Below are 45,884 nucleotides of genomic sequence, written 5' to 3'. Positions count from 1 at the left end.
CGGTCAGTTGGCGGTTAATCAGTTCCAGCAGTTCAGACAGGATTAAAACGTCGTCTGAAAATCGACAATTCGTTTTCAGACGACGTTTTATGAGAAATTCAGCAAATCCCTTTCATCTTCCCCAAAAAATCAATCTCCTCACCCGTACCTTCCTCCCCTGCCAAACCGTGCAGCAGTAATCCTAATACGTCTTGCGGCAGCTTTTGCGGCGCAGCGGCATAAAGCGCAGCCAGTTGCGGATGGCGCATCAATATATCCGCCTGCCGGATGAACAGGTCGATGAGTTCCACCGGCAAATCGGGCTGAATCAGGCGGCGTTGTTGCAGGATGTGGAAGAAGCCGCGCATAAAGGCGTATTTTTCTTCGTTCAACTCATGGAAAAACCGCTCCAGCTCCAAATCGGTGTTTTCTTCGATGTCGCGCAGGAAGGCGGCGGAATAGAGTTCTTCAAACGATTGTTTTTGCAGGGCGAACACGGCTTCGGCGGCTTCGCGCAGGCTGCATTGCCGTGCAAGCAGATTTTCAAATTCGGCACGGACGCGGTTTTTCTGCTCGGTAACGATTTCCTGCAAGAGCGCGTTTTTGCCGCTGTAATATTTGTAAAAGGTAACGCGGCTGACGGCGGCCTCGGCGCAGATTCCACCCACGGATACGGCTGAAAAGCCGTGTTCGCGGAACAGGCGGCGGGCGGTGTCGGCGATGGTTTGTTGTTTGCTGGCATTCATGACGGTAGGAAGCTTTTGATTTTGTTCATAAAGGGTTTTCATTAAAGTTATCCGCAAGTCGGATACTCATCATATTTCCCCACGACGGCAATGGCAATACGGCGGCGTTTCAGACGACCTCTTTCCTTATCCCTCCGCTCCGCCCTGCGGACAGGGGGCTGTCGGATGCTTAGCAGGCCAAATTCATAAAGGTTACAGAATCGCCCTCCCCCAACCTTCTCCCGCCGAACGGGAGAGGGAATTGTTTTTTAGATGGTTCACTATAAAAAGGGGGGATGTAAAGTGAATGATAAACACTTGCATTCCTGTTTTTTGTTTCTTATACTTTACATTAATAGTTTGTTTTATGTAAATGTGTAAACAACAAATATTTGCATACTGACGGAGCGGTTGGATTGTCTGATGTTCAATCCGCTCCGACGTATGTCGTCTGAAAGGATAAGGAAATGCAGAAACACACCCTCCGCCGCCTCCCCCTATTGATTGCTGCCGCTTTCGCCTCCGAATGGATTTATGCCGCTGATGCGGCGCAAAACGCGGAACAGGTGCAGTTGGAAGAAGTCGTCGTCACCGGCGAACGCACCAACCGCAGCGGCTTTGAAACCGCTACATCCAACCGCGTTTTCACCACGCCGAACATCGACCGCAGCGGCCACAACCTTTCCGCAACCGACCTGCTCAAACAGACCGTGAACACGGTGGATTTGGGCAGCGGCAACGATTTGCCGACCGTGCGCGGCGTGGACGGCTCCGGCCCCGCTGTCGGCGCAGTGGCGTTTTTCGCGGGCACGCGGCCGCGCCTGAATCTGTCCATAGACGGCCGCTCCGCCACTTACAATGAATACGCCTTCGGCACGCAGTCGCTGTGGGACATGCAGCAAGTGGAAGTCTTGCGCGGGCCGCAAAGCCATGTGCGCGGGCAGAACGCGGTGGCGGGCGCGGTGGTGATGCGTTCCAAAGATCCGACCGACGAATGGGAAGGCGCGCTGCGCTTGGGTTTGGGCAACCAAAAAACGCGCAATGTTGCCGGCGTAGTGTCCGGCCCGATTGTGAAAAACAACCTTGCCTTCAGATTGAGCGCGGAGCGGCAGCAACGCGAAAGCTATGAGCCGTTCGTGTCCTATGAGCCGACCGGCAACCCGCGCCGCGTGGAAAACACCAACGTGCGCTTCAAACTCCTGCTCACGCCCGAAAACCATCCCGATTTTTACAGCCGCCTGACGCTGAACCACATCCGTTCGCGCGCGCCACAAAACGAAATCATGGGCAACACCACCAGCCGCCGTTTTTTAAAAGAAAAGCCCGTGTTCGTAACCGGCTCGACATCGGGCATCTGGGACGTATCGTGGCAGCTTAACGACTATCTGAAACTGGAAAACAAACTGGTTTACGGTCGCTACCACAACGAGCGGCTACACCTGCCGATGACCGTCAGCCCGCAAGGCGTGCCCGCCGAACTCAAAGGCCGCGAACTGCAATGGGAGCCGGTATTGCATTTTTCCAACAAAGGCCGTCTGAAAGGCCTTGCCGGGCTGCACTACTTCCGCAGCAAACAAGATGAATGGGTGGATATCCGCAGCGTCGGCGGCCGCAACACCTTTGACGACCGCAACAGCGTGCGCGCCCTGTTTGCCGAAACCACATACAGCCCCAGCGAAAAATGGGACATCACGGCCGCCGCCCGCATTGAAAAAGAAACGCACAAACGAAGCGGCGGCAGCGGCGCACTGCACCTCGATTTAGACAAAGGCCAGACCGTCTTCCTGCCCAAAATCGACATCGCTTTCAAACCCACCGACCAATGGGTCAGCGGCATCAAAGCCGCGCGCGGCTACAACCCGGGCGGCGCGGGCATCACCTTCGGCCGCCCCGTCGTAACCTACACTTATGAACCCGAATATGTGAACAACTACGAGTGGTACACCCGCTGGCGCAGCGCAGACCGCCGCCTGCAACTCTCCGGCAACCTGTTCCTGAACCACTACCGCGACATGCAGCTTCCCTTCTATCTCGGCACCAACTCCGTCGTCATCCGCAACGCCAAAAAAGTCCACACCTACGGCGCAGAACTCGCCGCCGACTGGCAGGCCACCGACAGCCTGAAACTCACCACCGGACTGGGGCTGCTCAACACCAAAATCAAAAGCTATCCCGACAGCGGCATCGAAGGCAACAAACTCGGCCGCGCACCCAAATACACCGCCAACATCGGCGTGAAATACCTGAACGACAAAGGCTGGGAAGCCGGCGGCGACGTGCGCTTCTACGGCGGCTACTACTCCGCCGCCAACAATGCCGAATCGGGCAAAATCGGCGCATACAACCAAGTCAACCTCTACACCGCCTACAACTTCAAACAAGGACGCGTCTCGCTCTACGCCGACAACGTGTTCAACCGCCGCCGCCCCATATTCATTTCCGGCGCCGACCGCCAAGACGCACTCTACCAACGCCCCAGAAGCGTGGGCGTGAGCGCGGAATGGAAGTTTTAGGCGGGGCTGAAATGATGGAGGCCGTCTGAAACTATCGTAGATCAGGCATCAATGCCCTACCTACGGTTACTGGAATAACAAAGGTCGTCTGAAACGGCCGTAACAACCGATTATCGTCATTAGCTTACGCAAGTCCGCTTCGCTACCCCCGCGCAGGCGGGAATCCAGACCTATCCGCACAGAAACTTATTCAGATAAAGAAGTGCCTTCGAGTCTCCATTCTGGATTCCCGCCTGCGCGGGAATGACGGCACAAGAAATCTAATAAAAAACCAAGCATAAATGCCCAACTATTGACCTACCCTGCTTCCCAACACCCAAAGGAATCCCATGCACTACTTCACCCCCGTCAAAACCCTGCCCGAAGGCACCGTCTACCTGACCGACCTGACCCACGTCGCCGACTTCACCGACTGGCTGGCCGAATTCGAAACCCTGTTAAACCAAAACCGCCGCTTTGTTACCGTCTGCACCCCGATGCGACGGCAGGTAAGCGACGAACAGCGCATTGCCGACCGCAAAACCTACATCGAATGGATAAAGGCACACCGGCCGCAACTCGCCGAACACTGCGCCGCCATGCTCCTCATCGAACCCGACGCGGCGCAACTGCAATTCTTCCGCGAACAATCGTCCAAACTCGCCCCCGCGCTGGGCGTGAACTATATCGTCGAAGCCGACGAGCAAACCGCCCTGCTGCGGGCGGAAGAAGCGTTGAAGGCCGTCTGAAAAAGACTGCAAACACCGATAGCGGTTTTCGGCCGCAAATCGGCTGCACACGCTTGATTTTTTTATTTTCAGGCGGCCTTTACCTTCACACGCTCCGCCCCAAGGAAAACCAACCCATGTCGCAACCCCCCGCATCCCCCGCCCTGCGCGACTGGCTGCTGCTTATCGGCGGCAGTACCTACAAATTCACGCTGACCGGTTTTTATCTGGTCGCGCTGGTCGCTATTTTGAAAAACCACGGTTACAGCCTGAACCAACTGAGCTGGATACATTTAATCGGCGGTATCGAAGCGGCGAAGGTGTTGTTTGCCGCGCTGATGGAGCGGCGGCCGGCGGGGCGGTTCGGGCGGTTTCGCGGCTGGCTGCTGGCGGCGACGCTGGGGCTTTCGGCGGTGTTCGGGCTGATGGCCTGCACCGACATGACACGGAATTTCCCGCTGCTTTTGACCTGCTGCGTTTTGCTCTCGGCAATGTCGGCGGTGTACGGCTGCGCGATGCTGGGCTTGTCGTGCATCGTCCTGCCGCACCGCGAACGCGGTTTCGGCGGCGTGATTCAGACGATGGCGGCGCGCGGCGGCAAGATGATCGGCGGCGCGCTGGTATTGTGGCTGTATCAGGAATACGGGCAGACGGCGGCGGCGGGCTTTATGCTGGCGTTCACCCTGCTGATGCTACTGCAACTCTTGTGCTACCGCGAGCCGGACAGCCCGACGGCGCAAGGCGGTTTGACGGCGTTGGCGGCGCGGCTGGTCTCCTTTTGGCGACAGCCTGAAACGGGCTGGCGGTGGCTGGTTTTGCTGTTTGCCGTTGCCGCACCGTATGCGTTTGCGGCGGCGACTTTTGTGCCCAAGCTGGCGGATTCGGGCTTCACCCCGAAGCAGACGGGCGGGATTCTGGCGGTGGGTATTCCCGTTGCCTGCCTGATTGTTACGCCGCTATCGGGCTGGTTTTCGCGCAATTATCCGCGCCGCAAACTCGTGTTCCTGCTCTACGCGCTGCAACTGCCGCTGTTGGCGTCCATGACCGCCATCGACGCGCTCGCCCGCGTCCATCCTTGGCTGCCGCCCGCGCAAATCATCACCCTGAGCCTGAGCTACACGCTGCTGCTGCCGGTAATACTGGCGTTGGTGATGGACAAATCCGACCGCGCCACCGCCGCACTCGACAGCAGCCTGCAATTTTCCGTGATTCTGTTCGGCAGTTACGCGGCCGGTTTCGCCGCCCTGCGGCTGGCCAAGGCGGTCGGCTATGCCGATGCGTATTGGGCGGCGGTGGGTCTGGCCATATTGGCGGGCGGGCTGCTGTATGCGTGCCGAGGCCTGTTTGATTCAGACGAGCCGTAAGACTCAAAGAAAGGCCGTCTGAAAACCCGAAACAGGGTTTCAGACGGCCTTCCGTTATTTTCCGCTACTCTTGTGCTATGATTTCCACGCCCGCTTCTTGCAAGGCGAGATCTTTGCAAAATACGGCTCAGAAACCCCCCGCAAACTGCGTTTACAAGCCTCAGCCTGTCTGTTTAATCCAATAGGGCATCTACAAACGCTTTGGCATTAAACGGACGCAAATCGTCGATGCCTTCGCCTACGCCGATGTAGCGGACAGGAACAGGGCGGTCGGAGGCAAGGGCGGCAAGGATACCGCCTTTGGCCGTACCGTCGAGTTTGGTGACGATAAGGCCGGTCAGACCCAACGCTTCGTCAAAGGCTTTCACTTGGTTGACGGCGTTTTGACCGATGTTGGCATCAAGTACGACGATGATTTCATGTGGCGCATCAGGCATGGCTTTTTGCAACACGCGCTTCACTTTTTTGATTTCTTCCATCAAATGAAGCTGCGTCGGCAGACGGCCGGCTGTATCGGCCAGCACGATGTCGATCCCGCGCGCTTTCGCGGCTTGAACGGCATCGAAGCAAACGGCTGCGGAATCGCCCGTAGTTTGCGAAATCACGGTCACATTGTTGCATTCGCCCCAAGCCTGAAGCTGCTCACGCGCGGCGGCACGGAAGGTATCGCCTGCCGCCAGCAACACGGATTTGCCCTGCGCTTGGAAGTATTTGGCCAATTTGCCGATAGATGTGGTTTTGCCTGCGCCGTTGATACCGGCAAGCATAATCACGAAAGGCTCCTTGGTTTCCGGCAAGACCAAAGGTTTTTCCAGAGGCTTAATCAAGTCGTACAGCGCATCTTTCAGCGCACCGCGCAATTCGTTGCCGTCTTTGAGGCCTTTGAGGCTGACACGGTCGCGCACATCTTTCATCAAGTATTCGGTGGCTTCCATGCCCATATCGCTGGTAATCAGCACGGTTTCCAGCTCTTCGTACAAATCCTCGTCGATCTGTCCGCCGCCAAACACGCCGGCCAACGATTTTGCCATTTTGTCGCGTGATTTGGTCAAGCCTTGTTTCAAACGCGCAGCCCAACTGAGCTTGTGTTCTTCTACCGGAGCAGAGGCTTCAGCCGGTGTTTCCGCAACGGCTTCTTGAACTTGCTCGACAGCTTCGCTAACTGCCTCAACAGCTGCTTCTTTGACCGCTTCGGCCTGTTCTGCTGCTTCCTCATCAGCCTCGGCTATTTCAGACGGCATCTCGGCAACGGTTTCTTGAACCTGTGCAACAGCCTCACTGACGGTTTCAACGGCCGCTTCTTTTACTGCTTCGGCCTGTTCTGCTGCTTCCTCAGCAGCCTCGGCTAATTCAGACGGCATCTCGGCAACGGTTTCTTGAACCTGTTCAACAGTCTCGCTAACAGTTTCAACAGCCGCTTCTTTTGCCGCTTCAACGTGTTCTTCTATTTTTTCGACTGTTTCAGACGGCGTTTCGGTCAAAGCTTCCCGAACCTGTTCGACGGTTTCACTGGCAGTTTCAACAGCCGATTCGACAACTGATTCAACATGCCCTTTGACGCTTTCTGCTAAAGATTCGGCATCTTCTTTAATATTTTCAACTACTTGAGCAACTTCAGATTCTACTTTTGCTGCGGTTTCCTGAACTTGAGCCTCCTCAGGAGCCGGAGTTTCCTGTTTTTTCTTGCGACGGAAGAAGCTGAACATTAAATTTTCCTTTTAATTTTAGAAACTTGAAATAGGGAGTATTGTAGCGTATTTTACGTGGCAAGGTCGTCTGAAAATCCAGGCTGTAAGGTTTTGGCATCTTCAACGTCTAATGATACAAACCATCTATACAGGAAACATAGAGATGAATCCCCGCACATTATTTTCACTTTGCACCAAGTTCGGCTGCCTGCTTGCGCTTGGCGCCTGCTCATCCAAAATGATGGATACCGAAGCCGCAACCATACCGCAGGCATTATCCTCGTTGAAAACCCCTGACAACCGCCCTGCCAGTGTTTTCCTGAAAAAAGACAAACCCACCCTGATTAAATTTTGGGCAAGTTGGTGTCCTTTGTGTTTGTCCGAATTGGGACAAACCGAAAAATGGGCGCAAGATGCAAAATTCGGTTCTGCCAATCTGATTACCGTTGCCTCGCCCGGTTTTCTGCACGAGAAAAAAGACGGCGACTTTCAAAAATGGTATGCCGGTTTGAACTATTCTAAGCTGCCCGTCGTTACCGATAACGGCGGCACCATCGCCCAAAGCCTGAATATCAGCGTTTACCCCTCGTGGGCGTTAATCGGTAAAGACGGCGACGTACAGCGCATCGTCAAAGGCAGCATCAACGAAGCGCAGGCATTGGCGTTAATCCGCGACCCGAGTGCCGATTTAGGTCGTCTGAAAAACGCGTTCTACAAACCCGACACACAGAAAAAGGATTCAAAAATCATGAACACGCGCACCATCTACCTCGCCGGCGGCTGCTTCTGGGGCTTGGAAGCCTATTTCCAACGCATAGACGGCGTGGTTGACGCCGTATCCGGTTACGCCAACGGCAAAACGAAAAATCCGAGCTACGAAGACGTGTCCTACCGCGATACAGGCCATGCCGAAACCGTCAAAGTCACCTACGATGCCGACAAACTTAGCCTAGACGATATCCTGCAATATTTCTTCCGCGTCGTTGATCCGACCAGCCTCAATAAACAAGGCAACGACACCGGCACGCAATACCGCAGCGGCGTGTACTACACCGACCCCGCCGAAAAAGCCGTCATCGCCGCCGCCCTCAAACGCGAGCAGCAAAAATACAAACAGCCCCTCGTCGTCGAAAACGAGCCGCTAAAAAACTTCTACGACGCCGAGGAATACCATCAGGACTACCTGATTAAAAACCCCAATGGCTACTGCCACATCGACATCCGCAAAGCCGACGAACCGCTGCCGGGCAAAACCAAAGCCGCCCCTCAAGGCAAAGGCTTCGACGCAGCAACGTATAAAAAACCTGGCGCTGCCGAACTCAAACGCATTCTGACCGAAGAGCAATACCAAGTTACCCAAAATAGCGCGACCGAATACGCCTTCAGCCACGAATACGACCACTTGTTCAAACCCGGCATTTATGTGGACATCGTCAGCGGCGAACCCCTGTTCAGCTCTGCCGACAAATTCGATTCCGGCTGCGGCTGGCCGAGCTTTACCCACCCGATTAATGCCTCCGCCGTTACCGAACACGACGATTTCAGCTACAACATGCGCCGCACCGAAGTGCGCAGCCATGCCGCTGATTCGCACTTGGGACACGTCTTCGCCGACGGTCCGAAAGACAAAGGCGGCCTGCGCTATTGCATCAACGGCGCAAGTTTGAAATTCATTCCTTTGGAAGAAATGGACGCAGCCGGCTACGGCGCATTGAAAGACAAAGTGAAATAACGGTTTGAATCGAAAAAGGCCGTCTGAAAGAGATTTCAGACGGCCTTTTTAATTTGTCGGATGCAAAGGGTTGGTTTCTTATCTATCAAAAAATCTCAATAACTAAGAAAGTGCGCCCTGCAAAAACCTTTTAAATTCGTTTTGCCAACTCTTCAGCTTTACCCACATACAACGCAGGGGTCAACTCAAGCAATTTGGCTTTGGCTTCTGCCGGAATTTCCAACGATTCGATAAAGAGTTTCAACACTTCAGGCGTAATGCCGTCTTTACCGCGTGTCAGGTCTTTCAGCTTCTCGTAAGGATTGGCCACACCGTAACGACGCATTACGGTTTGAATCGGCTCGGCCAGCAGCTCCCAAGTAGCGTCCAAATCGGCAGCAAGGGCGGCAGGATTCGGCTCAAGCTTGTTCAGACCGCGCAGATGGGCGGCAAAGCCCAATACGGTATAACCCACGCCTACGCCCATGTTGCGCAATACGGTGCTGTCGGTCAGGTCTCGCTGCCAACGGGAAATCGGCAGTTTTTCAGACAAAAAGCCCAATACGGCATTGGCCATACCGAGGTTGCCTTCGGAGTTTTCAAAGTCGATCGGATTGACTTTGTGCGGCATGGTGGAAGAGCCGACTTCGCCTGCTTTGACTTTTTGTTTGAAGTAACCCAAAGAAATATAGCCCCAAACATCGCGGTTAAAGTCGATCAGAATCGTGTTGACACGGCTGATGGCTTGGAAGAATTCCGCCATATAGTCATGCGGCTCAATTTGAATAGTGTAGGGGTTGAAGGTCAGGCCGAGGCTGATTTCAACGAAGTTGCGGCAATGGGTTTCCCAATCCACATCGGGATAAGCGACCATATGGGCATTGTAGTTGCCGACTGCGCCATTGATTTTGCCGAGGAACTCTTGCGCTTGCAGGTTTTTAAACTGACGTTGCAGGCGGTACACGACATTGGCGATTTCTTTACCCAGTGTGCTTGGTGTAGCAGGCTGGCCATGCGTGCGGCTCATCATAGGGACGGCAGCCAACTCATGCGCCATGCCGGTCAGTTTTTCGATGATTTCAGCCAGTTTCGGCAGCAAAACAACCTCACGCGCTTCTTGCAGCATTAAAGCGTGGGACAGGTTGTTGATGTCTTCGCTGGTGCAGGCAAAGTGGATGAACTCGCTGGCGGCAGCCACTTCAGGCACGCCGGAGAAGCGTTCTTTAAGCCAATATTCGATGGCTTTGACATCGTGATTGGTGGTCGCTTCAATGGCTTTGACGGCGGCGGCATCTTCAAGCGAGAAGTTTTCGATCACTTTGTCGATTTCGGCAAGCGTAAAATCGCTGAAAGCAGGAACTTCTACAATCTTAGGCTCGGCGGCAAGGGCTTTGAGCCAGTTTAATTCAACTTTGACACGCGCACGCATCAAGCCGTATTCGGAGAAAATCGGACGCAATGCTTCAACGGATTTGGCGTAGCGGCCATCTAATGGGGAAAGTGCAGCGATAGGGTTAATCATGTCGGATCTTCCTATGGGGTGAAAACCAAATTGTTTGCAATTATACATGATTTTACACTTCAAGGCCGTCTGAAAGACAGGTTTCAGACGGCCTTTTCAGCGTATTTTTCATAAAATTCTTTTCAGAGGTTCAACTTTGCAAAATCGATTTACGATATATGCCATCTTCACGGATAATATCGGCTGACTTTCTGTAAATAATGAGGTTTTATGAATATCAAACGTTTTTCGCTAGCTGCAACCGTATTTGCGGCTTTGATGTTGAGTGCCTGTGAAACAACCACCACATCGAGCGGTGGCGGCAGCTGGACCAATATCGGCACCATCTCTGAAGGCAATATCAAAGTGGCCATTGATAGAAGCAGCATTAAAAGAAATGGCGCACTGGTTACTTTCCGCGATAAAAAAACCGTTTCCAAACTGAAAGAAGAGCGTTTCGTCAATACGCCTGCCTATAAAACGGCCATCGGCAACTGGGAAATTCATTGCTCAAACAAAACCTATCGTCTGGCAGCGCTACAACTGATGGACGAACACGGCCGGGTAATTTCCAACCAAAGCTATACGCCGACCAGCATCCGCCCAATGAGCGTCATGAGCGGCACGATTACTGAAAAACAATACGAAACTGTGTGTGGACATAAGCTTTAATCCACACTTATTCACAAAGTTATCCACAGTTTAAATATTTAAAAGGCCGTCTGAATGCTTTGTATATCAAGTTTCAGACGGCCTTTTTATGTTTTGATGGAAATTTATCTTCAAATTTATCCACAAATTTTGTTTATTCAAAAATAATTTATTACAGCGATTTATCTACGCTCAAAATTTGCTTCATTCTTTGTAAGAGCATTTCACAAAATACTGCTTTCTACTCTATTTACTGACTTACTATCTGCTCAATCGATCTGTATTTACAGACTGCTATGCATCAAACTGGATCTGCACTCAATGCTTTTTACACAGGTATTCCAATCTTTTGGAAAAAATTTGCTTCTCAAAATAAATACCTTTCCTTTGACGATACAGCCCTTCTTTAACGCAGCCTTGCTCCTGTTTCTCCGTCAATAATCTGGCTAGGCGTTTTCTGCTTACCTATCAATCCGCCTACAACCCAGACTTTCCTGCCAAACTGTCTTCTGACTTCCCTTTCCGTTTTACATGCCCGTTTGCCTGCACGATTGCATGAAGTAGAGACTAAAGGTGTTTCCAAAACCTGACACAAACGTCTTGCACCTGCGTGCGCAGGAACCCTGACAGCCAATTTACTGCGTCCTTTTCCCCGCAATGAAGGCAATACTTTTTTGCTGGCCGGCAATAAGAAAGTTTTCGGAGCCGGCCATGCTTCATGAAGCATGGTTTGGATATTTTCAGACGGCCTTTGCAGCAAAGGTTGCAACTGTTCCAAGCTATGGCCAATGACAATCATGCCTTTGTGTTGCGGTCGTTTTTTCAGATGAATCAGTTGATTGAGCGCTTTGGACAAAGTAGGGACACAGCCCAAGCCATAACAAGACTCGGTAGGATAGGCAATCAAACCGCCTTTTTTAAGATGCGCCTGCAGCCTGCGTTGGGCTGCAGCCGATAAAATTCTGGGGAACATCATCATATACCAAGGCCGTCTGAAACTACGATTGTCGGACAATCTGTGTTCAGACGGCCTGTTTCTATTCATTATTAACGGTTGATGGCTTTATCGGCAATGTCTTTACGGTATTGCATACCGTCAAAACGGATTGTTTCCAATGCCTCATAAGCCTTGCTTTTAGCTTGGGGAACATCATCGCCCAAACCGACTACACACAACACACGGCCGCCGTTGGTTACCACTTCGCCTTTTTCATTCGTTGCAGTACCGGCATGGAAAACTTTACCGATTTGATTGGCCTTATCCAAGCCAAAGATCACATCGCCTTTTTTCGGAGAATCAGGATAGTTTTGTGCGGCCAACACTACGCCTACCGCAGTCTGCGGATTCCATTCGGCAGTAACACTATCCAGTTTGCCGTCGATTGCCGCCTCAACCAAATCCACCAAATCGCTATCCAAACGGCTCATAATCGGCTGGGTTTCAGGGTCGCCGAAACGGCAGTTAAATTCGATGGTATAAGGCGCACCAGTTTTATCAATCATCAAGCCCGCGTATAAAAAACCGGTAAATTCATGACCTTCTGCTTTCATACCGGCCACAGTCGGCAAAATAATTTCATTCATAGCGCGCTCGTAAACATCAGGCGTTACCACTGGAGCAGGGCTGTATGCACCCATACCGCCGGTATTAGGGCCTTTGTCGTCATCCAACAGGCGTTTATGGTCTTGACTGGTTGCCATCGGCAAAACATGATTGCCGTCCACCATAACGATAAAGCTCGCTTCCTCGCCTTGCAGGAAATCTTCAATTACGACTCGCGCGCCTGCATTACCCATTTTGTTGCCCAACAACATATCGTCGATAGCAGCATGAGCTTCATCCAAAGTCATGGCGACAATCACGCCCTTACCGGCAGCCAAACCATCCGCCTTAATAACAATCGGTGCACCTTTTTGGTTGACATAATCATGTGCCGCATCGGCATTTTCAAAGGTTTGGTATTGCGCAGTCGGAATCTTATATTTTGCCATAAATGCTTTAGCAAAATCTTTTGAACTCTCCAGTTGGGCCGCGTATTGAGTCGGGCCAAAAATCTTCAATCCGGCAGCACGGAAATCATTCACCACACCGGCAGCCAAAGGAGCTTCAGGACCGACTACGGTAAAGGCAATATTTTCATTACGGCAAAAATCAATCAAATCTTGATGCGCCGTCAACGCTATATTCTGCAGTTTAGGCTCAATTGCCGTTCCGGCATTACCAGGTGCAACAAAGACAGTTTCAACTTTAGACGACTGCGCCAATTTCCAAGCCAGTGCGTGTTCACGTCCACCATTACCAATAACGAGCAATTTCATACCATCTCCTTGAAGAATAGATGTTGTAAATAAAATTCAATTGATGGAATATTGTTCCATCTTGTATAGATGTTTCAAATTAAGAATAATATTGCACCAAGACAACCATACTCTAATTTCAAATAACTAAAGGAAAATCATGCAAAAACGTATTGACGAAATTCAAAGCAAATACCGCGAATGGTGCGAATTACTGCCGCAACTGGAAGCAGATATCGCCCGCTGGAAACATGCTGCAAGCCTCATGCAAGACATGGATGACTTCTATACCAACGAATACCAAGCATGCCATCAGGCCATTGAAGAAGGGGCAGATGTTGATTTACGCACACAGGGCGAATACAGCATTATGAGCGAAGATGCCCTATGGAACGCACTGGGGGAATTTCATCAACTGGCTTGGGAACACCTGCGCTCAAGCGTAAATGCTTTAGACAGATACCAAGGCTAAAACATCAAAGGCCGTCTGAAACTTTTGATTTCTCAAATATGTTCAGACGACCTTTTATTCAAACGGCTTCTCAGTATCTACTTCAATTTGGCGCGTATTTTTCCAAGCAGCAATACAAGCTTCATAATCGGCCAATGCTATTTTCACTGTCAACTTACAATCCAGCTGCAAATCCTGTTCCACAATATCGGCCTGATATTGTTTGGCAATCCGTATAGCCTCATTCAAAACAGGATATTCACACTTCAACCAAACTGTCTTTTCGACATTTTCTTCAACAACTTCAGCTATCGCCAATGCCTGAGCTGTTGATTCCTTATAAGCATGAATCAGACCGGGAACACCCAATAGAGTACCGCCAAAATAGCGCACAACCACAACCAACACATCCGTTACGCCGACAGAATCAATCTGCCCCAGAATAGGGCGGCCTGCGCTTCCGGACGGTTCCCCATCATCGTTTGCGCGAAACTGCATTCCATCCACACCCAATCGATAAGCATAGCACCAATGTCTTGCCTTGTGATGCTCTTCCTTTAATGGGTCGAGATACTTCTTCACATCAAACAAAGTGCGGATCGGATAGGCATATGCAATGAAGCGGCTGCCTTTATCTTTAAATTCAGCCTGTGTCGGTGTGGTGATGGTTTTATAGGTCGTAATCATGCCAAAATATTTTCAGACGGCCTTATATAACAAAGGCCGTCTGAACGTTTCACGTGAAACATTAGTTTTTCAGCGCTTCAGTCAGTTGAGGCACAACTTCAAACAAATCCCCAACCAAGCCGTAATCTGCCACATTGAAAATCGGAGCGTCAGCATCTTTGTTGATGGCAACAATCACTTTACTGTCCTGCATACCGGCAACGTGCTGGATGGCTCCGGAAATACCGATAGCGAAGTATAGTTGCGGCGCAACCACTTTACCGGTTTGACCAACTTGAGCATCGTTTGGCGCATACTCGGCATCCACTGCTGCACGGGAAGCACCAATCGCCGCACCCAAAGCATCCGCCAATGGAGTCAACACTTCATTAAATTTTACAGCACTGCCTAATGCACGGCCACCGGAAACAATCACTTTTGCCTGAGTCAATTCAGGGCGGTCAGACTGGGAAAGTTGACGGTTTACGAAACGGCTCAGGTTTTGAGCAGGTGTTGCCTCAATATTGACCACTTCTGCATTACCGCCTTGTCCGGCAGCATCAAAAGTGGTTGCACGGAAAGTCAGTACCAGTTTTTCAGAATTGGATTGAACGGTTTCAAAAGCATTACCGGCATAAATCGGACGGACAAATGTCGAGTTATCCACAACTTCGGTTAAATCCGAAACTTGTGGCACATCCAATAGGGCAGCTACTCGAGGCAGAAGATTTTTGCCAAATGCAGTTGCAGTTGCAGCCACATAGCGGTAATCCGCAGCCAGTTTAACAACCAAAGGCGCCAATTCTTCTGCCAAACCTTCAGCGTAATAGGGCGCATCGGCTACTAAAACTTTCGCTACGCCTGCAACTTTTTTTGCCTCTTCAACCACCGCAGCAGCATTGCTGCCGGCAACCAATAAATCTACATTACCCAATTTGGCGGCAGCCGTTACCGCATGCAAAGTAGCAGGATTCAAATGTTGGTTATTATGTTCCGCAATAATCAATACACTCATTTCATACTCCTTAGATCACTTTGGCTTCGTTTTTCAGCTTTTCAACCAACTCGGCAACATCAGCCACTTTCACACCAGCTTGACGTGCTTTAGGCTCGGCAAATTTTACGGTATTCAAACGCGGAGAAATATCCACAGCCAAATCGGCAGGACTTAATTTTTCCAAAGGCTTTTTCTTTGCAGCCATGATATTAGGAAGTTTGACAAAGCGTGGTTCGTTCAAACGCAAATCTGCACTGATGACCGCAGGCAGCTTCAACGCAACAGTCTCTTCGCCGCCGTCAATTTCACGGGTTACCAATGCTTCTTCGCCTTCAATTTGCACTTTTGATGCAAAAGTACCTTGAGCCGCATTCAACAACGCAGCCAGCATTTGGGCAACTTGGTTGGCGTCATCGTCAATTGCCTGTTTGCCCAGCAGTAAAATTTGCGGATTTTCTTTATCCGCAACAGCTTTCAGCAATTTTGCAACGGCCAAAGGCTCCAACTTTGCATCAGTCTCAACATGAACCGCACGGTCGGCACCCATCGCCAAAGCAGTACGCAACGTCTCTTCGCATTTTTTCTCGCCAAGAGAAACGGCAACAATCTCGCTTACTTTTCCGGCTTCTTTCAAACGGACAGCTTCTTCTACCGCGATTTCATCAAACGGGTTCATCGACATTTTGACATTACCGATATCCACATCGGAACCATCGGCTTTCACACGAACTTTGACGTTGTAGTCCACTACGCGCTTTACTGCGACCAGTGCTTTCATTCAATTCTCCTAAAAAGAATGCCCATCAAATCAAGCATACTGCTTTTGATACATTCTTTATATAAAATCCAATTCGGTTTTCACCAACATGATAAAACCAAATTTATATAAATCTTGGCAAATAGAGCGGAATTATATCATTTCTAAAGCATTTACTCAGAAAATAAATCCAACTCCCCAGCAATTATTTACCGTATGCAGCAACACAATCCATCAAGGTTTGATAAACCTCGTCTACATTGGGAATTTGAGCAATACCGCCTAAATTTTTTGCATAAGCCGAAACTTGAACGCCAGTCTTGGCCGGATCTGTATCTGTATAAATTCCTACAACAGGCTTTTCCAATGCATTGGCAAGATGCAGCAGTCCGGTATCTACGCCAATAATACCCTCTGCGTTTTTCAATAAAAATGCAGCCTGTAATAAATTCATTTTGTCACAAACCGAAGCAAACGGTAAATCGCTTGTAATCTGTTCGGCACGCATTTTTTCGGTTTCATTTCCCCATGGCAGATATACATTGCATTGTTGTTCTTCATTCAACTTTTTCAATAATGCACGCCAGTGTTCTACCGGCCATAATTTAGTGTCTCGACTGGTTGCATGCAAAGCAACGTAATAAGGGGATTTCAAATTTTTCAGACGGCCTGATTCAGGAACCGACAAACCAGATACTTGCGTCTCAGGCATTGTATAACCAAATACTTGGGCGAATAATTCACGGTTTCGCCAGACCGCATTTTTACCTTTCGGTACGGCAAACATTTTACTGTATGCAAGAGCAGCCAAACTTTCACGCGCGCTGTGTTTATCCAATCCGTAAATAGGGGATTTCGCCATTTTGGCAAAGCATGCACTTTTAATCAGTCCTTGGCTATCTAAAACAAAATCAAAAGATTCAGCCTGTAAATCCGTTTTCAGACGGCCTATTTCACGCCACGTTTCAGCCTGAAAAAGGTGTTTGCGCCATTGTCGCCATTTCATTACATGAACTTTTTTGACAAAAGGATGCAAGCGGGCAATATCTGCAAACCCTGCCTCACACAGCCAATGGAGCTCTACCTCAGGACATTGTCGCGCCAAATCTTCAACTGCGGGCAATGTGTGAATTAAATCGCCCATACTAGACAAGCGGACAAGTAAAATCTTCATATTTTGAAAAATGTTTCACGTGAAACAACAGAATCTTAAATATAATTTATTGATTATTAATGTATTTTTTTATTTCTTCGGCGTTTTCTAAAATAACTGCTCCGGCAGAATGCATTTCCTGCCATGCAGATTCAACCGTTTCAGGAGCAATGCCGCGGCAAGCAGCCTGATTGACGATGACTTTCCAGGCCCCGCCTTTAAGCAACTGTAAAACCGTTGTCTTCACACAATAATCCGTTGCCAAACCGCCAACAATGACTGTATCTGTATTTTGACAGCGCAACCATTCGATCAAACCTGTACTGAGCTTTTCTTCAATATCATGAAAACATGCGCCGTAGGGGTGTAACTCAGGATCAACACCTTTCCAAACGCAATAATCGTATTCTTTGGCTGAAGGCAGGCCATCCAACAACTCATAGCCATATGTTCCAACCATCGCATGCGACACCCAAGTCAAATCCGCATCCGGCAAACCCGTCGGTTTCAACATATCAACAGGATTATCCACAAGCCATTTTGCCGCAGCATGATGCGCATCTTTCGTCATCACGCGTAAATCCGCCAATGCAGCTTGGGCATTGAGTTCATCCGCAATCAGATGACCTTCGGCAACAGGCAATTCTTTCGGACACAAAGGCGTAAACGTTTTTTGTGCATCTACATCGATAGAAACAATCATGGATTAATTTAACCTATTGATTTTATTTTATATTATTCAAATTGAGCATTTATTGCCAATGTACGGACGTTTGGAATAAATGCTTTGTATTATAACAAATTACTACCGCAAAATGTGGGAAAACATCTGTGATATGATGACGGTTTGCACAGAATATTTATCCACAAATTATGTCCTATTCGATTACACCTATTGCAACCGTTCATTCCCCCTACAAACAAAAATTCGGCATTGCCCGCCAACCCGGTTTGGTTTCTGCAGCAGAAATTTGCATTGAACTCACTCCTGAATTTACCGCAGACAGCGTTCGGGGCTTGGAAGATTTCGACTATGTGTGGATAAGTTTTATTTTCCACGGCGTATTGAATGAAGGTTGGGCACAAATGGTGCGTCCGCCACGGCTCGGAGGCAAACAAAAAATGGGCGTATTTGCCACGCGCAGCCCGCACCGCCCCAATCATCTCGGTTTATCCCTACTGAAACTCGAACGCATCGAAACAGGCAAACCTGTCCGCATCTATTGTAGCGGCGCAGACCTGTTGGACGGTACTCCGGTAGTGGATATCAAACCCTACATCCCGTTTGTTGAATCCAAACCTGACGCATCATCAGGCTTTGTCAGCGGCAAACCTGAAGAATTGAACGTAGTCTGGGCAGAAAGTACGCTTGCGGAACATTTATCCACAGAAGAAAAACATCTCATTGAGCAAAGTATTGCCCAAGATCCTCGCCCTGCCTATCAAGATATTCCCGAACGGGTTTATGTAATGAATATTGCGGATTATGAAGTGCAGTTTAGGATAGAAAACAAATGTGCCACAGTGATTAAACTATCCACAATCTGATTGCAAATTAAATCTATCTACACACAAAAGGCCGTCTGAAATGTTCAGACGGCCTTTTAATTATCCATAGATTGATTGATTCAGCCTGTTATTTTTTAGATTTTGCTGGCAAAAAATTCCAAGGTACGAACCAATTGGCAAGTGTAAGACATTTCATTGTCGTACCAAGCAACGGTTTTCACCAATTGTTTGTCGCCAACAGTCATCACGCGGGTTTGAGTCGCATCGAAGAGTGAGCCGTACTCGATACCGATAACGTCGGAAGAAACGATTTGATCTTCAGTGTAGCCTAAAGTATCGTTGGCGGCAGCTTTCATAGCTGCATTGATTTCTTCTTTGGTAACAGGGCGTTCGAGAATAGAAACCAGTTCGGTCAAAGAGCCGGTGGCTACGGGAACACGTTGGGCAGAGCCATCAAGTTTGCCGTTCAACTCAGGGATAACCAAGCCGATGGCTTTAGCGGCACCGGTGCTATTCGGTACGATATTCAATGCAGCGGCACGGGCGCGGCGGAAGTCGCCTTTACGGTGTGGCGCGTCAAGGGTGTTTTGGTCGCCGGTATAAGCGTGGATGGTGGTCATCAGGCCTTCAACAATGCCGAACTCTTTTTGCAATACCGCAGCCATAGGGGCCAGACAGTTAGTCGTACAAGAAGCGGCTGAAATAACGGTTTCGCTGCCGTCCAAAATATCTTGGTTTACGCCATATACAACTGTTTTCACATCATTGCCGCCTGGTGCGGAAATCACAACTTTGCGCGCACCGGCACGGATATGGGCCTCAGCTTTAGTTTTATTGGTAAAGAAACCGGTACATTCGAGGACAACGTCCACACCCAGCTCGCCCCAAGGCAATTCTTCAGGATTAGGATTGGCAAATACTTTGATTTCTTTGCCGTTAACAACAATCGCATCATCTTTCAATTCGGCAGAGCCTTCAAAGCGGCCTTGAGTACTGTCGTATTTAAAGAGGTGCAGCAGCATATCGGCAGGAGTCAAGTCGTTAACAGCAACGACTTCGATACCTTGGGCTTTTTCAATTTGACGCAATGCCAGACGACCGATGCGGCCAAAACCATTAATCGCTACTTTAATACTCATTTTGCTACTCCTATTAGATGGAATGGGAAAAATTTTTCAGTAAGGCCATTGTATCCTGAAATAAAATTACTTTCTAGGATTGCAGATGATTACTTTTAAGTTATTTGATTTAAATAAAGAAAACATGAAATTCTCGTCTGTAGTAAAATATCAGGCAAATCGAATAAGTCCTACATTTTGATATTTTATTTCATAAAAACTATTTTCCAATCTTAAAAGTTTCATAAGTTTATGGAAATCATAAACTTAGTTCTATTTCTCCATATTTTGCCATTTTTGTGTTGATCATTCGGTGTTTTCTTCAAATCATAATATTTTAATTTTTAAAATGATGATTTTGATGAAGAACCAAACTATCTGTGGATAACGGAATAACTTTCTTTAAAACCAATTTGGTAGTTACTTTTTATCTTTGAGGACGACCCCAACTGAATGTCGGAATAAAAAGGATAGAATCTTATTTTTCCTATTAATCTGTGGATAAAACCCAAATTACCCACTTCAATTTCACATGCTATTGTGGATAATTAAAATTTTGAATTTCACCCCTGCAAAACATCCATATTGGCAAATACTATTAAAAATGATGGCTTGTTTTTTCCTTTTTAACGTATCATTTGCCCATCAGACTTTTTAAAAGGAAGCAATTATGCTGCAACGGACTTTAGCCAAATCAGTAAGCGTTACCGGCGTTGGCCTGCATTCGGGCGAAAGGGTCGCTCTGACTTTGCATCCTGCCGAAGAAAACAGCGGTATTTCGTTCCGCCGTACTGATTTAAGTGGAGAAATGGGCGAAGTAATCAAATTGAATCCTTATTTGATTAACGATACCCGCCTCTCTTCAACCATCGTTACCGATAAAGGCGTGCGCATCGGTACGATTGAACACATTATGTCGGCTCTGTCTGCCTATGGCATCGACAATGCCTTGATTGAATTGAACGCGCCTGAAATTCCGATTATGGACGGTTCCAGCCTGCCATTTATTTACCTTTTACAAGATGCAGGCGTGGTCGATCAAAAAGCCCAAAAACGTTTTTTGAGAATCCTCAAACCCGTTGAAATCAAAGAAACCGGAAAATGGGTGCGCTTTACGCCTTATGACGGCTTTAAAGTTAATTTAACCATCGAATTTGACCATCCCGTATTCAACCGCAGCGCACCTACTTTTGAGATTGATTTTGCAGGAAAATCCTATATCGATGAGATTGCCCGCGCCCGTACCTTCGGCTTTATGCACGAAGTGGAAATGATGCGCGCCCACAATCTCGGACTGGGCGGCAATTTGAACAATGCCATCGTGATTGACGACATGGATGTTTTGAATCCGGAAGGTTTGCGCTATCCCGATGAATTTGTCCGCCACAAAATTCTTGATGCAATTGGCGATTTGTACATTGTCGGCCATCCGATTATCGGCGCATTTGAAGGTTACAAATCAGGTCATGCCATCAATAATGCGCTGTTGCGTGCCGTTTTGGCAGATGAAACCGCTTACGAATGGGTTGAGTTTGCCGATGACGAAGACTTGCCCACCGCTTTCCACGAGCTGCCGGCAGCCTGATAGAAAATAGATAACGCAGTCCAATGAAAAAGGCCGTCTGAACCTTTCAGACGGCCTAAATCATGTCGTTTTCCACAAGTAATTACCCACATATTCACCCCTTTTATCTTATTGAAAAATAAAAATATTAAAATTTAATGTTATTCTTATACACATCTTATCCATATATTTTCCCAAATTAAAAGGTCGTCTGAACAACTAGATTTCAGACGGCCTTTTTCATGTCAAACCGACAATATCAATCGCCCATGACTTTGCCTTCGCGGCGCGGGTCGGCACCGCCGAGCAAACCGTCTTTGCCGATCACAATGCCTTGTACGCCGGAATTCAAATCGCGGATTTGGACTTTATAGCCCAGTTTTTCCAAGGCTGCCGCTTTGTCCGCCGCAGCGGTTTTTTCCTCGATTTCATACTGGCTGCCGCGATTGAGCATATTCGGCAGAGAGATTGCCGCCTGAATATCCATGCCCCAGTCGATATGCGCCACCAGCGTTTTGGCAACGAAACCGATGATGCGGCTGCCGCCGGGTGAACCGACCGCCATATAAGGTTTGCCGTCTTTCATCACGATGGTCGGTGCCATCGAAGAACGCGGACGTTTTCCACCGGCAACGCTGTTTGCCACCGTTTTACCGTCTTCTCCGACAGGGTTGAAAGCAAAATCGGTCAATTCATTGTTGAGCAGATAGCCGTTTGCCATCAGACCCGAACCAAATGCGTTTTCAATCGAAGTCGTCATCGATACAACGTTGCCGTCTTTATCCACCACCACCAAATGACTGGTGGACGGCAGCTCTACCGCCATGCCCTGCGCGTATTTCTTGCCAAACTTGCCCGCCTGAATGTTTTCCAACGCCTTGTCGGCTTGGCGGATTTCTTCGGCACGCGGTTTCAGGTAAGCCTGCGAAATCAGAGCACGGGTCGGCACGTTGACAAACGCGGGATCGCCAATGTAATGATCGCGGTCGGCAAACGCAATCCGCGACGCATCGCCTATCCAGCGCCAACTGTGGATATTTTCCGATCCCAACGCCTTCATATCCTGATTTTGCAAGACGCCCAAAATCTCGCCCAAAGCAATCGCGCCCGAACTTGGCGCGCCCATGCCGCAAACTTCGTATTCACGATAGGGCGCACAAACCGGTTGACGCTCGATAACGCGGTAGTTTTTCAAATCCGACAAACTGATTTTGCCGGGATTATCCACAGCACTGGTAACGGCACGGACAATATTCTGCGCCTGCGCCCCCTGATAAAACGGCGCACTGCCTTTTTCCGCCAACAGGCGAACGGAGCGGGCAAATTCAGGGTTTTTCAACACCGTTCCCGCTGCCAAAGGCTTGCCGTCAGGCAGGAAATACGCGGCGGTTTGCGGATAACGTTGCAAGGGTTCCAAATTTTGTTCGATGGATTTCGCCATACGCGGAGAAACGGCAAAACCTTGTTCCGCCAAAGTAATCGGTTTCTCAAACAAACTTGCCCACGACAATTTGCCGTAACGCTTATGAACATCTTCCAGCAGCTTCGGAATCCCCGGCACACCGACCGAACGGCCGCCGACCACCGCTTTCATAAAGCCCATCGGTTTGCCGTTTTCGTCTAAGAAAAGTTCCGGTGTTGCCGCTTTCGGCGCTGTTTCACGGGCATCAAAAGTCGTCAGCTTTTTCGCCTTATTGTCCCAATACACCAAAAACGCACCGCCGCCCAAACCGGAAGACTGCGGCTCGGTCAGACCCAAGGTCGTCTGCATGGCGATCATCGCATCTATCGCGCTGCCGCCGCGTTTCAATATTTCGTAACCCGCTTCGGTCGCCAACGGATTGGCAGACGCCGCCATATAATGTTTGGCGCGGATTAACTTCTGCTCCGTCAGCCCTGTTCCTTGCTCCGGCGCATGATTGTCCACAGATACGGAGGGCAGGGCAACTTGAGGCTTTTGAACCGGCTGTTGCGCACAAGCGACCAAAATCAAAACGGATAACAGGTTAATACTAAAGGAAAACTTCATATGCACACCTTATTGAAATATTTTCAGATGGCCTTTTCCCAGATTAAATAAAAGGAAATATGAAAATAGCTTGAAATAAAAAACCATTTGACTATTTCTCTAGTCAATTAGTTCCGATTAAAGAAAGTATAAAACAAGCTAAGATTGTGCACAGGCAAAAAGTTACCCACAGAACGAAGCAGCAGGAAAAATTTATCCACATCTGCAAACAAGGCCGACCATACTTTATCCTCATCAAAAAATATCAGCTAAGTATTTGAAAATCTTTTGTAATCAAAGTTATCAACAAGCTGGGGCAGCACTCAATATCATCTTCTATTTATTATTTAAAATCTAATTTATAGTTTGTTTTCCCAAAGGAAAAGGCCGTCTGAAACGTAAAGGCATCTTTTCAAAAAATTAAAAAGTTAAGGATTGTTAAAAAGTTGTAAATCAGCTAGAGTTACGGCTGATAAATTAAATTAATAATGGAGCTTCCATCAATGAAAGGCGATATCGGCGTCATTGGCTTGGCCGTTATGGGTCAAAACTTGATTTTGAATATGAACGATCGCGGTTTCAAAGTCGTGGCGTACAACCGGACCACCGCTAAAGTAGACGATTTTCTCAACGGCGCAGCCAAAAATACCAATATTATCGGCGCATATTCACTGCAAGATCTGGTTGATAAATTAGAAAAACCACGCAAAATCATGATGATGGTGCGCGCTGGTTCTGTTGTTGACAATTTTATCGAGCAACTCGTTCCGCTTTTGGAGCAAGGCGACATCATTATTGACGGCGGCAATGCCAACTATCCTGATTCCACCCGCCGTACACACGAGCTGGCGGCAAAAGGCATCCGCTTCATCGGCGCGGGCGTTTCCGGTGGCGAAGAAGGCGCGCGTCACGGCCCTTCTATCATGCCCGGCGGCGACGAAGCTGCATGGCCTGCCGTTAAACCGATTTTCCAAGCCATCTCCGCCAAAACACCTCAAGGCGAGCCTTGCTGCGACTGGGTAGGCCGAGACGGCGCGGGCCACTTCGTCAAAATGGTGCACAACGGCATCGAATACGGCGACATGCAGTTGATTTGTGAAGCGTACCAATTTATGAAAGATGGTTTGGGCCTGTCTTATGATGAAATGCACCAAATCTTCAACGAGTGGAACAAAACCGAACTGGATTCTTATCTGGTTAAAATTACCGCCGCGATTTTGGGTTATAGAGATGAAAACGGCGAACCTTTGGTTGAAAAAATCCTCGATACCGCAGGTCAAAAAGGCACAGGCAAATGGACAGGCATCAACGCCCTCGATTTGGGTATCCCACTGACGCTGATTTCCGAAGCCGTGTTCGCCCGCTGCGTGTCCGCGTTAAAAGACCAACGTGTCCAAACCGGCGGCTTGTTCGACAAAACCATCAGCCCCGTCGAAGGCGACAAAGCCGCATGGGTCGAAGCCCTGCGCCAAGCCCTGTTGGCATCCAAAATCATCTCCTACGCACAAGGCTTCATGCTCATCCGCGAAGCCAGCGAAAACAACGATTGGGCATTGAACTACGGCAACACCGCCCTTCTGTGGCGCGAAGGCTGCATCATTCGCAGCGCGTTCTTGGGCAACATCCGCGACGCATACGAAGCCAATCCCGATTTAGTGTTCTTGGGTTCCGACCCCTATTTCAAAGGCGTATTGGAAAACTGCCTGCCCGCATGGCGCAAAGTGGTCGCCAAAGCCATCGAATGCGGCATCCCCATGCCCTGCATGGCTTCCGCGATTACCTTCCTCGACGGCTACACCACCGAACGCCTGCCCGCCAACCTGCTGCAAGCCCAACGCGACTACTTCGGCGCGCACACCTACGAGCGCACCGACAAACCGCGCGGCGAGTTCTTCCATACCAACTGGACAGGTAAGGGCGGCGATACCGCTTCAACGACATACGATATTTAATTTGCCCGGGCAAACAAAAGGCCGTCTGAGTATTTCAGGCGGCCTTTTTATAGGGTTATCCACAATGAAGAATGAAACAATTTAACCTATTTTATAGGTAACTTTATGAAATAAATAAGGATTAATAAAGACCGTCTGAATAGTTCAGACTGCCTTTAAAATTGTTCACAACCTTATCAACAGGTTTTCCATAGATTAAACCAGATTTTGCGGATTGCCGGCCACGAAGCGGTTGATGTTGTCCAAAAGGATGTCAAACAGACGGTTGGCGGCCTCTTGGCTTGCCCATGCAATGTGAGGCGTGACGATGAGGTTGGGCAGTCGGGCTTTCAGCAGAGGATTGCCGTCGCGCGGCGGCTCTTGTGTCAACACGTCAAAACCTGCACCGCCGATTTGGCCGTATTTCAACGCCGCAACCAAAGCGGCTTCATCGACCAAGCCGCCGCGCCCACAGTTAATGAGGATGGCGCCGGATTTCATTTGTTGCAATTCGGCTTCGCCTATCATGTTTGCCGTTTGCGGCGTGAGCGGGCAATTAAGCGACACGACATCGGCAGAGCGGATAGCTTCGTCAAAGGAAACATAGCCGTCGCGGACGCTTTGGGCATTTTTATGTTCGGCGAACACGACATTCATTTTGAAAGCCTGAGCATAAGTTGCCAGCGTTTTACCGATATTGCCGCGACCGAAAATCGCCAGAGTTTTACCGTTTAAATCGCGCATAGGAGCGCCGAGGTGGCAGAAAAACGGCGAATTTTCCCACAAGCCTGCCACAACGTCGCGCTGATAGGCAGGCAGGTTGCGCATCAGGGTAATCATCATCATAAACGCGTGTTCCGCCACGGATTCATTGCCGTAAGCGCGGATATTGCACACTGCCGTGCCGTTTTGTTTGGCAGCCTCAACATCCACATTATTGACGCCTGTCGCGGTAACGGCAACCAGCTTGAGTTGTGGATTTTTGGCAAATGCTTGGGCGGAAATCACGACTTTATTGGTAATCACAATGTCTGCGCCGCGGATGCGCTCCAGCGTTTCGTGCGCTTCGGTTGTGCCGTAGCTGCTCAATGTATGTGGAAAATCGAAATCAAACGGGCGGTTGACGAGGGTATCGCGGTCGAGGACGACAATATGGAGCGGGTTCATAAAATTCCTATCAAAAATAAAATATCGATTTATAAAATCTAAATCAGAATAAAGGATTTAAAATATACGCGTTAGTTGATAATAATTATTATGTAGCGATTCAAACATCAATGTATTAGGAAAACAGCATGAGACCTTTGCAAAATTCCTTTCCTTCCAACAGCCGAAACCCAAACACAGGTTTTCGGCTGTTTTTGTTTCAAATATCCACTGATTCTACCCTGATCCCCCTTGGATGCCTGATTATCAGGTATCCGGGGAGGATTAAGGGGGTATTTAGGTAGAATTAGGAGTGATTTGTGGCGAAAACAGCCGAAAACCTGTGTTTGGGTTTCGACTGTCAGCGAAAAGGTGAAGAGAGGTACTTTGCAAAGGTCTCAACCTGAATATGTCAACCAAATCAGCGACAAGCTCGGAGAATTTTTTGGTCGGACGTTGACATAGGAGTTTCAATTCTTATAATTCAGCAATAGATACTGATAAGATGAAAATCTTGGGGAATATATCATTAAAATTAATTTATTAAGGAGATAATTAATGAATATTACATTAGGTCAAAATCATCAAATCAATTGTGATGAAAAGGACCTTTACAAGTTTATCGGCTATTTGGCAAATCATCCTAATGATGTAAATTTGGTTTTTGAAAAAAATAGTGTGCAAGGTGCTTGGGGTGATGAGGGACGTATACAGTTTTTCTCAAGTAAAGCACAAAATATTTTTGTGCCACTAGGATTTAAATTTACGGCAGGCGTAGGTAATATTGCATATAGGCTAAATTGTAATGAGCTTTTTGAAATGCTATCTCAGTTAGGTTTTGTTTCTGGTGGAAAACAAAATCTTTCAACAATAAAAGCAAATATTCCGTCTCAATTTCATGTAGAATTTGATGCTGGTGCGAATATGTAAATTCTAATTTAAAACACGAATCTGCTTCATGAGATTCGTGTTTTTTATTTTTAAAATATTTATTTAAAAATCAAACATTAAAATACGATGCTTCAATGTTTCGTAACTCATAGAAACATCAAACTGATCTGTATTAAATCCTGTATTGAGTACATGAATAAATTCATGGTAATCGTAATTGCCTGTATTAGCATGGTTATCTTGCTCAATACTGTCCAATTTCGCCATCAGGCAAATACGCTGGTAATGTTTGTCAATAACGGCGGTTTTATTGCTTGGGTGAGCCAAATTGAAATGCTGGTTTGGTGTCAGGCAAATCAGATTTTCAGGCAGCGATGCTAAATCAGGAAATTCGCTTGCCATAAAAATATGATGTGCCTGATTGGCTTCTGTGGGATCAAAACGTTGAACTTCGCTGGTTTTGTGTAGCGTTTTGACAAATTTTTTGGCTTTATTAACTAAATAATTCAAATTTGCGGCATTTGCACTATCGGCAAATAGAGCTTGAGCTTCTTTGCGAGTGAGCGATTTTTCTTTGCCTTTATCTCGCCAGTTTAGGCGATTGTAATAAAGCTCGTCTAATGTAATGGGGGTATTGGAAATACTCCCTTTTCTTGTGCCAAAAGTATTATGTTTATAAGCCAATGGATTAATGATTTTGGTAAAAATACGGCGAACTTCTACTTCGGTATTTTTGGGTGTGTTTTGGATAACAAGATCGGTAAACGCCGTTTTCATACTTTCAAACGTATTTTTATTAGGCTGGGCAAAAAAATCGGCAAATTTTGGATAAATACCACTGTCTTTTAATAATTTTTCACTAAATGCTTGGATGAAATTTAGGGCATTTCTTTCACGATTGGCAATATATTGCAGGATTTTATTATTCTGTACGCCGTACCGATAGTATCTAGAAAACTTTTCTTCGCTTAATACGCCACAATAGCTCAGCATTTTAATCGGTTGTGAAAAAAATTTATTGTATTCGCTACCGGCATTTTCAATGGATGGTTTTTTAAATACGGCGGTGGCGATATATTCGGCATAATCTGAATAACGAATATCGTTAATGCTAAATATTTCTCCAATCTTTTCAACATATTCGCTGATACATTCTGCTACGGCACATAATACATCCGGGGTTACTTTTTGATCGGTAAATGTGCCGAGTTTATGTGTTCTGATATCTAAATTTAAGTTAGAAAAATAATTTTCCATATTCATTTTTTACTCCTCTAATCTTTTAGCAATCCGAAAAAAAACACGGAATGATTGTCTATATTCATTGAACGAGAACCATAATTACGGGCAACACGGTAAAACTGCTCAAATTCGGGAGTTGCATAGTATGCGAGATCTCGTTGGGTTAGGATTTTTTCGTGTTTTTTCATTGTCAGTAGGGCAACCGAGCCATCAGCAATACTGTTTTCAGGCAAAAATGCTGCCCGAGGTTTGTAAGTCAGATTGGGAATCATCACGACATTTTTACGGTTAATAAATTTGCCGACAGAAAAAGGGGCAACTGAATCCACATAACTATCATAGCCCTCAATATCAATAATCTCGTTGTTACCGATATTACGGGATTTTAAAACCCGAACATTGCCACTATTCTGTGTATGTGATTTGGTAATTTGGCGATCTCGGAATGATTGAAATACATTAAATTCCAATTTTTGTGCAATTTGATCAAATTCACTATTACGATAAATCAACCAATAAGGGAAATTATCAGAAAAAAAATAGTTTTTACAGTTTTGTATCAACGTTTCTTGGATATGGCTTTCTATCGTAATATGTTGATTGTCTTTGTCGGTTTGATCGGCAATAAAGGCAATCGTCTCTATTTTTACGCCTTTAAATGCTTTCTCGCCGTAATCAATAATGCGGTTGATATTGGCTGTGATAAGTTGTTGTCGGGTTATTTGAAACTCGGGGGCGTTAATCACACTTTTGGGAACAACCAAAGCCACGGTTTTACTGAGCGTCAGAGCCTTATCAATAAAAAATGAAAAAATATTTTGCGTATCTTTATTGGTAGCATTTTTACGGTATAGTGCCAAATTTTTATCACTTGCCTTAACTTTGCCGTATGGTGGATTGCCGATGACTAGATCATAGTTTTCAGGCAGCGTTGCGGTTAAAAAATCCTGATGAATAATATTGAACTCAAATTTACTGCCTAAATTTAATTTTTTCAGCAGCAATGACAGGAGATTTAAACTGTTTGAGTCAATATCCACCAAATCAAAAATAACTTTTTCTTTGTCTGCATATTTTTTTGCCAGTAGTGGAATGAAATTACCAATGCCGACAGAGGGTTCTAAAATCCGTAAGTTTTTTTTCTTTTTGAAATCAGGAAGAGCATTAACCAGTCCGAAAGCAATATCAATACGGGTAAAATAAGCAGCCGTTTCGCTACGGGCAGCATTAGCGTATTCAGCAATTTGCAAAAGCCGACTGAATGGATATGCGTCAAAATGTTGCTCAATAAATCGGTAGAGATTATCGGCAAGGGATAAATTTTCTCGTTTGATTAAATTTTGAATTTCCGTCATTGACAGTTCGGACTGTTGCAAGGCTGCCTGAATGTTTTGTGCGACATTGGCCAAAACAGCGGTTGGCACAGATTCACCGATACAATGGCGGATATTCAGCTCTTCTTTTTTCAAAAAGGTTTTTTTCTCATCAAATGACAGTGCATTAAGCTGTTTTTCATCTTGTGCCGTCCATTTAAATGATGGCGGAATTGACATCATACGCATGAGTTCACGCACGGAAAATACACGGTTTTCAGTGGGGTGGATGGTGTTTTGGCTGGCTAAAATGTCATTACGGGTATGGATGCACGGACCCTCACGATCTAAAAACCAACGGGCGTATTTGTCTCCATTTTTGTTTTGATTGTAGATAATTTCACCATTTTTAATTTGATGGGGAATGCGTGCAGGATCAGTATTTTGGAAAGCTGACTCGCCTTCTTTAAGCTGTGCAATCCACGGCAACATACGGCGATCAAATTCGCGATAGCTATGGTAAATATCATCATCGCTAATTTCGCCCATTTGCATTAAAGGCGGCAGGTCAGCCAGCAATGTACGCAAGGTTTTTGGCGGTGTTTGCTTGGGGAAAATATCGTACGGCGTAATGTGATGAATATCTTTTCGCACGCCAATCACCAGCGTTCTGGTACGACTGGAATTTGCACCATAATCTTTAAAATTTAGTACGTTGGATAGAATGTTGTAATGTCCGCCCAAATTTGACCAAATGGCTTCCTCAATCGGCTTTTCTTGATGATCGGTATCGGTGCAGGGTGTATTTAAAAAGGCTTTGACGTTTTCAAAAATAAAAAATTTGGGCTGAACTTCCCGAACGATTTTGATTGATTCCACGACCAAAGAATTTCTTGCCATTTCATTATTTTTTTTATGGTTGGCAACCGACATTCCTTGGCAAGGTGGTGTGGCAATCACAACATCAATTTCAGTATTCCAGCGTCGAATTTCGGCAAACAGTTTGGCTTGGGTTTCAGGCAGGGTAATATCGCCAGCAATATAACCTGAATCAAAGCGGCATTTTTGATTATATTTTTGGATTTTTAGGCGTTTTTCTAAAAGTTCGTTGGTTGCTACGCATTCAAAACCATTGGTTTTAAAACCATAGCAACCAACGCCTGCACTGCTAAATAAACTGATGTAGGTGGGTTTTTTGTTCATATTTATGATGAGTTGAAACAACTGCTCTGCAAAAAATGCGTGTATTTTATCATAGAAGGCAAGGTAAAACACGCCATGCAATGATTTACTATATTGATTTTTCATCAAAAAAGTGCTGTTTGAACGGATATACAGCGGTGTTTTTTGCAATGCGTTTCAAACTTGAGGTACGTTTTTAATAGAAACACCGTCTGAACGCCAACCTGAGACCTTTGCAAAATCCCCTAAACCCCCACCAAGACATTTAGGGGATTTCTCATGACCACCTTCTTCCAACAAACCGCACAAGCCATGATTGCCAAACACATCGACCGCTTCCCACTATTGAAGTTGGATCAAGTGATTGATTGGCAACCGATCGAACAATACCTGAATCGTCAAAGAACCCGTTACCTTAGAGGCCATCGCAGCCGTCCCGCCTATCCTGTCGCCGGTATTCCCTAAGCGGTACGGCAACCTAAAACAAATGCCGTCTGAACTTCCGTTTCAGACGGCATTGTGTCCGAATGACTCAATATCTTCCGCTTTTTTCACTTTCAATAATCAGATATGCCCAAATCACCGCCACCCAAGCCGACACCGTTCCCATCGCCAGCAAAAAATGCTGCCAATCCGTCATTGGCGGCACAGGGCAACGGCTGCATTCGATTTCCGCACCGCCCAACAACCGGTACAGCAGCATATCCGCAATCCAAAGCAACAACGGGTATTTCAAACGCTGCAACCAAAAAACCAACCACGTCCACACGGTTTACCTTCCCCTATTCCGACAACGATATTGTACCGCTTCCGTGCAATGTTAAAATAAGCCCACTTCTACCGCCGTACAAAACACCATGCTCACCGATTTAGAAAAAAACGCCATCCGCGACCATTACCAAAACATCGGCAAAAACCTGCCCGGTTTCCGTCCGCGCGCTTCGCAGCGGGAAATGATTGCGGCGATTGCCAACGCTTTTTCGCGGACGTTGACGCGTGAAGAAGGCGAAGAAGCGCCCAAACGCGAGGGAGAGAGCATTGCCGTGATCGAAGGGCCGACCGGCGTGGGTAAATCATTGGCCTACCTTTTGGCCGGCGGCATTATGGCGCAAACACGCGGCAAACGGTTGATTGTCAGCAGCGCGACGGTGGCCTTGCAGGAGCAGTTGGTTGACCGCGATTTGCCGTTTCTGGTCGAAAAAAGCGGTTTGGAGCTGACCTTTGCGCTTGCCAAAGGGCGCGGCCGTTATCTTTGCCCTTACAAACTCTATCAACTGACGCAAAACAACGCCCAGCAAAACCTGCTTGGTTTTGAAGCGACGGAAGTGTTGTGGGACAGCAAACCCAAGTCGGAAGAATTGAACCTGCTGCGTGACATTGCCGATGAATTTTCTGCCCGCCGTTTTAATGGTGACCGCGACGCTTGGCCGGAAAAAATCGATGACGCGATTTGGCTCAAAGTTACCAACGACCGCCACGGCTGCCTGAAATCCGCCTGTCCCAACCGTGCGGAATGTCCGTTTTACCTGGCGCGCGATGTCTTGGAAACCGTCGATGTCGTCGTTGCCAACCATGATCTTCTGCTTGCCGACATCAGCATGGGGGGCGGCGTGATTCTGCCTGCGCCCGAAAACAGTTTCTATTGCATAGACGAAGCGCACCACCTGCCCAAAAAAGCCCTCAGCCGTTTTGCCGCCGAACATTCATGGAATATTGCCGTTTGGATGCTGGAAAAATTGCCGCAGCTTACCGGCAAAATTGCCGCGCTTACCGATAAAGCCGAACTTGCCAACCTCGCCGACGAAGCTGCTACATCTTTGCTCGACAGCCTGCATGAATGGCAGTTCCATTTGGCGGAAGAGCCGTCTTTAAGTTTGGGGTCGTCTGAAAACGATAGGCGGAAACACAACGAACCGACTTGGCTGTGGGAAGACGGCAAAATTCCCGAAGGTCTGGAAACCACAGTTTCCAATACGGCCATTGCTGCACGCAGCCTGCTCAAGCACGTCGTCGGCTTGAACGATGCGCTTTCTGCCGCGCGCCGCGAAAAAGAGCAGGACGGCGCGCTCCTCGACCGCCTGACCAGCGAGTTCGGCCTTTTTATCGCCCGTATCGAACAAATCAGTGCGGTTTGGGATTTACTCTCCACCGTTCCCATTGAAGGCGAAGAGCCGTTGGCGAAATGGATAACCCGCCGTGCCGACGACAAAAACGACTACATTTTCAACGCCAGCCCCATCAGCAGCGCATCCCACCTTGCCAACAGCTTGTGGCGGCGCGCGGCAGGCGCGGTGTTGACTTCGGCCACCCTGCAATCGCTCGGCAGCTTCAACCTGATTTTGCGCCAAACCGGCCTATTATGGCTGCCTGAAACCACCACGCTTGCTTTGGAAAGCCCGTTTAATTTCGATACGCAAGGCGAGCTGTATATTCCGCCCGTACACGCCAGCCCCAAAGACCCTGATGCGCATACGGCCGCCATTGTCGAATGGTTGCCGAAGCTGGTTTCACCGGTTGAAGCCATCGGCACGCTGGTGCTGTTTTCCTCGCGCAAGCAAATGCAGGATGTCGCCTTACGACTGCCTGACGAATACTTGCCGCTTCTGCTTGTACAAGGCGAGTTGCCCAAGGCTGTCCTGTTGCAAAGGCACCATCAAGCCATTGCCGAAGGCAAAGCCAGCATTATTTTCGGCCTCGACAGTTTTGCCGAAGGCCTCGACCTGCCCGGCACGGCCTGCGTGCAAGTCATTATTGCCAAGCTGCCGTTTGCGATGCCGGACAATCCCATCGAGAAAACCCAAAACCGTTGGATTGAACAACGCGGCGGCAATCCTTTTATCGAAATTACGGTGCCAGAAGCCAGCATCAAATTAATCCAAGCCGTCGGCCGCCTTATCCGTACCGAACAGGATTACGGCCGAGTAACCATCCTCGACAACCGCGTCAAAACGCAACGCTACGGCCAACAATTATTGGCCTGTCTGCCACCGTTTAAGCGGATAGGGTAGTTGTGGATAATTAAAAAAGGCCGTCTGAAACCAAATGTTCAGACGGCCTTTTATTCTTTTCAAGCTATAAATCCAATTTCATGACGGATACGGTTTCCCCGTTGTGCCAAGTCTGGGTGATTTCCTTCCAGCCGAACTTTTCATACACGGCCTGCACATCCGGCGTATAGAGATACAGATGCGGCAAACCCAGTTCGCGTGCTTTATCCAGACAAAACGAAACCAGCTGCCTGCCTATGCCCAAACCGCGAAATTGCGGCAAAACGAACACATCGCCCAGCCAATATTCGTATTCGGGAGAACACGCCATATCAAACCGCTTTAATGCCGCCGAACCCATCAGCCGCCCTTCGTTATCCACAGCCGCAAACGCCAGCGGCAAGTCATCCCCATTAAGGCACTGCGCGTAATACGCACGGATTTTGTCCATAGACGACCACGGCGCAAAATCGTGCCATTCCTCAAACAGCGCGAGGGCTAAAGGCTCGACAAATTCAGGCTTCAGACGGCATATGTTCATATCGGGTTCTCTTGTTGTACCGAGTAGGGATAGTTTTCACGGTATAGGCCGTCTGAAAGGTTAACACATCTTAAAAAATCAGCGTAAAACACGATAAACCCGCCGCCAGCCCCATTCAAATCACTTATAATTCTGCCCATATCGCACACAAACAAAAGAAGCACACCATGGCCAAGAAATTTTCCATTTTCCCGAAAAATCCCGAGCGTATCTGCTGGGGTTGCGACAAATACTGCAAAGAAGACGATTTGCAATGCGGCAACGGTTGCGAACGCATCCAACACCCCATCGAGTTGGACGGCCGCGACTGGTATAAAAAAGGCGACTGGAGCAATTTGTTGAGCGAGGAGCAGCAAATCGAACTTGGACTGAAAGAAGCGCCCAAGCCGGCCAAACCGCATATCAAGCTGCCTTTGAAGAACAAAACGGCTTAAACGGTATGTTATAAACAAACGAAATAAAAAGGCCGTCTGAAACCTGAAAAACAGGGTTTCAGACGGCCTTTGCGTTGTCAGATTATGCCTTCACATAATGCACAAACGCGTATTCAATGCCTTTGGCGGAAACATGGTTTTCCCGAGAGGCTTCTTGCCATGTTTCTGTGGAAAACTCAGGAAAAAATGCATCGCCGTCCACATCCAAACCGACTTCGGTCAAACGCAAATCGGTGGCAATCGGTAGGGCTTGTGCATAAATTTGCGCACCGCCCATGATGATGACTTCTTCCGCATCCTGACACAAAGCCAGCGCATCTTCCAAAGAGGCCGCCGTTTGCGCGCCTTCGGCCTGATAATCTTGGCGGGTGATGACGATATTTTGACGGCCGGGCAGCGGCTTGCGCGGCAGCGACTCCCATGTTTTGCGGCCCATAATGACGGGTTTGCCGGTGGTGTAGGATTTGAAAAAGGCAAAATCCTCGGGCAAATGCCAAGGCATGGTGTTGTTGATGCCGATACAGCGGCGGGCGGCGTAGGCGGCGATAAGGGTGATTTTCGGCATGATGAAGTCCGTTTGCAAAATAAAATGATTATAGCGGAAGGGATTCTGGATTAACGGAATATCCGTTGTTTTAAAAATATTTCAATATTCATGAAATAGATATTTAAAATGCTTAATTTTGACAAAAATCATTTATTGTTCATTTTTTTAGGTATATAATAAATATCATACCAAATAAAAAGGAAAGGAAAAAATGATGAGAACTTTTCATGTTTCTGCTTTGACTGCTTCCCTGTCTTTGATGTTGGCTGCCTGCGGTGGCGCAACAAGCGGCTTGTCGAATGCCGTGACCGAACCGCTCAATCCGCATCCGAAAGGCGTGTTGTCCGTTGAATTGAACGAATCCGTCCCTGAAAACGGTACGTTGGAGCTGACGGCCAACGGTAAAACGCAAACCCTGCAAAAAGGCGGCAAACTCGATACCGGCTTTTTGAAAACCGATAAAGTGTCCTCTTACGACTACGCCCAAAAAATTAAGGTAAAAGGCCAAGTCATCACTTTGGAAACGGGCGACTTCCAAGTGTATAAACAAAATTATTCCGCTGTTGCTGCGCGTTACGCCAAACAAAAAGCCGATAACGCGGGCAAGCTGCAAAACCTCGATACATACACATTCACTGTCGGCGAAGTCCAAGGCGATGAAACCGCTTACCGCAATTTACCCAAACAAGGCAGCTATCAGTATTCGGGCATTGCGTTTAACGGCGATGACCGCAGCGGCCGTCTGAAATACACCGTCGATTTCGATAAAAAACAAGGTTACGGCAAAATCAGCAGCATGGCTTCCCACAATAATGTCGACCTGCTTGCCGCAGGCATTGCCAATAACAATGGTAAAGCCGCCATCAGCGGTAAAACCAGTTTGAACGGCGTGGAAAACGGCCGTTATGATTTGAAACTCTTCGGTCCGCAGGCTGAAGAAATTGCCGGTAAGGCGCAAATCAAAGTTGGCGATTCCACCAAAGAAATCGGTTTGGCCGGTAAGAAAGAATAGGAAACAAGGCCGTCTGAAAAGGTTCAGACGGCCTTGTTGCTTTTTTCATGCCAACCTAAATTACAGGCTGCCCAAGATAATGCGCAATACGCGGCGCAACGGCTCGGCAGCGCCCCACAAGAGCTGGTCGCCGACGGTGAACGCGCTGATGTATTCGCCGCCCATGCCCAGTTTGCGGATGCGTCCGACGGGGACGGACAGCGTACCGGTTACTTTGGCGGGCGTCAGCTCGTGGATGCTGGCTTCTTTTTCGTTGGGGATGACTTTCACCCAGTCGTTCGCGCCTGCCAAAATCGCTTCAATTTCGGAAACGGGCAGGTCTTTTTTCAGCTTCAGGGTGATGGCTTGGCTGTGGCAGCGCATAGAGCCGATGCGGACGCACAAACCGTCGATTACGGTCGGATTGTCGCTGCGGCCGAGGATTTTGTTGGTTTCCACACCGCCTTTCCATTCTTCTTTGGACTGGCCGTTGCCCAAATCCACGTCAATCCACGGAATCAGGCTGCCGGCAAGCGGTACGCCGAAGTTGGCTTTTGGATAGTCTTCGCTGCGCAGGAAATCGGACACTTTGCGGTCGATGTCGAGAATCGCACTGGAAGGATCGGCAAGCTCGTCCGCCACTTGGGCGTGAATCGCGCCCATGCCGCTGATGAGTTCGCGCATGTTTTTCGCGCCCGCGCCGGATGCGGCTTGGTAGGTCATGCTGGTCGCCCATTCGACCAAATCGTTTTGGAACAGGCCGCCCAGCGCCATCAGCATCAGGGAAACGGTGCAGTTGCCGCCGATGTAGTTTTTCACGCCGTTTTTGAGGCCGTTGTCGATGACGTTTCGGTTGACTGGGTCGAGGACGATAATCGCGTCGTCTTTCATGCGCAGGGATGACGCCGCGTCAACCCAGTATCCGTTCCAGCCGCTGTCGCGCAGGGGTTGGAAGACGGATTTGGTGTAATCACCACCCTGACAGGTAACGATGATGTCCATTTTTACCAATTCGGCAATATCGTTGGCATCCAACAATGTTTTGGCTGCCTGACCGAAATCAGGGGCCGCGCCGCCGACGTTGGAAGTGGTAAAGAAAAACGCTTCGGGAATGTGGGAGAAGTCGTTTTCTTCTTTCATACGCTGCATCAAAACAGAGCCGACCATACCGCGCCAGCCGACAAAACCTACTTTCATGTGTTGCTCCTTGAGGAAAATCGTTAACAAAATTATGTATTGCGTAAAGGAAGTGTTTTAACGCCGTCTTAAGAAAATGTAAAGTTCTTTATCGGGATTTCTTTAAATATTGGCGTTTTTGGTGTAAGGACGGTAGAATTGGGGTCAGTTAAGAACAATTATCAGGAAGAAACATGGAAGAAAGAAATAACTATATCGGTGCGGCCGGTGTCGGCAGGTCTGACATTCAGGAAATCGAGGTAACGGTTGCCGGTGCCGGAGACAGGATACTTGCGGCCCTGTTGAACCAATTGTTTACCTTTTTAGTTTTGTTGGTGCCGTTTGTCGGACTGATTATCTTCGCCGTCAAGCATGAAGGCAGAATCGGCGACAGTGAGGAAATATTCGGACTGTTGGCAGGTATGGCATCGTTTTGGATCGGGTTGGTCGCCATTTTGGTTTATAGCGTCGTCCAAATCTACTATATGAGCAGGGATGGGCAGTCATTAGGTAAGAAAATTATGAAAATCAGGGTGTTGAAAACTGACGGACGTAATCCCGGTTTTGTCGGTACGGTTTTGGTACGCGAAATCGCATGGTCGGTTTTGGTTGCCATTATTGCCGCCATTATCGGTCTTATAGCAGGTGAAAACGGAGAAAGCGCCATCAACCTGCTGGCATTTCTTGCCAACTTTGTCCTGCTCTTTATGGTCAAACGCGACCGCCGTACGCTCTACGATATGCTGGCCGATACGGTTGTCGTCAAATTGCCGCCGCGCCGATAAATGGCTTTTTTGTGTTAAAATCAGCACTTTCCAACATAGGCCGTCTGAAAAATAGCTTTCAGACGGCCTTTCGACACGCTATTGATTCCATGAAAAAACATCTGTACCGCATCACGCTCGTCAGCATTGCCGCAGCCATTCTTGCCGCCTGTCCGAGCAAAAGCATTAAAAACCTCCCCGAAACCGACACCAGCGTTATCAAAGGCCCCGACCGCCCCACCGGTACGCCCGATCCCGTCGGTACGACAGTGAGCGGGGGAGGAGCAAACTACACCGTAGTTTCCTACAACGAATTGCCGCACTGGGACCTCCAACACTTTACCAAAAGCCTGCAGTCTTTCCGTTTAGGCTGTGAAAAACTTAAAAACCGCCAAGGCTGGCAGGACGTTTGTATCCAAGCCATGCAAACGCCGGTGCACCATTTCCAAGCCAAGCACTTTTTCGAGCGCTATTTCACCGCATGGCGCGTCGATAACGGCGGCAATCCTGCCGGTACCATTACCGGCTATTACGAACCGGTCCTGCACGGCGACGACAAATCCACGAGCCAATCCCGTTTCCCTATTTACGGCATTCCGAACGATTTTGTTTCCGTTCCGCTGGCTGCAAACTTGAGAGGCAGCAAAGCCACCGTCCGCATCCGCCAAACCGGCCAAAATAGCGGCGTCATCGACAATAGCGGCACATACACGGCCGATTTGTCCAGATTCCCGATTACAGCACGTAGCACTGCGCTGAAAGGCCGTTTTGAAGGCAGCCGCTTCGTTCCTTACTACACCCGTAGCCAAATCAACGGCGGCGCGCTTAACGGCAAAGCGCCGATTTTGGGTTACGCAGATGATCCGGTCGAACTTTTCTTTATGCACATTCAAGGTTCAGGCCGTCTGAAAACGCCGTCCGGTAAATACATCCGCGTCGGATTTGCCGATAAAAACGAACATCCGTATGTTTCCATCGGCCGCTATATGGCGGACAAAGGCTATCTGCCGCTGGGTCAGACCAGCATGCAGGGCATCAAGGCCTATATGAAGCAAAACCCCGGCCGCCTTGCCGAAGTTTTGGGACAAAACCCAAGCTACGTCTTTTTCCGCGAGCTGACCGGCAGTAGTGATTCCGGCCCGGTGGGCGCATTGGGTACGCCATTGATGGGCGAATACGCCGGTGCCATCGACCGTCACTACATCACGCTTGGCGCACCATTATTTGTCGCCACTGCCCACCCGACCACTAAAAAAGCCCTCAACCGCCTGATTATGGCGCAAGATACCGGCAGCGCGATTAAAGGCGCGGTCCGTGTGGATTATTTCTGGGGATATGGCGACGAAGCAGGCGAAGTGGCCGGCAAAATGAAAACCACCGGCTATGTATGGCAGCTCCTGCCCAACGGCATGAAACCGGAATACCGTCCATAAACAGCGGTTTAAAAAAAGGCCGTCTGAAACCAAGATTCAGGTTTCAGACGGCCTTTTTATTTCTATAAAAATGCGGCAGGTTTTGAAAACCTGCCGCGGTATGGGGACATACAGCTCGGACGGTAAGCCGGGTTCTGTCGCGGACAGTCATTCCTCTAGGCACATCATTGCTGGTGTGCTCAAGCAACCTACCCGAACGCTCGGCGAGCAGCGTCATCGCGTTCTGTTTGGTCTTGCTCCGAATGGGGTTTAGCCTGCTGCGCTTTGTTACCAAATGCACGGTGCGCTCTTACCGCACCTTTTCACCCTTACCTGTTTTGCCCGAAGGCAATCATCGGCGGTATTGCTTTCTGTTCCACTTTCCGTCGCGTTGCCGCGCCCGGCCGTTAGCCGGCATTCTGCTCTATGGAGCCCGGACTTTCCTCCCCGTATGCCTTACGCGATACGCGGCGACTGTCTGTCCGACCTGTATGAGTCGCGGATTATAGCACAGTCGCCATAAGGTTCAGACGGCCTAAATATTTATTTTTTCTTTTTAAATGCTATTTCGGTTAAACCCAATTCCTGTGCTTTTTTGCGGACTGCGGATTCGGGCATTTCGCGTGCCAGGCGGCTGGTGCAGTATTCGGTCATGGTGGTGGCGCAGGCTTTGAAGTTGCCGGTAAAGTCGCTGGCGGCACTCAAAAATGGGATGAGGCGGCCGGCCATGATTTCTTCGGCCGGTGCGTCTGTTTGGGCGGATACGCGCCCGGACTCGACCGCCGAGAAAATTTGTTCTGTAAAGCGTCGGGCGAAGTTTTCTTCTGTTTGGCAGTCTTGAAATGCAGTGTTTTCATGTTGGCAGACGAGGGTAACTTCGCCTTCCGCTTCTTGCAGCGGTTCGGCCAAATCGAGTTTGAGGGTTTGCTTGTCGGTTTGCAGCCAGGCGGTTCGGCCTTGGGCTTTGATGATTTTGCCGTAAACACCGATGGCATCGTTTTTGGGGATGTTTTTCTGTTCGGCAAGTTGTTGGGCCGAGAATAAGGGGGCTTGTTCGGCAAATGCGCCGCCGGTTTCGTGTTTGAAGTAGGCGGCGAGGTCTTGTTTGATGAGGGCTTGGGTCAGCAGTTTTTCGCCTTCGGTCAGGCGGTGTGCGAAGCCGTGTGTTTTTGGGGAGGATGCGGCATCTGTGGTCTTGGTGTCCGGTGTGCAGGCGCTTAGGAGTAAAAGCAGGGGAAGGATGTATTTCATGGTTGGTCTCTCAACAGGCTGTCTGAACATATGGTTTCAAACGGTCAGCGTTGTTTATCGATAATGATAAACCCGGCGCGGATAGACGGGATAAGCCGGATGGTTGTGAACGGGTTGGCTGTCTTGGTAAATGACGGTCGTCCCCGGCGGGGCGTTGATGGTCACGGTTTTGTTGACGGTGGTTTGCGAGTGGACGGGCAGGTCCAAGACGGCGGTGCGCCCATACGGAGTCTCGGTATAGACGCACGCGCTCAGTAAGAGGGTGATGCTCAGGGCCAATGCCTTCATGTTTCAGACGGCCTTATTTAAGCAGGTTTTTCAAGGCCAGCCGCACGCCTTCGCCGACTTCCGTGCCTTTAGGAATGCCTTTGGTGGCGGCTTTGGCTTCGCGTTCGTTGTAGCCGAGGGCAAGCAGGGTGTTGATGATATCTTGGCTTTCGTCGGCAACGGCAACAGGGGCAAACAGGCCGTCTGAAACGGTATGGGATACAAGTTTGCCGCGCAGTTCCAACACCATGCGTTCGGCGGTTTTCTTGCCGATACCGGGGGCGGAGGAGAGGCGTTTGACGTCTTCTTCGGCGATGGCTTGCGCCAGCTCGTCGGCATTCATGGCTGATAAAATACCCAATGCGGTTTTGGCACCGATGCCGCTGACTTTGACCAGTTGGCGGAAGGTGGCGCGTTCCTCGGCTGAGGCGAAACCAAACAGCAAATGCGCGTCTTCGCGGACGACAAGCTGGGTGTAAAGATGGACGGTTTCGCCAACGGAGGGCAGGTTGTAGAAAGTCTGCATGGAAACGTCGGCTTCATAACCGACGCCGTTGACGTCGATAACGACCTGCGGCGGATTTTTCTCAATCAATTTGCCTGTGAGCCTGCTGATCATGGTGTTCCCCTGTGATTAAAAAAGGCCGTCTGAAACCTTGCAATTGGGTTTCAGACGGCCTTGTATTGTATCAAACTTCAGCGGTAACGCGGACGAAATCAGATGGCGGATGCCAGGTTCATATGGCGGGCGCGTTCGCCTGCTTCGGCGGCACGTTCTTGGCTGCTGAACGGACCCATTTTGACAACGTATTCGTAGTTGCGTTTTTCAAGCATGACTTTGCTGTCGGATGGCAGGCTTTGTGCGGCTTGGTTCAAATAAGCCTGTGCTTCGCGTTGGGTACCGAAGGATTTCAAATCAACAAAAAATTCTTTGTTGTTTGGGGAAATAATGGTTTGAGCGGCGGTTTGGCCGGGGATGATTTGCTCAACTTTGACGTTGGCCGAGCCTTGGTTGATGAAACCCAATTGTTGGGCGGCGGCTTTGGAAACATCGATGACGCGGTTGCCGTGGAAAGGGCCGCGGTCGTTGACGCGGACGATGACGCTTTTGCCGTTTTGCATATTGGTCACGCGTGCGTAGCTGGGAATAGGGAGGGTTTTGTGGGCGGCGGAGAGGGCGTTCATATTGTAACGCTCGCCGCTGGAAGTTTTATGGCCGTGGAATTGGCTGCCGTACCATGAGGCTTTGCCGGTTTGGCTGAAAGAGGAAACTTTGGTCAGCGGCGTGTAGCGTTTGCCGGCAACTTTGTAACTGCGGTTGGCAGAAGGATGCAGTTTTTCGACTCGGACCACGCTGTCGGCAACGGCGGCATTGATGGAAAGGACGCCGATGGTGGCGGCGGCTAAGGAAAGGAGGGTTTTTTTAGTAAAAGTCAAAACGGGTTCCGTTCTTGAGTTGATAACGCAGCGGTTTCAGACGGCCTGTTATACGCCGCCGGCAAAACCGTTTTGTCGCCATGCTTCAAACAGAATGACGGCGACGGTATTGGAAAGATTCATGCTCCTGCTGTCGGGCATCATCGGCAGGCGGATTTTTTGTCCGGCAGGCAGGCTGTCGAGAACTTCGGCAGGCAGGCCGCGTGTTTCGGGACCAAACAGCAACACGTCGCCTTCGCGGAAGGAAACTTCGTCGGGGCGGGTGGAGCCTTTGGTGGTCAGCGCGAAAATACGGCGGCCTTCAAGGGCCTTGAGGCAATCATCGAAATTCTCATGTACCGTTAGTTTGGCAAACTCGTGATAATCCAAGCCCGCACGCTTCATTTTGGACGAATCCAGAGGGAAACCAAGCGGTTTGACCAAGTGCAAATCAGCACCGGTATTGGCGCACAGGCGGATGATATTGCCCGTATTGGGCGGGATTTCGGGTTGGTACAAAACTATGGTAAACATATAAATCAATCACTTATAGAGTGGCATAATGCCGAAATGTTCCATGGGTGTCAAAAACTTTAAGCTATTTTTTCATTGGCGGACGCGCCAAACTCCAGCAAAAAATCTTACCTGCGCCTGATTTTTTCAGCGTTTTCGCCAATTCGTTTAAAGTCGAGCCGGTGGTGAAGACATCATCAATTAACAGAATATTACACGCCTTCGGCAATTCGGCTTTGATTTTAAATGCATTCTTGATATTTCGCAGACGTTCGCCGCTTTTCAGCGTACTTTGCGGCTCGCCATGCCGTCTGAAAACCGTGTGGCGCGGCAGCAGCGTCCAGCCGTAGCGTTTTGCCAAAATATCCGTCAATACCTCGCTTTGGTTGAATCCGCGCTTGAGCCGCCGCTCTTTGCTCAAAGGCATGGGCAGGACGAAATCGAAGTGTTCCGTCGCCAGCCAGTCCGGTGCGTTTTGGCACATCAAATCCGCCAACGGCTGGCTCATGCCCAAATCGGCCAAGTGTTTCAGCTCGCGTATCATGCTGCTGACGGGCGGTTCGTAATACAGCGAGGCCCACATTCTATCAAATGCAGGCGGCTTTTTCTGACAACTGCCGCACACTGCCCCGCCCGCGATATGGCGGAAACACAAAGGGCAACTTTGTGCCGCGTCGATAAAATATTCCGTCAAATCGTTTGCGCAGCCTCGGCAAAGGCCGTCTGAAACGGAATCGTGGCATAATACGCAACGTCGCGCATTGAGCTGTTTCAAACTGCGCCACCAAGAAAGAACATTCATGCCACACTCCGCCAAAAAAGTTTATCTGATACACGGTTGGGCGGCGAACCGCCATGTATTCGACGATTTGATACCGCGCCTGCCTGTCGATTGGGACGTCCGCGCGCTTGATTTGCCTGGACACGGCGATGCGCCTTTTGCCGAACCGTTTGATATTGCCGCCATTGCCGAAGCCTTCGCCGGACAAATCGACACGCCGGCACACATTCTTGGCTGGTCGCTGGGTGGACTGGTTGCCCTGTATCTGACCGCGCTTTATCCCGACAAAATCCAATCGCTCTGCCTGACGGCAAGTTTTGCCCGATTGACTGCCGACACGGATTATCCCGAAGGCTTGGCGCAACCTGCCTTGGGCAAGATGGTCGGCGCATTCCAGCAGGATTATGCCAAACATATTAAACAGTTTCTACAACTGCAACTGCTGCACACGCCGCATTCAGGCGAAATCTTAAACCGGGTGCTGCCCGATTTGGCGCGCTGCGGCACGCCTTCCGCCTTACAGGCCGCGCTTGAAGCCGTCAATCATGCCGATGCGCGTCCGCTGTTGCCGCTTATTCAAACGCCGTCATTGCTGGTGTTTGGACGGAAAGACGCCATCACGCCGCCGCGCATGGGTGAATATTTACACCGCCATTTGAGCGACAGCGAGCTGGTCCTTATCGACAAAGCCGCCCACGCGCCCTTTTTAAGCCATGCCGACGAATTTGCCGAAATCTACCGCAATTTTGTCGAAAAGGCCGTCTGAAACAGCCTTAAACCATAAAAACATTGTCGGGCAAAGCCCGCTGACACGACCTACCATGACCGAACAAGACAAACGCTGGCAGATTCACCGCCATCTCGCCCAAGACACCGACGAGCGCCTGCAGCTGGTCCGCAATGCACCCAAACGCATCATGCTGATTGGTGCCGATGCCGACATCAGCCGCAGCCTGCTGGCCGCGCGTTATCCCGACGCCGTGTTTGAAGAATACGATCCGAATGCCGATTTTTTGAAAACCGCCGCCGCCGCGCGCAAAGGCGGTTTCTGGCAGAAGCTGACCGGCAAAACCATCCCGCAGCATTGCCAAGCCCTGACCGCGCCGTTGCCCGAAGCATCCGCCGATATGTTGTGGGCCAACCTCAGCCTCAGCCGCTCCGACGATATTTTGCCGGTATTGAAAAACTGGGCCGCTGCTTTGAAAACCGACGGATTATTGTTTTTCACGCACTTTGGCCGCGACAGCCTGACCGAGCTGACAGGCCGTCTGAACCATGAAGGCATCGAATGCGAAGCGCCCACGCTGATTGATATGCACGACTTGGGCGATATGCTCGCCGACAACGGCTTTTACGATCCGGTAACCGACACGGCCAAGCTTGAGTTGAGCTATAAAAAAGCCGGGACGTTTTGGCAGGACATGGAAACCTTGGGATTGTGGAATGCGTTGAAGTTCAGCAATCCGCAAGCTGCCAAGGAATGTGTGGATAAGATTTTTGCCAACGAAGGCCGTCTGAACATCACGCTTGAAACCGTGTACGGCCATGCTGTGAAGAAATTGGTGTTGCCGCAAGGGGAGAATGTGGTGCAGTTTTTCCCGAAACGGCAGGACTAGTTTGGCGGTTGTGCCGGTAGGGTTTACACCGCGATTGTGTGTTGTCGAATGCAGTTTGGCGTTTGTATCGATTGCCTGCGCTGATTGAAATGTATGAAAAAGGCCGTCTGAAAAGTTTTCAGA

General features: G+C 48.9%; 42 protein-coding genes, 1 other RNA gene and 1 pseudogene. 18 read left to right on the top strand and 26 right to left on the bottom strand.

Annotated elements, in window-relative coordinates; translation table 11 throughout:
- Positions 1-98: 98 nt before the first annotated feature.
- Positions 99-767 (bottom strand): TetR/AcrR family transcriptional regulator, encoded by a 669-nt coding sequence (locus tag HMPREF3052_RS10240; RefSeq protein ID WP_070749737.1) that lies wholly within the window; start codon positions 765-767, stop codon positions 99-101.
- 404 nt (positions 768-1,171) lie between these two features.
- Between HMPREF3052_RS10240 and HMPREF3052_RS10235 the strand changes: the two genes are divergently transcribed.
- The 3 genes from HMPREF3052_RS10235 (at position 1,172) to HMPREF3052_RS10225 (ending at position 5,288) form a co-directional block, all read left to right on the top strand.
- A complete protein-coding gene (locus tag HMPREF3052_RS10235; protein WP_070749736.1) occupies positions 1,172-3,217 on the top strand; it encodes a TonB-dependent receptor in 2,046 nt (681 codons plus the stop codon).
- 329 nt (positions 3,218-3,546) lie between these two features.
- Positions 3,547-3,945 carry an extensin gene (locus tag HMPREF3052_RS10230; RefSeq protein ID WP_070749735.1) on the top strand — a complete coding sequence of 133 codons (399 nt, stop codon included), beginning with the start codon at positions 3,547-3,549 and terminating at the stop codon, positions 3,943-3,945.
- 116 nt (positions 3,946-4,061) lie between these two features.
- The gene (locus tag HMPREF3052_RS10225) at positions 4,062-5,288 is read left to right on the top strand and encodes an MFS transporter (RefSeq protein ID WP_070749734.1); all 1,227 of its coding nucleotides are present in this window, start codon (positions 4,062-4,064) and stop codon (positions 5,286-5,288) included.
- 173 nt (positions 5,289-5,461) lie between these two features.
- Here the strand turns inward: HMPREF3052_RS10225 and ftsY are convergent, their stop codons facing one another.
- Positions 5,462-6,994, bottom strand: a complete 1,533-nt coding sequence (ftsY, locus tag HMPREF3052_RS10220; protein ID WP_168165950.1) for a signal recognition particle-docking protein FtsY — start codon at positions 6,992-6,994, stop codon at positions 5,462-5,464.
- 145 nt (positions 6,995-7,139) lie between these two features.
- Between ftsY and msrAB the strand changes: the two genes are divergently transcribed.
- On the top strand, positions 7,140-8,708 hold the full coding sequence (gene msrAB, locus HMPREF3052_RS10215; RefSeq protein ID WP_070749733.1) for a bifunctional peptide-methionine (S)-S-oxide reductase MsrA/peptide-methionine (R)-S-oxide reductase MsrB: 1,569 nt from the start codon (positions 7,140-7,142) through the stop codon (positions 8,706-8,708).
- A gap of 130 nt (positions 8,709-8,838) precedes the next feature.
- Here msrAB and purB read toward each other — a convergent pair whose 3' ends face one another.
- On the bottom strand, positions 8,839-10,209 hold the full coding sequence (gene purB / locus HMPREF3052_RS10210; RefSeq protein WP_070749732.1) for an adenylosuccinate lyase: 1,371 nt from the start codon (positions 10,207-10,209) through the stop codon (positions 8,839-8,841).
- A 210-nt stretch (positions 10,210-10,419) separates the two neighbouring features.
- Between purB and HMPREF3052_RS10205 the strand changes: the two genes are divergently transcribed.
- Positions 10,420-10,860 carry a surface-adhesin E family protein gene (locus HMPREF3052_RS10205; protein WP_070749731.1) on the top strand — a complete coding sequence of 147 codons (441 nt, stop codon included), beginning with the start codon at positions 10,420-10,422 and terminating at the stop codon, positions 10,858-10,860.
- Between the two features lie 385 nt (positions 10,861-11,245).
- On the opposite strand, the gene HMPREF3052_RS10200 is transcribed toward HMPREF3052_RS10205, so the two are convergent.
- Positions 11,246-11,815, bottom strand: coding sequence for an L-threonylcarbamoyladenylate synthase (locus HMPREF3052_RS10200; RefSeq protein WP_036473516.1), 570 nt, complete (start codon positions 11,813-11,815; stop codon positions 11,246-11,248).
- Between the two features lie 71 nt (positions 11,816-11,886).
- Positions 11,887-13,158, bottom strand: a complete 1,272-nt coding sequence (gene purD / locus HMPREF3052_RS10195) for a phosphoribosylamine--glycine ligase (protein ID WP_070749730.1) — start codon at positions 13,156-13,158, stop codon at positions 11,887-11,889.
- A gap of 139 nt (positions 13,159-13,297) precedes the next feature.
- On the opposite strand from purD, the gene HMPREF3052_RS10190 reads away from it, so the two are divergent.
- A complete protein-coding gene (locus tag HMPREF3052_RS10190) occupies positions 13,298-13,609 on the top strand; it encodes a DUF4298 domain-containing protein (protein WP_003747758.1) in 312 nt (103 codons plus the stop codon).
- Between the two features lie 54 nt (positions 13,610-13,663).
- Here the strand turns inward: HMPREF3052_RS10190 and HMPREF3052_RS10185 are convergent, their stop codons facing one another.
- From HMPREF3052_RS10185 to HMPREF3052_RS10165, 5 genes are all read right to left on the bottom strand, one after another.
- On the bottom strand, positions 13,664-14,275 hold the full coding sequence (locus tag HMPREF3052_RS10185; RefSeq protein WP_070749729.1) for an IMPACT family protein: 612 nt from the start codon (positions 14,273-14,275) through the stop codon (positions 13,664-13,666).
- Between the two features lie 61 nt (positions 14,276-14,336).
- Positions 14,337-15,269: an electron transfer flavoprotein subunit alpha/FixB family protein gene (locus HMPREF3052_RS10180; RefSeq protein WP_070749728.1), complete on the bottom strand. Its 933-nt coding sequence runs from the start codon at positions 15,267-15,269 to the stop codon at positions 14,337-14,339.
- Between the two features lie 10 nt (positions 15,270-15,279).
- Positions 15,280-16,029 (bottom strand): electron transfer flavoprotein subunit beta/FixA family protein, encoded by a 750-nt coding sequence (locus tag HMPREF3052_RS10175; protein ID WP_003686610.1) that lies wholly within the window; start codon positions 16,027-16,029, stop codon positions 15,280-15,282.
- Positions 16,030-16,213: 184 nt separating this feature from the next.
- Positions 16,214-17,182 carry a lipopolysaccharide heptosyltransferase I gene (gene waaC, locus HMPREF3052_RS10170; RefSeq protein WP_070749727.1) on the bottom strand — a complete coding sequence of 323 codons (969 nt, stop codon included), beginning with the start codon at positions 17,180-17,182 and terminating at the stop codon, positions 16,214-16,216.
- Positions 17,183-17,228: 46 nt separating this feature from the next.
- On the bottom strand, positions 17,229-17,864 hold the full coding sequence (locus tag HMPREF3052_RS10165; RefSeq protein ID WP_070749726.1) for a nicotinamidase: 636 nt from the start codon (positions 17,862-17,864) through the stop codon (positions 17,229-17,231).
- 170 nt (positions 17,865-18,034) lie between these two features.
- Between HMPREF3052_RS10165 and tsaA the strand changes: the two genes are divergently transcribed.
- A complete protein-coding gene (tsaA, locus tag HMPREF3052_RS10160) occupies positions 18,035-18,709 on the top strand; it encodes a tRNA (N6-threonylcarbamoyladenosine(37)-N6)-methyltransferase TrmO (RefSeq protein WP_070749725.1) in 675 nt (224 codons plus the stop codon).
- A gap of 95 nt (positions 18,710-18,804) precedes the next feature.
- On the opposite strand, the gene gap is transcribed toward tsaA, so the two are convergent.
- Positions 18,805-19,809, bottom strand: coding sequence for a type I glyceraldehyde-3-phosphate dehydrogenase (gene gap / locus HMPREF3052_RS10155; RefSeq protein WP_070749724.1), 1,005 nt, complete (start codon positions 19,807-19,809; stop codon positions 18,805-18,807).
- A gap of 649 nt (positions 19,810-20,458) precedes the next feature.
- Here gap and lpxC point away from each other — a divergent pair.
- Entirely contained in the window at positions 20,459-21,373 is a 915-nt protein-coding gene (gene lpxC / locus HMPREF3052_RS10150) for a UDP-3-O-acyl-N-acetylglucosamine deacetylase (protein WP_070749723.1), read from the top strand.
- Positions 21,374-21,611: 238 nt separating this feature from the next.
- Here the strand turns inward: lpxC and ggt are convergent, their stop codons facing one another.
- Positions 21,612-23,381: a gamma-glutamyltransferase gene (gene ggt, locus HMPREF3052_RS10145; protein ID WP_070749722.1), complete on the bottom strand. Its 1,770-nt coding sequence runs from the start codon at positions 23,379-23,381 to the stop codon at positions 21,612-21,614.
- Positions 23,382-23,863: 482 nt separating this feature from the next.
- Between ggt and gnd the strand changes: the two genes are divergently transcribed.
- A complete protein-coding gene (gnd, locus tag HMPREF3052_RS10140; protein ID WP_070749721.1) occupies positions 23,864-25,312 on the top strand; it encodes a decarboxylating NADP(+)-dependent phosphogluconate dehydrogenase in 1,449 nt (482 codons plus the stop codon).
- A gap of 195 nt (positions 25,313-25,507) precedes the next feature.
- On the opposite strand, the gene HMPREF3052_RS10135 is transcribed toward gnd, so the two are convergent.
- Positions 25,508-26,458, bottom strand: coding sequence for a D-2-hydroxyacid dehydrogenase (locus HMPREF3052_RS10135; RefSeq protein ID WP_070749720.1), 951 nt, complete (start codon positions 26,456-26,458; stop codon positions 25,508-25,510).
- Positions 26,459-26,995: 537 nt separating this feature from the next.
- Between HMPREF3052_RS10135 and HMPREF3052_RS10130 the strand changes: the two genes are divergently transcribed.
- On the top strand, positions 26,996-27,367 hold the full coding sequence (locus HMPREF3052_RS10130) for a hypothetical protein (RefSeq protein ID WP_070749719.1): 372 nt from the start codon (positions 26,996-26,998) through the stop codon (positions 27,365-27,367).
- A 63-nt stretch (positions 27,368-27,430) separates the two neighbouring features.
- Here HMPREF3052_RS10130 and HMPREF3052_RS10125 read toward each other — a convergent pair whose 3' ends face one another.
- Positions 27,431-28,591, bottom strand: coding sequence for a restriction endonuclease (locus tag HMPREF3052_RS10125; protein ID WP_070749718.1), 1,161 nt, complete (start codon positions 28,589-28,591; stop codon positions 27,431-27,433).
- 11 nt (positions 28,592-28,602) lie between these two features.
- Positions 28,603-31,191 carry a DNA (cytosine-5-)-methyltransferase gene (gene dcm / locus HMPREF3052_RS10120; protein WP_083318826.1) on the bottom strand — a complete coding sequence of 863 codons (2,589 nt, stop codon included), beginning with the start codon at positions 31,189-31,191 and terminating at the stop codon, positions 28,603-28,605.
- 153 nt (positions 31,192-31,344) lie between these two features.
- Here dcm and HMPREF3052_RS10115 point away from each other — a divergent pair.
- Positions 31,345-31,515, top strand: a pseudogene (locus HMPREF3052_RS10115) (IS5/IS1182 family transposase); the annotation flags it as partial.
- Between the two features lie 82 nt (positions 31,516-31,597).
- Here HMPREF3052_RS10115 and HMPREF3052_RS11840 read toward each other — a convergent pair.
- Entirely contained in the window at positions 31,598-31,834 is a 237-nt protein-coding gene (locus HMPREF3052_RS11840) for a hypothetical protein (protein ID WP_168162746.1), read from the bottom strand.
- An 88-nt stretch (positions 31,835-31,922) separates the two neighbouring features.
- Here HMPREF3052_RS11840 and dinG point away from each other — a divergent pair, with 88 nt between their 5' ends.
- Positions 31,923-34,073 carry an ATP-dependent DNA helicase DinG gene (gene dinG, locus HMPREF3052_RS10105; RefSeq protein WP_070749716.1) on the top strand — a complete coding sequence of 717 codons (2,151 nt, stop codon included), beginning with the start codon at positions 31,923-31,925 and terminating at the stop codon, positions 34,071-34,073.
- Positions 34,074-34,137: 64 nt separating this feature from the next.
- On the opposite strand, the gene HMPREF3052_RS10100 is transcribed toward dinG, so the two are convergent.
- Positions 34,138-34,593, bottom strand: a complete 456-nt coding sequence (locus tag HMPREF3052_RS10100; protein WP_070749715.1) for a GNAT family N-acetyltransferase — start codon at positions 34,591-34,593, stop codon at positions 34,138-34,140.
- A 167-nt stretch (positions 34,594-34,760) separates the two neighbouring features.
- On the opposite strand from HMPREF3052_RS10100, the gene HMPREF3052_RS10095 reads away from it, so the two are divergent.
- Positions 34,761-35,027: a DUF3079 domain-containing protein gene (locus tag HMPREF3052_RS10095; protein ID WP_070749714.1), complete on the top strand. Its 267-nt coding sequence runs from the start codon at positions 34,761-34,763 to the stop codon at positions 35,025-35,027.
- Positions 35,028-35,109: 82 nt separating this feature from the next.
- Here the strand turns inward: HMPREF3052_RS10095 and HMPREF3052_RS10090 are convergent, their stop codons facing one another.
- Positions 35,110-35,592 (bottom strand): dihydrofolate reductase, encoded by a 483-nt coding sequence (locus HMPREF3052_RS10090; RefSeq protein WP_070749713.1) that lies wholly within the window; start codon positions 35,590-35,592, stop codon positions 35,110-35,112.
- 196 nt (positions 35,593-35,788) lie between these two features.
- On the opposite strand from HMPREF3052_RS10090, the gene HMPREF3052_RS10085 reads away from it, so the two are divergent.
- Positions 35,789-36,586: a factor H-binding protein gene (locus HMPREF3052_RS10085; protein WP_070749712.1), complete on the top strand. Its 798-nt coding sequence runs from the start codon at positions 35,789-35,791 to the stop codon at positions 36,584-36,586.
- 60 nt (positions 36,587-36,646) lie between these two features.
- Here HMPREF3052_RS10085 and asd read toward each other — a convergent pair whose 3' ends face one another.
- A complete protein-coding gene (gene asd / locus HMPREF3052_RS10080; RefSeq protein WP_070749711.1) occupies positions 36,647-37,762 on the bottom strand; it encodes an aspartate-semialdehyde dehydrogenase in 1,116 nt (371 codons plus the stop codon).
- A 173-nt stretch (positions 37,763-37,935) separates the two neighbouring features.
- Here asd and HMPREF3052_RS10075 point away from each other — a divergent pair, with 173 nt between their 5' ends.
- Together HMPREF3052_RS10075 and HMPREF3052_RS10070 are read left to right on the top strand one after the other, a co-directional pair.
- Positions 37,936-38,526, top strand: a complete 591-nt coding sequence (locus HMPREF3052_RS10075; protein ID WP_070749710.1) for an RDD family protein — start codon at positions 37,936-37,938, stop codon at positions 38,524-38,526.
- Positions 38,527-38,615: 89 nt separating this feature from the next.
- Positions 38,616-39,938, top strand: coding sequence for a murein transglycosylase A (locus HMPREF3052_RS10070; protein WP_070749709.1), 1,323 nt, complete (start codon positions 38,616-38,618; stop codon positions 39,936-39,938).
- A 107-nt stretch (positions 39,939-40,045) separates the two neighbouring features.
- Here the strand turns inward: HMPREF3052_RS10070 and rnpB are convergent.
- The 7 genes from rnpB to HMPREF3052_RS10035 all read right to left on the bottom strand — a co-directional run bounded on the left by rnpB (position 40,046) and on the right by HMPREF3052_RS10035 (position 44,166).
- Positions 40,046-40,407: RNase P RNA component class A (gene rnpB / locus HMPREF3052_RS10065), an RNA gene on the bottom strand.
- A gap of 53 nt (positions 40,408-40,460) precedes the next feature.
- Positions 40,461-41,168 (bottom strand): hypothetical protein, encoded by a 708-nt coding sequence (locus tag HMPREF3052_RS10060; RefSeq protein WP_070749708.1) that lies wholly within the window; start codon positions 41,166-41,168, stop codon positions 40,461-40,463.
- Between the two features lie 54 nt (positions 41,169-41,222).
- The gene (locus tag HMPREF3052_RS10055; protein WP_070749707.1) at positions 41,223-41,456 is read right to left on the bottom strand and encodes a methionine-binding protein; all 234 of its coding nucleotides are present in this window, start codon (positions 41,454-41,456) and stop codon (positions 41,223-41,225) included.
- A gap of 13 nt (positions 41,457-41,469) precedes the next feature.
- Complete coding sequence (gene ruvA, locus HMPREF3052_RS10050) at positions 41,470-42,054, bottom strand: Holliday junction branch migration protein RuvA (protein ID WP_070749706.1); 585 nt, start codon at positions 42,052-42,054, stop codon at positions 41,470-41,472.
- Between the two features lie 98 nt (positions 42,055-42,152).
- Complete coding sequence (locus tag HMPREF3052_RS10045; protein ID WP_070749705.1) at positions 42,153-42,872, bottom strand: septal ring lytic transglycosylase RlpA family protein; 720 nt, start codon at positions 42,870-42,872, stop codon at positions 42,153-42,155.
- Positions 42,873-42,920: 48 nt separating this feature from the next.
- The gene (gene trmL, locus HMPREF3052_RS10040) at positions 42,921-43,385 is read right to left on the bottom strand and encodes a tRNA (uridine(34)/cytosine(34)/5-carboxymethylaminomethyluridine(34)-2'-O)-methyltransferase TrmL (protein WP_070461542.1); all 465 of its coding nucleotides are present in this window, start codon (positions 43,383-43,385) and stop codon (positions 42,921-42,923) included.
- Positions 43,386-43,449: 64 nt separating this feature from the next.
- Positions 43,450-44,166, bottom strand: a complete 717-nt coding sequence (locus HMPREF3052_RS10035; protein WP_070749704.1) for a ComF family protein — start codon at positions 44,164-44,166, stop codon at positions 43,450-43,452.
- Between HMPREF3052_RS10035 and bioH the strand changes: the two genes are divergently transcribed.
- Positions 44,165-44,911, top strand: coding sequence for a pimeloyl-ACP methyl ester esterase BioH (bioH, locus tag HMPREF3052_RS10030; RefSeq protein WP_070749703.1), 747 nt, complete (start codon positions 44,165-44,167; stop codon positions 44,909-44,911). The two genes, HMPREF3052_RS10035 and bioH, sit on opposite strands and share 2 nt — an antisense overlap.
- A 55-nt stretch (positions 44,912-44,966) precedes the next feature.
- Complete coding sequence (locus tag HMPREF3052_RS10025; RefSeq protein ID WP_070749702.1) at positions 44,967-45,761, top strand: class I SAM-dependent methyltransferase; 795 nt, start codon at positions 44,967-44,969, stop codon at positions 45,759-45,761.
- Positions 45,762-45,884: the final 123 nt, after the last annotated feature.

It is taken from the genome of Neisseria sp. HMSC056A03 (assembly GCF_001815685.1).
Classification (GTDB): domain Bacteria; phylum Pseudomonadota; class Gammaproteobacteria; order Burkholderiales; family Neisseriaceae; genus Neisseria; species Neisseria subflava.
This window is presented reverse-complemented; position numbering and strand designations above follow the sequence as displayed.

Excerpts from the sequence above, each read along its gene's own strand:
- HMPREF3052_RS10240 (WP_070749737.1), bottom strand. The coding sequence starts at position 767 with ATGAAAACCCTTTATGAACAAAATCAAAAGCTTCCTACCGTCATGAAT.
- HMPREF3052_RS10235 (WP_070749736.1), top strand. The coding sequence starts at position 1,172 with ATGCAGAAACACACCCTCCGCCGCCTCCCCCTATTGATTGCTGCCGCT.
- HMPREF3052_RS10230 (WP_070749735.1), top strand. The coding sequence starts at position 3,547 with ATGCACTACTTCACCCCCGTCAAAACCCTGCCCGAAGGCACCGTCTAC.
- HMPREF3052_RS10225 (WP_070749734.1), top strand. The coding sequence starts at position 4,062 with ATGTCGCAACCCCCCGCATCCCCCGCCCTGCGCGACTGGCTGCTGCTT.
- ftsY (WP_168165950.1), bottom strand. The coding sequence starts at position 6,994 with ATGTTCAGCTTCTTCCGTCGCAAGAAAAAACAGGAAACTCCGGCTCCT.
- msrAB (WP_070749733.1), top strand. The coding sequence starts at position 7,140 with ATGAATCCCCGCACATTATTTTCACTTTGCACCAAGTTCGGCTGCCTG.
- purB (WP_070749732.1), bottom strand. The coding sequence starts at position 10,209 with ATGATTAACCCTATCGCTGCACTTTCCCCATTAGATGGCCGCTACGCC.
- HMPREF3052_RS10205 (WP_070749731.1), top strand. The coding sequence starts at position 10,420 with ATGAATATCAAACGTTTTTCGCTAGCTGCAACCGTATTTGCGGCTTTG.
- HMPREF3052_RS10200 (WP_036473516.1), bottom strand. The coding sequence starts at position 11,815 with ATGATGTTCCCCAGAATTTTATCGGCTGCAGCCCAACGCAGGCTGCAG.
- purD (WP_070749730.1), bottom strand. The coding sequence starts at position 13,158 with ATGAAATTGCTCGTTATTGGTAATGGTGGACGTGAACACGCACTGGCT.
- HMPREF3052_RS10190 (WP_003747758.1), top strand. The coding sequence starts at position 13,298 with ATGCAAAAACGTATTGACGAAATTCAAAGCAAATACCGCGAATGGTGC.
- HMPREF3052_RS10185 (WP_070749729.1), bottom strand. The coding sequence starts at position 14,275 with ATGATTACGACCTATAAAACCATCACCACACCGACACAGGCTGAATTT.
- HMPREF3052_RS10180 (WP_070749728.1), bottom strand. The coding sequence starts at position 15,269 with ATGAGTGTATTGATTATTGCGGAACATAATAACCAACATTTGAATCCT.
- HMPREF3052_RS10175 (WP_003686610.1), bottom strand. The coding sequence starts at position 16,029 with ATGAAAGCACTGGTCGCAGTAAAGCGCGTAGTGGACTACAACGTCAAA.
- waaC (WP_070749727.1), bottom strand. The coding sequence starts at position 17,182 with ATGAAGATTTTACTTGTCCGCTTGTCTAGTATGGGCGATTTAATTCAC.
- HMPREF3052_RS10165 (WP_070749726.1), bottom strand. The coding sequence starts at position 17,864 with ATGATTGTTTCTATCGATGTAGATGCACAAAAAACGTTTACGCCTTTG.
- tsaA (WP_070749725.1), top strand. The coding sequence starts at position 18,035 with ATGTCCTATTCGATTACACCTATTGCAACCGTTCATTCCCCCTACAAA.
- gap (WP_070749724.1), bottom strand. The coding sequence starts at position 19,809 with ATGAGTATTAAAGTAGCGATTAATGGTTTTGGCCGCATCGGTCGTCTG.
- lpxC (WP_070749723.1), top strand. The coding sequence starts at position 20,459 with ATGCTGCAACGGACTTTAGCCAAATCAGTAAGCGTTACCGGCGTTGGC.
- ggt (WP_070749722.1), bottom strand. The coding sequence starts at position 23,381 with ATGAAGTTTTCCTTTAGTATTAACCTGTTATCCGTTTTGATTTTGGTC.
- gnd (WP_070749721.1), top strand. The coding sequence starts at position 23,864 with ATGAAAGGCGATATCGGCGTCATTGGCTTGGCCGTTATGGGTCAAAAC.
- HMPREF3052_RS10135 (WP_070749720.1), bottom strand. The coding sequence starts at position 26,458 with ATGAACCCGCTCCATATTGTCGTCCTCGACCGCGATACCCTCGTCAAC.
- HMPREF3052_RS10130 (WP_070749719.1), top strand. The coding sequence starts at position 26,996 with ATGAATATTACATTAGGTCAAAATCATCAAATCAATTGTGATGAAAAG.
- HMPREF3052_RS10125 (WP_070749718.1), bottom strand. The coding sequence starts at position 28,591 with ATGAATATGGAAAATTATTTTTCTAACTTAAATTTAGATATCAGAACA.
- dcm (WP_083318826.1), bottom strand. The coding sequence starts at position 31,191 with ATGAAAAATCAATATAGTAAATCATTGCATGGCGTGTTTTACCTTGCC.
- dinG (WP_070749716.1), top strand. The coding sequence starts at position 31,923 with ATGCTCACCGATTTAGAAAAAAACGCCATCCGCGACCATTACCAAAAC.
- HMPREF3052_RS10100 (WP_070749715.1), bottom strand. The coding sequence starts at position 34,593 with ATGAACATATGCCGTCTGAAGCCTGAATTTGTCGAGCCTTTAGCCCTC.
- HMPREF3052_RS10095 (WP_070749714.1), top strand. The coding sequence starts at position 34,761 with ATGGCCAAGAAATTTTCCATTTTCCCGAAAAATCCCGAGCGTATCTGC.
- HMPREF3052_RS10090 (WP_070749713.1), bottom strand. The coding sequence starts at position 35,592 with ATGCCGAAAATCACCCTTATCGCCGCCTACGCCGCCCGCCGCTGTATC.
- HMPREF3052_RS10085 (WP_070749712.1), top strand. The coding sequence starts at position 35,789 with ATGAGAACTTTTCATGTTTCTGCTTTGACTGCTTCCCTGTCTTTGATG.
- asd (WP_070749711.1), bottom strand. The coding sequence starts at position 37,762 with ATGAAAGTAGGTTTTGTCGGCTGGCGCGGTATGGTCGGCTCTGTTTTG.
- HMPREF3052_RS10075 (WP_070749710.1), top strand. The coding sequence starts at position 37,936 with ATGGAAGAAAGAAATAACTATATCGGTGCGGCCGGTGTCGGCAGGTCT.
- HMPREF3052_RS10070 (WP_070749709.1), top strand. The coding sequence starts at position 38,616 with ATGAAAAAACATCTGTACCGCATCACGCTCGTCAGCATTGCCGCAGCC.
- HMPREF3052_RS10060 (WP_070749708.1), bottom strand. The coding sequence starts at position 41,168 with ATGAAATACATCCTTCCCCTGCTTTTACTCCTAAGCGCCTGCACACCG.
- HMPREF3052_RS10055 (WP_070749707.1), bottom strand. The coding sequence starts at position 41,456 with ATGAAGGCATTGGCCCTGAGCATCACCCTCTTACTGAGCGCGTGCGTC.
- ruvA (WP_070749706.1), bottom strand. The coding sequence starts at position 42,054 with ATGATCAGCAGGCTCACAGGCAAATTGATTGAGAAAAATCCGCCGCAG.
- trmL (WP_070461542.1), bottom strand. The coding sequence starts at position 43,385 with ATGTTTACCATAGTTTTGTACCAACCCGAAATCCCGCCCAATACGGGC.
- bioH (WP_070749703.1), top strand. The coding sequence starts at position 44,165 with ATGCCACACTCCGCCAAAAAAGTTTATCTGATACACGGTTGGGCGGCG.
- HMPREF3052_RS10035 (WP_070749704.1), bottom strand. The coding sequence starts at position 44,166 with ATGAATGTTCTTTCTTGGTGGCGCAGTTTGAAACAGCTCAATGCGCGA.
- HMPREF3052_RS10025 (WP_070749702.1), top strand. The coding sequence starts at position 44,967 with ATGACCGAACAAGACAAACGCTGGCAGATTCACCGCCATCTCGCCCAA.